Genomic DNA, 42,579 nt, shown 5'->3' on the forward strand with positions numbered 1-42,579 from the left:
CCCGGCACCCGCCGCACCGCGCGCTCCCGACGCACCGCCGCCGCCACCGCCGGCACCCGAAGCTCTCCCCCCGGCCCCCGCGGCGCCCCCTGCCCCGCCGGCGCCCGAGGCGTTGCCGCCCGCGCCGCTGCCCGACGCTCCGCCTCCGCCGCCCGCGCCCGCACCCCCGCCGCCCCCGCCCGCTCCGCCCGTGGAGCCGGTCGTCGAGGCCGCCAACTGGGACGCCGTCGAGCCGCCGGCCGAGCCGCAGCCCGAGGTGTGGGCGCTGCACAACGGCGCGCCGCTGCCGCTCGACCCGGTGTTGCCGCCGGCTCCCCCGGCTCCAGCTCCAGCCGCAGCGCCCGCTGCACCCGCGCCGGGTCCCGATCCGATGGCCGCGCTGAACGGGGTCGACATTCCGGCGCCGGTCTACGACGCAGCCAATCAGGCGATGACGGACGGTGTGCCGATGCCGGAGGGCGTGCCGCATCTGGCCAGCCCGGAGAACCTGCCGCCCGGCACCACAATCGATCCGTCGCAGCTGCCGGCGCAGAGCCCGAATGTCACGTACCTCAAGGAACTGTGGCACGCGATCCAGACGCAGGAGATCAGCGGCAAGGACGCGCTGCTGGCGCTGACGCAGCGTCCGCTCACCACGCCTGACGTTCCCGGTGGCGAGGCGCCCAACATGCCGGTTGCGCCGCCCGCTCCGGCGCCGGCTCCGGTTCCGCCGCCACCGGCCTGATCAGGCGGAGCCGACCCACTCCTCGGTGCCGTCGGCGAAGAACTGGTGCTTCCACACCGGTAGCCGCTCCTTGACGGTGTCGACCAGCCGCGCGCAGGTTTCGAACGCCGCCGCGCGGTGGTCGGCGGCCACGGCGGCCACCAGTGCGGCGTCACCGATCTGCAGCGTGCCGATGCGGTGGCTCACCGCGATCGCGCGCACCCCGCGACAGCTGGCGGCGATCTCGTCGGCCACCTCCGCCAGCGTCTGCTGCGCGGTGGGATGAGCCGAGTACTCGAGCCGCACCACGTGGCGTCCGTCGTCGTGATCGCGCACCACACCGGCGAAACCCACTACCGCACCGGCGGATTGATGCGCCACCAGCGACTCGTGCTCGGTCAGATCGATCGGGTCCTCGCTCAGCGCGACGCGCAGTACGGCGGCACTCATCGCGGGTGGTCCTTTCCGCTGAGCTGATCCAGGGCATGGCCGAGCACGTCGTCAAGCACCGCGAGACCATCCTTCACCCCGCCCGGCGAGCCCGGCAGGTTGACGATCAGTGTGCGCCCCGCGACCCCGCACACGCCGCGGGAGAGCACCGACGTCGGCACCTTGGGCAGCCCGGAGCGCCGGATCGCATCGGCCAGTCCGGGAATCTCGCAGTCCAGCACAGCGCGGGTGGCCTCGGGGGTGGCGTCGGTCGGCGAGATGCCGGTGCCGCCGGAGGTGATGATCACGTCGACGTCGTCGGCGAGCGCCGCCTTCAACGCCTCGGTCACCGCGCTGCCGTCGGCGACGACGACCGGATCGGATACGGCGTGGCCGCGCTCGGTCAGCCAGTCCACGATGATCGGGCCGCACCGGTCTTCGTAGACACCGCCGGCCGCCCGCGTGGAGGCGATCACCACCCGGGCGGTACTCATGGCCGCGACCAGCTGCCCGTTTTGCCGCCCTCTTTGCGCAGCACCCTAATGTCGTCGATGCGCGCGGCAGGGTCGACGGCCTTGATCATGTCGTAGAGCGTGAGCGCCGCGACGCTGACCGCCGTCAGCGCCTCCATCTCAACCCCGGTGCGGTCGGTGCTGCGGACGGTGGCGGTGATGTCGATCTGGTCGGTGCCCGCCTCGAAGTCGACATCGACGCCGGTGAGCGCCAGTTGGTGACACAGCGGGATCAGATCAGGAGTGCGTTTGGCGGCGAGGATGCCCGCCACCCGCGCGGTGGCCAGCGCGTCACCTTTGGGCAGCCCGCCGGATGCGATCAGCGCGACAACGTCTTCACGGGTGCGCAGGCTTGCGGCCGCCACGGCGGTGCGCCTGGTGGCGTCTTTCGCGGTGACGTCGACCATGTGCGCCGCCCCCGACTCGTCGAGGTGCGAAAGGCGGCCCTCGGACGTCACTGTTACTTGTTGACGACCGTGACGGGGTGGACGTAGGGGATGTCGTCGGACGGCAGCGGGAACGTCAGTTCCCCGAACGGCGACAGCGCGCCGGTACGGTCGGTCGCCAGCTCGCTGACCGCGTGGTCGTCGTCGCCATCCAGCTGGGGCCAACCCGGGTCGACGTAACGGCTCTTCTGACGCTTGTTGTCTGCCACGACCACATTGTGGCAAACGCCGCGCGAAGTGGCGAGGCCGGGCGTGTCCTTTACGCTGGTCAGCAATGACCGAACAGACGCCAAGCGTCCCGTTGGGCGCCTGGCTGGCCGAGCTCGACGACGACCAGCTCATCCGGCTGCTGGAGCTGCGACCCGACCTGACGCAACCGCCACCGGGCACGATCGCGGCGCTGGCCGCCCGCGCCGCGGCCCGGCAATCGGTGAAGGCCGCCACCGACGCGCTCGACTTCCTGCGCCTGGCGGTGCTCGACGCGCTGCTGGTACTGCATGCCGACACCGCCGCTGTGCCGGTGACCAAGCTGATGGAGTTGATCGGCGAGAAGGCCACCCCCGACGCCGTCGCCGCCGCACTCGACGACCTTCGTGAGCGCGCGCTGGTCTGGGGCGGGGACGCGGTGCGCGTGGTCGCCGAGGCCGCGTCGGGCCTGCCCTGGTATCCGGGCCAGGCCGTCGTGGAAGACGTCGACGCGGAGAACATCGCCGACCGGCTGGAGGCGCTCGACGACGCGCAGCTGGAATTGCTGAACAAGTTGCTCGAGGGCTCCCCGATGGGCCGCACACGCGACGCGGCGCCCGGCACGCCGCCGGACCGGCCGGTGCAGCGCCTGCTCGCCGCCGGTCTGCTGCGTCAGGTCGATGACGAAACGGTGATCCTGCCCCGGTTGGTGGGCCAGGTGCTGCGCGGCGAGGAACCCGGGCCCATCTCGCTGACGCCGCCCGATCCCGTGGTGTCGACGACGACGGCCGCCGACGTTGATGCGGCCGCCGCGGGCGCCGTGCTCGATCTGCTGCGTGAGGTGGAACTGGTGCTCGAAACACTCGGCGCCACACCGGTTCCCGAGCTGCGCAGCGGCGGGCTTGGCGTGCGTGACGTCAAGCGACTGGCCAAAAGCACTGGCATCGAGGACTTTCGGCTGGGCCTGATCCTCGAGGTGGCCGCGGCGGCGGGTCTGATCGCGGCGGGCATGCCCGACCCGGAGCCCGTCGACGGCGACGGACCGTATTGGGCGCCGACGGTGGCCGCCGACCGGTTCGTCGAGTCGCCGACGGCCGTGCGCTGGCATCTGCTGGCGTCGACGTGGCTGGACCTGCCGGGGCGTCCAGGCTTGATCGGCAGTCGCGGGCCCGACGGTAAACCGTATGCGGCACTGTCGGATTCGTTGTATTCGACCGCCGCCCCGCTGGATCGACGGTTGTTGTTGAGCATGCTGGCCGACCTACCGCCGGGCGCCGGCGTCGACGCCGCCGAAGCGTCCAAGGCGATGATCTGGCGCCGACCGCGCTGGGCCGTGCGGCTGCAGCCCGAGCCGGTGGGCGGCCTTCTGGCCGAGGCGCATGCGATGGGCCTGGTGGGCCGCGGCGCGATCAGCACGCCGGGCCGCGGCTTGCTGGCCGGCGACAGCGCCGACGACGTGATGGCGACGATGAACAAGGCGCTGCCCGCGCCGATCGACCATTTCCTGCTGCAGGCGGACCTCACGGTGATCGTGCCGGGCCCGCTGCAACGTGAGCTCGCCGAGCAGCTGGCCGCAGTGGCGACGGTCGAATCGGCGGGCGCGGCGATGGTGTACCGCATCACCGAGGCGTCGATCCGGCGGGCGCTCGACACCGGACGCACCGCCAGCGAATTGCACGCCTTGTTTGCGAAACATTCGAAAACGCCTGTGCCCCAGGGTTTGACCTACCTGATCGACGACGTCGCGCGCCGGCACGGGCAGCTGCGTGTCGGCATGGCCGCATCGTTCGTGCGGTGCGAGGACGCGGTGCTGCTCGCCCAGGCGGTCAGCGCGCCGGCCGCTGAAGCGCTGGAGATGCGTGTGCTCGCGCCGACGGTCGCGGTGTCGCAGGCCCCCATCAACGAGGTGCTGGCGGCGCTGCGCAGCGCCGGGTTCGCCCCGGCCGCAGAAGATTCGTCGGGCGCGATCGTCGACATCCGCGCCCGCGGCGCCCGAGTTCCCGCGCCGCCGCGCCGTCGCACCTTCCGGCCCACCGTCGCGCCCACCACGCAAACGCTGGCGGCCATCGTCGCGGTGCTGCGCAAGGTGGCAGCCGGGCCGTTCTCCGGCATGCGGCTGGACCCGGCGGTACTCATCTCGCAGCTGCAGCAGGCGGTGCACCGGGACACGCCGGTGGTGATCGGCTACGTCGACGCGGCCGGCGTCGCCACGCAGCGGGTGGTGGCGCCGATCAGTGTCCGCGGGGGGCAGCTGACCGCGTTCGACCCGGCGTCCGGGCGGGTGCGCGAGTTCGCCATCCACCGCGTCACCTCGGTGGTGTCGGCGGACGGCGACTGAGCGCTGCGGCGCGTCAGATCCCCGTGCACACGGCGACGAACGGGATCGGCGCGCACACGCCGACCGAGAAGTACGGCGTCGGATCGCCGTTCCAGGCAGGCGGGGGTGGCGGCGGAGGAGGCGGTGGCGCCGCCACGCAGCTGTTCGTCGCCGCGTCATAGACCGTGCCGGCGCCGCATTCGGCGGCCTGGCTGACACCCGGCGTCACAAGCGTGAGGAAAGCGAACGGCGCGAGCGCGCCGACCCCGGCGATCAGCAGACGTCGCGGTAGGCCCATCGCAAGAGGCTCCCTTCGTCTCGTCCCGACCCTTGCTTTCCCAACCAATTTTAGGAATGTCGGCGACGTTGCAGGTCAGGGCCTTTCGAAGGGGTGCGTGTCGGGCGGCTAAATATAGTGGGTGGGATGACTTCCCAGCGAGAAGCGAAGCGGGATCGCGCATGACCGACGGCCCCCTGATCGTGCAGTCCGACAAGACGGTGCTGCTCGAGGTCGACCATGAGCTGGCCGGCGATGCGCGCGCCGCCATCGCGCCGTTCGCCGAGCTGGAGCGTGCACCCGAGCACGTGCACACCTATCGGATCACGCCGCTGGCGCTGTGGAATGCCCGCGCCGCGGGACATGACGCCGAGCAGGTGGTCGACGCGCTGGTGACGTACTCGCGATACGCGGTGCCTCAACCACTGCTGGTCGACATCGTCGACGTGATGGCCCGCTACGGCCGCCTGCAGTTGGTCAAGCACCCGGCACACGGCCTGACGCTGGTCAGCCTGGACCGCGCGGTGCTCGAGGAAGTGCTGCGCAACAAGAAGATTGCGCCGATGCTGGGTGCCCGCATCGACGACGACACCGTCATCGTGCACAACAGCGAGCGCGGCCGCGTCAAGCAGATGCTGCTCAAAATCGGCTGGCCCGCAGAGGATTTGGCCGGCTACGTCGACGGCGAGAAGCATCCGATCAGCCTCAAGCAAGACGGTTGGCATCTGCGGGACTACCAGGAGATGGCCACCGAGTCGTTCTGGGCGGGCGGCTCCGGCGTGGTGGTGCTGCCGTGCGGCGCGGGCAAGACGCTAGTCGGCGCGGCGGCGATGGCCAAGGCCGGCGCGACGACGCTGATCCTGGTCACCAACACCGTGGCGGGCCGGCAGTGGAAGCGTGAGCTGGTCGCGCGCACGTCGTTGACCGAGGACGAGATCGGCGAATACTCCGGTGAGAAAAAGGAGATTCGCCCGGTCACCATCGCCACGTATCAGGTGATCACGCGGCGCACCAAGGGTGAATACCGTCATCTGGAGTTGTTCGACAGCCGCGACTGGGGCCTGATCATCTACGACGAGGTGCACCTGCTGCCCGCGCCGGTGTTCCGGATGACGGCGGATCTGCAGTCGCGGCGGCGGCTGGGCCTGACGGCGACGCTGATCCGTGAGGACGGCCGCGAGGGCGACGTGTTTTCGCTGATCGGCCCGAAGCGCTATGACGCCCCGTGGAAGGACATCGAGGCCCAGGGCTGGATCGCACCCGCGGAGTGCATCGAGGTGCGGGTGACGATGACCGACAACGAGCGCATGCTCTACGCCACCGCCGAACCCGATGAGCGCTACAAGCTGTGCTCGACGGTGCACACCAAGATTGCGGTGGTGGAGTCCATCCTGGAGCGCCACCGGGGCGACCAGGTGCTGGTGATCGGCGCGTACCTGGACCAGCTCGACGAACTGGGCGAGCATCTGAACGCTCCGGTGATCCAGGGGTCGACGAAGACGGCCGAGCGCGAGGCGCTGTTCGACGCGTTTCGCCGCGGCGAGATCCCGACGCTGGTGGTGTCGAAGGTGGCCAACTTCTCCATCGACCTGCCGGAAGCCAATGTGGCGGTGCAGGTTTCGGGCACTTTCGGGTCGCGGCAGGAGGAGGCGCAGCGGTTGGGGCGGCTGCTGCGGCCCAAGGCAGACGGCGGCGGCGCGGTGTTCTATTCGGTGGTGTCGCGGGACTCGCTGGATGCCGAGTATGCCGCGCATCGGCAGCGCTTCCTCGCCGAGCAGGGCTACGGGTATGTCATCAAGGATGCCGACGATCTGCTAGGCCCGGCCATCTGACGCGTTGACATTGCGCTGAGGCTCGTTCTCGCGGCGAAATCACGACCCTGGCCGCGGCAACGTCTTAGACGTGCGGGCCAACGGGCTTCACGACGGTCAACAGCACCACCGAGTCTTCGAGGGCATGTAAGCCGTGGCGGGTGCGCGGGATGACGATGTGATCGCCGGGAGAGCCCTCCCACTTCGACGTCGAATCCGTGACCTCAACGCGGCCCTGGATCACCTGCAGCGTGGCCTCCCCCGGGCTTTCGTGGTCATCGAGACTGCTGCCGGCGGTCAACGCGATCATGGTTTGGCGCAGCGTGTGCTCGTGCCCGCCGTACACCGTGCTGGCGCTGCGGCCGCTGCTGGCGTTGCGCGCCGCGGCCATGTGCTGGCGGGCGAGTGCGGTCAGTGAAATCTTCTCCATCGCGGTGTCCCCTTCCACATGAATCGTCTCACCTCGCATTCTGAAACGATGACGCGATGCGCCGATTCGTTCGGGCGGCCGTGTTCGCACTCGCCGCGGTGGGCTGGACGATCGCCGCGGCGTATCTGGTGGTCATTGGTAGGTTCGCCGCGGCTGACACCCGCTGTGGCCATGTCGAGCCGCGAGTCGATATGGAGGGCGGCTGGCTGGTCATTGCGGCTGCGGCGGTGTGGGCCGCGCCGTTCGTCGTCGTCGCGCTCTGGCGACGCCGCCGCTGGCAGATCGCGGTGGCCGTGCCGGCGGTCGTCGTCGCTCTCGGCGTGGTGGCCGAGATGTTCGCGCGTCCTGTCGCGTTCTGCTTCTGACGGCTATCGCCGAGATCGACACCACGGTCGTCGTCAAGGTCCGATGGCTGTTTCGCACAGCCATGGAGTCGAACTCGGGCGCAGTCGCCGCGCAGCGACCCCTAACTCAGCGCCGGGATCACCTTCTGCTCGAACATCTCGATGCCGGACCGGTCATAGGCCGCCTCCGGGAAGTAGCAGATCGCGTACTCACAGCCCAGGTCGCGCATCCGCTGCAATTTCTCGACGACCTGTTCCGGTGTGCCCGAAGCGGATTCGGGTGCGCTGAGGGTGGCCAGCATCGCATCCACGGCGCCCTCATCGGCCACCCGCACCTGCCGCGCGCGGATGCGATCGATGCGGTCCTTGACGTCGGCCTCTGACTCTCCGATGACGGCGTTGAAGTTCGCCGACCGCACGATCGCGTCATAGTCGGTGCCGACATTGCGGCAGTGCTCGGCGAGCACACGAGACTTGTGCTCGAATCCCGCCGGATCGGACGTGAAGTTGGTGTACTGCGCGTATTTCGCCGCGATCCGCAGCGTCACCTTCTCCCCGCCGCCGGCGATCCACAACGGAATAGCGCCCGCCTGCAACGGTTTTGGCGCCACGATCGCGCCGTCGATCTGATAATGCTTGCCCGGGAAGCTCACTCGGCCCTCTCGCCAGGCCTCCCGCATGATCTGCACGCCCTCGTCGAGCCGACCCAGGCGCACCCCGGCCGACGGGAACCCGTAGCCGTACGCCCGCCATTCATGCTCGTACCAGCCGCCACCGATGCCCATCTGGATGCGGCCGCCGGAAATCACATCGACGGTCGCGGCCACCTTCGCCAGATACACCGGATTGCGATAGGAAATCGCAGTACACATCTGGCCCAACTTGATTCGCGATGTCGACGCCGCATACGCCGCCATCAACGACCACGCCTCATGCGTGGCCTCGTCCGTCGGCACCGGCACGGTGTGGAAGTGGTCGTACACCCACAGCGAATCCCACGCACTGTCGTCGGCGTACGCGGCCAACTCACGCATCACCGCCCAGTGCTTTTCGACGGGAATGTCCACCAGGTCGAGTCGCCAGCCTTGCGGGATGAATAGTCCGAAGCGCATGAGGACCGACTCTACGACGCTCCGCTCAGTCGGTGGTGTGGACGATCATCACGTCGGCCTTGGCCCGCGTGGCCACGCCGGCGGGCACCGAGAACAACCTGCCGAGTATCGCGTTCAGGCCGGCGTTGCCGACCACCAGCAGATCGGCGTTGACCTGGTCGGCCAGATCGACCAGCGCGTGGACCGGCGCGTCCTGGATCGGGCGCTCCTCGATGTTCTTGGCACCGGCGGATTTGGCGCGATCGCGGGCCACCCGCAGGATCTCGTAGGCGGGCGCGCTGCCCGTCACCTTGTATGCCTCGTCCTTGAGGACGTCGGCGGCCCGCTTGTCTTCGGCCTCCGGGAAGTACCCCGTCGCGATGATCAGCTTCGCATCCCATTCGGCGGCGATCTGGCCTGCGCGCTCGACCGCACGCAGCGATGACTCCGAGCCGTCAGTCCCGACCACGACGGTCTGATATGGCCCCATTTACCCTCCCCGCATCGGCTACATCGAGACAGTAACGCTTCCACCCGCGACGACGGCCGAGAATCGGCGGAGCGCACTAGCCTGGCGGGCATGGCCCTTTCCAAGGAAGAACGCGAACAGTTTCTGGCGGAGCCGCACATCGCGGCGCTGTCGGTGAATGCCGGCGACAAGCGTGGACCGTTGACGGTGCCGATCTGGTATCAGTACTCCCCCGGCGGCGAGCCGTGGGTGATCACCGGTGCCGGCTCGCGCAAGCACCGCCTCATCGAGTCGGCCGGGGAGTTCACCCTGATGGTCGAACGCCTGGAGCCGACGGTGCGTTACGTCGCCGTCGACGGCCCGGTCAGCCGCATCGAGCCGAGCACCGACGAGCAGCTCGTCGAGATGACCAAGCGCTACCTTGCGCCGGAAAAGGTGGAGCCGTACCTCGAATTCGCCCGTCGCGAGCACGGCGACAGCGTCGCGATCTACCTCAAGCCCCAGCACTGGCTGTCGGCCGACCTCGGGGCGATCTGACCGATGTCGTCGCGGCATCTGCTGTTCGGGCTGCGGTACCGGCTCGACTTCACGCCGTGGGACGGCCATCCGCTGACGCAGAGCCTGCGCGACAAGGTCGACGTCAACTTCGTGCAGGCCGACGTCACCCGGCTGAGCACCGAGGGCGTCGGCAAGGACTTCGGGTTCATCGTCGACAACGGCTGCCTGCACGGTATGAGCGACGAGGACCGCGACGCCTACGTCCGCGAAGTCACCGCGGTGGCCGCACCCGACGCGCGGCTGCTGCTCGTCGAGTTCGTCAACGGCGGCTCATACGGTGTGCCCGGCATCGACCCGCAGGACGTGAGGCGGCGCTTCCGCCCACGTGGACGCTGCTGGACTCGGGCGACGAGCCGGGGATGGACCACAACCGCAGAAATCCGGTGCGCTACTACCTGTTTGCGCGGTCGTAGAGCGCAGCCACATCCCGCAGGCTGACCTTCAGCGCGGGGTTGCGCGGTAGCTCGTCGACAACCGTGATCGCCACCGGAACATGGTGGCGCGGAAGCGATCTGCGGACCAGCTCCTGCAATTCGGACTCCGACGGCACCGCCATCCCCGGTTCCGGCTCGAACGCGGCGAACGGCACCTCGCCGAGTCGGTCATCGCGCACGCCGACCACACACGCGTCGTGCACTGCGGGATGCGAAACCAGAACGCGCCGAACCGTTTCCGGCAGAATCTTGAACCCGCCGCGGTTGATCGCCCCGTCGGCCCTGCCGTGGATGGTGATGAAGCCGTCGGCGTCGATGGAGGCCAGGTCCATCGTGCGGATCCAATCCGGGCCGAGCAGAGCGATCTTGGCCTCCAGCAATCCTTGTTCGCCGGTCGGCACCTGTTCGCCGGTGTCCGGGTCGACGATGCGCACCTCGGTGTCCGGCAGCACCCGCCCGGAACTGGCCCGCTTGGTGGCGCCGAACTCCCGATAAAGCTCTGGCGTCCACGTGCACACCGATCCGGCGAATTCCGTTGCGCCGTAGGCCAGCAACACCGGGATGCCGTACTTCTGCTCGAACGCGTCACGGACGTCCGGGTCGAGCGGGCCGGCGGCGCTGATGACGAAGTCCAGCGACGACAAGTCCTCCGGCGGCAGGTCGGCGTCGAGCAGCATCCGGACGGCGGCGGGCTGCACGCCGCACCGCTTGATGCCGTAGGTCTTCACCGCACGCAACCAGCCGTCGACGCTGAACTTCTCCAGCAGCACCATCTGCTTGCCGACGTAGGCCCCCGTCACCAGCTGGCACACCCCGCCGATGCCGCCGAGCGGCCAGTACATCAGCTCGGGCGGATCATCCGGCGAGGCCTGGCCGCCGGTCACGCTGAACACCGTGTGCTCCAGCACCGCCGCGTTGATCGCCTGCCGTTTCGGCGGCCCGGTGGTGCCGCTGGTGAGGATGTAGAGCGCGGCTGTCAGCGACGGTCGTGGTCTCGTGTTGTCCGTGACGTCAAGGCCCGCAACCGTTTCCACGCCCTCGGGCGAGATCGCGATACCCGTGCTGCCCACGCGTTTGGCGGCGTCGACAACGGGTGCGGTCCAGTCCTCGCGGTCGGCGACGACGGCGGCGAGATCAAGCTGCTCCACGTCGCGCGCGATGGACTCCGGCGACTGAAACGAATAGATCATCGCGACGGGCCGCGCCGCGGCGAGAAAGCCGACGACCGCGGCCGCGTGCGGTAACCGGTTGCGCACCACCAGCCCGACCGGGGCGTCGTCGGCGACGCCGGCGTCGCGCAGTCGGGCCGCGATCGCGTCAGCGCAGCCGGTGACCTCGTCGCCGGTGTACCAGCGGCCGTTGAACTCGATGCAGGGCCGCTCGCCGTAGCCGGCGAGCCTTGCCGCGAACGTTTCGGTAAAGCTTTCGGGCACGCGGCCAATCTAGCGCGAGAAGACGCAGAATCGCATGAATCCGGTTGCCGGGATGCGATTCTGCGTCTGCTCGGCGTGGGTGCTTAGGTCAGCGAGGCCGGCGGGTTGAACCGGTCGCCGTACTTGGCGGCCAGCTCCTTGGCCCGGGCCACGAACCCGTCCTTGCCGCCGGGGTAGCCGGCGATGTACTGCGCGGTGCCACCGGTCCACGGCGGGAAGCCGATGCCCATGATCGAGCCGATGTTGGCGTCGGCGGTTGAGGTGATCACGCCCTCGTCGAGGCATTTCTGGGTTTCCAGCGCCTCGGCGAACAGCATGCGGTCGATCATGTCCTGCAGCGGCATCTGCGAGCTGCCCGACTTGAAGGTCTCCCGCAGCCCCGGCCACAGGCCGACACGCTTGCCGTCGGCGTACTCGTAGAAGCCGGCGCCCTTCAAGCGGCTGGGCCGCCCGATCTCGATCATCTTCTCCACGACCGCCTCGGCCGGATGCGGCTCGTAGGTCTGGCCCGTGGCCTCGACGCCCTTGCGGGTCTCGGTCGCGATCTTGTGCATCAGCTCGAGGTTGAGCTCGTCGGACAGCTGCAGCGGCGGCGCCGGGTACCCGGCCTGGCTACCCGCCTGCTCGATGCTGGCCGGCTCGACGCCCTCGCCCAGCATCGCCAGCGCCTCGTTGATGAAGGTGCCGATGACGCGGCTGGTGTAGAAGCCGCGGCTGTCGTTGACGACGATCGGCGTCTTACCGATGGCCAGCGTGTAGTCGAACACCCGGGCCAGCGCCTCGTCGGAGGTCTTCTCGCCCTTGATGATTTCCACCAGCGGCATCTTGTCGACGGGTGAGAAGAAGTGGATCCCGATGAAGTCCTCCTGGCGCTTCACGCCGGTCGCGAGACCGGTGATCGGCAGCGTCGAGGTATTGGACCCGAGGATCGCGTTGGGCTCGACGATGTCCTCGATCTCCTGGAACACCTTGTGCTTGAGTTCCTGGTTCTCGAAGACGGCTTCGATGACGAAGTCGACGCCCTTGAGATCGGCGGCGTCGGCCGTCGGCGTGATGCGGTCCAGCAGCGCCTTGGACTTCTCCTCGGTGGTCTTGCCACGAGACAGCGCCTTGGCTTCGAGGTTTTCGGAGTAGCCCTTGCCCTTCTGCGCGGCCTCGAGGGTGACATCCTTGAGCACCACGTCGAAGCCGGCTTTCGCTGAGACGTAAGCGATTCCGGCACCCATCATGCCCGCGCCGAGCACGCCGATCTTGCGGATCGGCGTCTGGCCGATGCCCTCGGGACGGCTGCCGCCGCCGTTGATGGTCTGCAGGTCGAAGAAGAACGCCTGGATCATGTTCTTGGCGACCTGGCCGGTGACCAGGCTGACGAAGTAGCGGCTCTCGATGCGCGTCGCGGCCTCGAAGTCCACCTGCGCACCCTCGACCGCCGCGTCCAGGATCGCCCGCGGCGCCGGCATCGGCGCACCCTTGAGCTGCTTTTTCAGCAACGCCGGGAATGACGGGAGGATGCTCGCCAGGCCGGGGCTGCTCGGTGTGCCGCCGGGCATCTTGTAGCCCTGGGCATCCCACGGCTGGACGTGCGCGTCGGGGTTGGCCTTGATCCACGCTTTGGCGGCGGGCACCAATTCCTCGACGCTGCCGACCAATTCGTCGACCAGGCCGGTCTCTTTCGCCTTGGCAGGCTTGAACCGGGTGCCCTGAGACAGCACCTCCATGAAGGCCTTCTGGATCCCGAACATGCGCACCGTGCGGGCCACGCCGCCACCACCGGGCAACAGGCCCAGCGTGACCTCGGGCAATCCGATCTGCACACCCTTGACATCGGCGGCGATGCGGTGATGACACGCCAGCGCGATCTCCAGACCGCCGCCAAGCGCCGCGCCGTTGATCGCGGCGACCACGGGCTTACCGAACGTCTCCAGCGTGCGCAGATCGGCCTTGATCGATTCGACCTCGTCGAACACGTCTTGCGCGTTCTCCGGGCCGACGTTGATCATCGACTTCAGGTCACCGCCGGCGAAAAACGTCTTCTTGGCGCTGGTGATGACGACGCCGGTGATCGAATCCTTTTCCGCCACAAGCCTTTCTACGGCGTTGTGCATCGACTCCTTGTAGTGCTCGTTCATCACGTTGGCCGACCCGGTCGGGTCGTCCAACGTCAGGGTGACGATGCCGTCGGCGTCCTTGTCCCACGTGATGGTGTTCTCGGCCATGCTGGTTAAACCCTCTCGATGATGGTGGCCACGCCCATGCCGCCGCCCACGCACAGCGTGATCAGCGCGCGACGCGCCCCCCGGCGCTCGAGCTCGTCGACCATGGTTCCGGTGATCATGGCGCCGGTGGCGCCCAGCGGGTGACCCATCGCGATGGCGCCACCGTTGACGTTGAGCTTCTCATCGGGAATGTTCAGGTCCTTCTGGAACTTGAGCACCACCGACGCGAACGCCTCGTTCAGCTCGAACAGGTCGATGTCGTCGACCGTCAGCCCGGCGCGGTCGAGCACCTTGCGGGTGGCCGGCGTCGGGCCGGTCAGCATGATGACTGGGTCCGCTCCGCTGGTGGCCGTCGCCACGATGCGCGCCCGCGGCGTCAATCCCTGTGACGCACCAGCTTTTTCGCTACCGACGAGCACCAGCGCGGCGCCGTCGACAATCCCCGAGCTGTTGCCGCCGGTGTGTACGTGGTTGATCTTCTCGACCCAGTGGTACTTCTGCAGCGCCACGTCGTCGAAGCCGCCCATCGCGCCGATGCCGTCGAACGCGGTCTTGAGCTTGGCCAAGCCCTCCATCGTGGTGTCCGGGCGCATGTGCTCATCGTGATCGAGGATCACCAGACCGTTCTGGTCGCGGACCGGGACGACGGACTTGGCGAAGTAGCCGCCCGACCACGCGGCCGCGGCGCGCTGCTGGCTGCGCAGCGCGTAGGCGTCGACATCCTCGCGGGAGAAGCCCTCGATGGTGGCGATCAGGTCGGCGCCGATGCCTTGGGGCACGAAGCCGATCTGATAATTGGTCTCCGGGTCGGTCGCCCAGGCGCCGCCGTCCGAACCCATCGGCACACGGCTCATCGACTCCACGCCACCGGCGAGCACCAGGTCGTCCCAGCCGGAGCGGACCTTCTGCGCGGCGGTGTTGACCGCCTCCAGGCCCGAGGCGCAGAACCGGTTGAGCTGCACGCCGCCGGTGGTGTCGGGCAGGCCGGCGGCCAGCACCGCGGTGCGGGCGATGTCGCCGCCCTGATCGCCGACCGGCGAGACCACACCGAGGATGACGTCGCTGATCAGCGTCTCGTCTAGGTCGGGATGGCGCCGTCGCAGCTCATCGATCAGGCCGGTGACCAGGCTGATCGGCTTGACCTCATTGAGCGAGCCGTTCTTCTGCTTACCGCGAGGCGTACGGATCGCCTCGTAGATGAAGGCTTCTTCAGACATGAAGATTTTCCTGTTCAGATGGGTTGTTGGGGTCCTGTCCACGTGGACGGATGTCCGCTGTTCGGCCAGCCTAACAGGCTCGGCCAACCTGTTGGTTGGGCGGTCGGCAGCGCTGGATCCACCAGCAACTGATGATCGGTATACGAATCATATGGCCTTGACAAACTGATGATCGAAATATCGTGCACTTACGCCCACGGTGCGTATGATCGCTATATGAATCACCAGGCGGCATTGGTCTACGACGCTGTTGAACTCGGCGAGCGCATCAGATTTGCACGCAAGGAAAAAGGCTTCCGACAGGATGAGCTCGGTGATCGGGTAGGCGTGACGCGAATGACGATATCTCGCCTCGAGCGCGGTGAGCCGGTCAGTGTCGACACCGCGCTGCGCGCGCTCTCGGAGTGCGGCTACGCGATCGCCGTGGCACCAAAGTTCACTCGAATGGCGGTGATCGATGCCGACTAGACGCCTAAACGTATGGCTGTACGGCATTCATGTCGCTCGGCTGAGCGAGCCGCGTCCCTTTCGACTCCGAATGGATTTCACGACTGACGCACTCGACGCATTCGGTGAGGGCAGCCGGGTCCTATCACTGTCGCTGCCGATCAGCAGAGAACCGGTTTTCGATGGAAAACGGCGAGCCGACAACGTCGTTTCGGCATTCCTCGAAGGCTTGCTGCCCGAAGGCAACGTTCGCCGACACCTGGCCACCGAGGCGAACGTGCCCGTGACCGACACGATGGGACTACTGCGAAAAGTTGGCGCCGAGTGCGCCGGCGCAATCCAGATCCTTCCCGACGGGGTCGAACCGGGTGACGGCCGCGTGCGCCGCCTCACCGCCGAGGAGGTCACGAGACTGGTCGCCGATCTACCGACCTATCACCTGCCGGACGGCACGACACCACAAGCGTCCCTGGCAGGAATCCAAGACAAAGTCCTGCTCGTCTTGCTACCCGATGGTTCGTGGGGTTGGCCGGAAGACGGCGCACCGTCGACACACATCATCAAACCCGAGCCCCTCGGGGGCGCGTTGCAGCAGCTCGTACAAACCGAAGACTGGGCGCTGCGGGTGGCGAAGCACGCACGAATCGCAGCGGCGGAATCCGTCCTCACGAGGTTCGATGAGCGCGACGCGATCGTTGTCACCCGCTACGACCGCACCAAATCAGGGTTACGGCTACATCAGGAAGATTTCTGCCAAGCGCTTGGCCTCGACCCTCAAGCCAAGTACGAAAGCACCGCGGAGTTCCAAAGGTACGGCTCAAGACTTCGACGCGTTGCGCGGGCAGCCGCAGCGAGGTCACGTGACCCTGACGCATTTCGCACCGCGCTACTCGAGGCCGTCACGCTCAATGTCGTGATTGGCAACGGAGACGCCCATTCGAAGAACTACTCGTTGCTGATTGACCGCGTGGGAAGCGTGTCTTTGGCGCCTGTCTACGACGCCGCACCCGTCATGCATCTCGATGCCAGGTACAAAGGCACTGGGCACATCATCAACGGCAAGACCAACATCGACGGAATCGACGTCGAGGACCTAGCCAACGAGGGTGCCTCGTGGGGAATGTCGATGAGACGGGCCCGGACTACCACCGAAGAATCGATGGAACGTCTCCACGAATCGGTCGACCGGGTCCCGCTGCCACCTGGCGCCGAATATGTGAAGGCAAGGCTGAAGAGCCTATGGCTGCGGCGATCTTGGCCAGCAGCAACACCCAACTAGGCTCCACACTCATGACAGTGCAGCGCCTCGAGCCCTACGCCGTCACGGTGTTCGCGGAGATGTCGGCGCTGGCCGCGCGCATCGGCGCGGTGAATCTGGGCCAGGGCTTTCCCGACGAGGACGGCCCGCCGGGCATGCTCGCGGCCGCCCAGCAAGCGATCGCCGACGGTGTCAACCAGTACCCGCCGGGCATCGGCATGCCGGTGCTTCGGGAAGCGATCGCCGCGCAGCGCAAACGCTACTTCGACGTCGAATATGACCCGGACACCGAGGTGCTGGTGACCGTCGGGGCCACCGAGGCCATCGCCGCCGCGGTGCTCGGCTTGGTGGAGCCGGGCTCCGAGGTGCTGTTGATCGAACCCTTCTACGACTCCTACTCCCCGGTGATTGCGATGGCGGGCTGTTACCGTCGCGCGGTGCCGCTGGTGCCGGACGGCCGCGGGTTCGCGGTGGACATCGACGCGTTGCGGCGGGCAGTCAGTCCGCGGACCAAAGCGCTGATCGTCAACACACCGCACAACCCGACCGGCACGGTGTTCACCGATGAGGAGTTGACGGCCATCGCCGAATTGGCCGTAGCTGCAGACTTGCTCGTCATCACCGACGAGGTCTACGAACATCTGGTCTTCACCGGCCGTCGTCACATTCCACTGGCCGGCTACCCGGGGATGGCCGAGCGCACCGTCACCATTTCGAGTGCGGCCAAGATGTTCAACGTCACGGGCTGGAAGATCGGATGGGCTTGCGGCGCACCGGAACTCATCGCCGGGGTGCGGGCGGCCAAGCAATACCTCAGCTACGTCGGCGGCGCCCCGTTCCAGCCGGCGGTCGCGCATGCACTCAACAGCGAGCAGGCATGGGTCGCTTCGCTGCGAGAGTCGTTGCAAGCCAAGCGCGACAAGCTGGCCGCCGCGCTGGCGGAGTTGGGTTTCGAGGTGCACGACAGCTTCGGCACCTACTTCCTGTGCGCGGACCCGCGGCCGCTGGGCTACGACGACAGCACGGCCTTCTGCGCGCAGCTACCCGAACGGGCCGGTGTTGCCGCGATTCCGATGTCGGCGTTCTGCGATCCCGACGCGCCGCACGCCGACGTGTGGAATCACTTGGTGCGCTTCACCTTTTGCAAGCGTGACGACACGCTCGACGAGGCGATCCGCCGACTGGCCGTGTTGCGGGACTAGAGATACCGCGAGACTGTCGTTGCCGGGCGAAAGTCCGAGTAACGACCTCCATAACTGCAGTCTCGCGACGGTATGGCCGGCCACTATTCCCGGTGCACGTATTCCATCACGCGTTTGCGCAGCCGCTCCGTCGCCACGTCGAGGACGAGTTTCTTCCCGCGCTTGACCAAGAACTCCGGAATCGGCATGCCCAACTCGACGATGACGTCGAAGCGCACCCGCGTCTTGTCGACCTCAGGCGTCAGGTTGTACTCGACATGCTGTCCGCGCTGCTGCAAATTCTCTTCGGCATCCCAGACCATCCAGCGATCGCCCCAGTGATACTCCAGGAGCTCTTTGTCCGTGATGCCCATGAGCTTCAGCGTGGCCTTGACGTGATGCGGCCGGCCGTCCGGATAGCGGTCGATCACCTCGACGGACTTGTGCAGCGGCGACCACGACGGCAGCGAATCGACGTCGGCGAGCACATCCATGATCGCCTCCGGTGAGGCGTCGACGACGACTTCCCGCGATGCTCTGACCGCCATACCAGCAAATGTAGCCCGCGTTGCGGGCGTCTACCCCTTCTTCACGTCGAGCACTCGCTTGCGCAGCCCGTCGGTCGAGGTCTCCATCGCGCCTTTGATGGCGCGTTTGAGGATGAAGCCCGGGATGGGCACCGACGGGTCGACCGTGAGCTCGAAGCGGACCTTGGTCTTCTCGCCGTCCGGCGTCAGGGTGTACTTCGCGTCCTGCGCCTTGAGCTGGCCCGCGCTGATCAACGTCCAGCTGGGGCCGTCGTCAGCCCAGGTGTACTCGATGACTTGTTCGTCGGTGATGCCCGCGGACTTGACCTTCATCTTGACTCGATGCGGTCTGCCTTCCGCGTCGGTGTCGACAATCTCGACACTCTGCTGCTGCGGGGTCCATTCGGGGTTCTTTTCGACATCGGCGAGGACATCCAGGATCTCCGACGGGCTTGCTTCGATGACGACTTCACGCGAGTCGGTGACTGCCATGGCGTGACACTATTTCATTGTGGTCAAGGCAGGCGGCGAAAGCACACTGACCGTCGTCATCGCGTTCGCTGCCAATTTCGCCATCGCCTCCGCGAAGACCGTGGCCGCTGTGATTTCGGGTTCGGCGTCGATGGTCGCCGAGGCCGCACACTCCTGGGCCGACACCGGCAACGAGGCGTTCCTGCTGATCGCCAACCGGCGCAGCGCCCGGGCGGCCGACGCGTCGCGGCCGCTGGGCTACGGCCGGGAGGCCTACGTGTGGTCGCTGCTGGCGGCCGTCGGCCTGTTCGTGGTCGGCGCGTCGGTGTCTGTGTGGCACGGCGTCAGCGAGCTGGTGGGCGGATCCGAGGCCACTCACGAAGACTATTTGATCGCCTACCTGGTGTTGGCGATCGCCTTTGTGCTGGAAAGCTTTTCATTCTCGCAGGCGCTGCGGCAATTGCGCGGCGAAGCCCGTGAGCTCGACCGCGACCTGCTCGAACACGCCGTGCGGACCTCCGATCCGACGGTGCGCACGGTGTTCGCCGAGGACGCCGCCGCGCTGATCGGCATCGTGCTGGCGCTGGCCGGTATCGGGCTGCACCAGCTCACCGGGTCGGCCGCGTGGGATGCGTTCGGCTCCATCGCGGTTGGGCTTCTGCTGGGGGTGGTCGCGGTGTTGCTCATCGACAGCAACCGCCGATTCCTCACCGGCGAGGCGCCGTCCCCGCAGATCCGCGACGCTGCCATCGCCGAGATCGAGCGACTGCCCGAGGTGGCCTCGGTGCGGTATCTGCGCATGGAATTCGTCGGTCCGCGACAGCTTTTCCTGGTCGCCAGCGTCGACCTGATGGGTGACCAGCTGGAGTCCTCGGTCGCCCACACGCTGCGCCGCCTCGAACGCGAACTCGAACGCAACCCGCACGTCGTCGATGCCGTGCTCACCGTTTCCGCGCCGGACGCACCGGGTATCCAAGGCCGGTGACCAACCACAAGCCCAAGACCACCGAATCCGACGTCGAAGGCGCCGACGACGACGTGCAGAGCGACCCGGCCAAGGGCGCGGGGGATCGCGCAGACTGGTCCGACGAAGGCGGTGCGACCCCCAGCGGTCCCGCCAAGGACGACCGCTAAATCGATTCGGCCAGCGCCGACAATGTCTCGGCGGCGGTGTATTTCGGCGTCCAGCCCAACAGCGTCTTGGCTTTGCGGGTGTCCATCACCACCGACGTGCGACCCACGTGCAGCCATTCCAGCACTGACGGGACGTACGGCAACCGCGAAATGACCTCCGACGCCGCGGTCACCGTCGCCTTGGGCACCCGCACCGGGCAGGCGCCGAGCGCCTCGGCCACCTCCGACATGGACAACACGCCGTCGGCGGCGATGTTGTACGCGCCCGGCGGCGCGGAAGTCGTTGCCGCCAAGGCGATTGCCTCAGCGACGTCGTCGTGGTGGACCAACTGAAGTGGTGTGCCGGGATCGGGGAACGGCGGCTTGAGCAACGGCAACGCCTGGGTGAAACGCTTGACCGGACCGGGCAGCTGGTTCCACGGCATCGCGTCGGCGAGCGCGGTGGCCTTCGGCCCGGCCACGATGCACGGGCGCAGCACGTACACCTCGAGCGTCGAGTCGGCGGTGATTTCGGCCAGCGCCGCCTCGCACGCGGCCTTCTGTTCGGAGTAGTAGTGCTCGGGCGACCCGCGCGTCGGCACGTCCTCGGTGATGGGCACCGGATTGTCGTAGTGGTAGCCGTAGGCGGCCACCGACGACGTGTACACCAGCCGCCGCGGCCGCTTCGCGGCCACCGTCGCCTCGAAGACGTTGCGGGTGCCCTCGAGATTCACCCGCGCGCTTTCCTCGCGCGAGCCCATGATGATGAAAACCAGATGGATCACGACGTCGGCGTCGGCCACCAGCGCGTCGACGGCCCGCCGGTCGCGGATGTCGCCCTGCAGATACTTGGTCTTGGTCCAGCCGCGCGCGGCCGGGTCGAACGGCCGGCGGGCCATCCCCAGGATGTGGTCGACCTCGGGACGCCGCTCCAGCGCCTCGACCGCGGAGATGCCGATCTCGCCGGTGGGCCCGGTGACCGCCACCGTGGAAGCCATGGCGAGGGCGTTCCCCGCCGAAGGGCTGCTCAAACGTCAGAATGCCTCGGCGAGCGCTTGATGGGCGGCGTTGTAGCCGGGGATGAAAGTGATGCCGGGTCCGCCGTGGCAGCCTGCGCTGCCGAGGTACAGCCCGTCGATCGGGATGGGTTGGTCGACATAGCCTTTCGGGCCGGGCCGGTTGATGCCTATCTGGTCGGGGTGGATGAGGCCGTGGCAGTAGTCGCCGCCCGGGGCACCAAACATGGTGCCCATGTGCCGCGGCGTGAAGGTGGTGTGCCTGATGATGAGCTTCTCGAAGTCCGGTGCCAGCCTGGTGATCTTGTCGATCACCCGTTGACCCATCGCGGTCTTCATCTGGCCGTAGCTGGCCTGGCTGTTTTCGATCGGGAACCACAGCGAGAAGGCCGACGCCGCGTGCTTACCACGCGGTGCCAGATCCGGATCGTTGGCGGACGGGATCTGCAATGCGATCGCGGGGTCTTTGGGCACGACACCGCGGCGGCAGTCCTCCCACTGCTGCTGCAGCTCTTCGGGCGTGCTGAAAATGCCGATGTTGGACTGCATTTGGCGATCGTTGAGCATGGCGTACGGTTCGGCGAAGGTCGGCATGTCGTCCAGCGCGAAGTGCATCTGCAGGTAACTGCCGCGGTGGTCGACGTGGGAGAAGCGCTGCCGTATGTCAGCAGGCACGACGTTTTGGTCGAGCAGACGGGTGACGGTGAGGTCGGGGGCCACCGCGGAGACGACGACGGGTGCCGTCGCGGCCGAGCCGTCCTCGAGGCGCACGCCGCTCACGCGGCCGTCGTCCACGGTGATCTCGGTGACCTTGCTGCGCAGACGCAATTCGCCGCCGTTGGACGTGAACAGCTCGCGAAGGTGCGTCGTCAATGCGCCGATGCCGCCGCGCAGTTTCTTGACCAGCAGCGCGTTCTCGTCGGGTACGGCGAACCCGTAGGCGAGCGCCGCGGCGGTGCCGGGAGTGGCCGGCCCGCGGTAAGTGGTGTTGACGGCGAGCAACGCCAGCATGCCCCGCAGCGCGCCGTGTTTCTCCCGGTCGGGCAGGTAGCGGTCGAGCACATCGGTGACCGAACCGAACAGCATGTCGGTGATCGTCGAGCGCTCGAATTCGTTTGTGGCGCAGGCATACATCTCGTCGAGCGTCTTCGGCGGCCGGCCCGCGTCGAACCGGCCAAGGGCGCGGGTCGGCGCCTGGCTCCACGCCATCAGCCCGGCGATGCCGTTGACCGCCTCGGCACCGTGCACCTCGCCCAGATGGGTCAGCAGCTTCACCGGGTCGGTGTAGTAGACGAGCGGATCGTCACCGACGCCTCGCAGCGACACCGACATCACGTCCAGGTCGATGGTTTCCAGCTCGTCGAGTCCCAGCTCGCGGCTGACCTTGGCCGACGTCGGAATCTGCACCGAGCCGGCGATCTCGAACTTGAACCCGTCGAACAACTCCACCGTGGAGGCCATCCCGCCGGCGTAGAGCTTGGCGTCCAGGCAGAGCGCGCGCCGACCGGCACGCTGCAGGATCGCAGCCGCAGCCAACCCGTTGTGGCCGGCACCGATAACGATCGCATCGTAGTCCGCCATCGGCCGAGGCTGACACGCCGCACCAAGTTTTGTCAATTATGACGAAACTTGTTCGGAATCCCCTCGGCGAGAGAGTCCAATGCCTCGCGCGTGAGCCGTGTCAGTTCGGGAAGCGAACGCTCCTGACCGAGCATCCACGCCTCCATCGCACCGAAAACCGCAGCCGCGATGCAACGCGCGGTGACGGTGATCTGCATGCCCTCATCGGTGCCGGGCGTAGGCGGGTGGCCGTCGGCGAGATGCTGTTTGATCGCATCGGCGAAGTCGGCTTCGACTTGGCGCATGTGCCGGGCGATCCGGCCCGGCTCGAGCTCTTGTGCACGCAGGGCGGCGGTCTGCGCGACGGCCCAATCCTCATACGGCCGTGCCATGATCGCCGTGTACACCGCCTCGATGATCGGCTCGTCGGGATCACGTGCCGCCAGCGCGGCCCGGAACCACTGCAGCCCGGCATAGTCGGCGAAGAGCAGATCGTGCTTGGACGCGAAGTGGCGGTAGAACGTGCGCAGGGAGACCCCGGCGTCAGCAGCGATCTGCTCGGCCGAGGTGTTCTCGACGCCCTGGGCGAGGAAGCGCACGACGGCTGCCCGCCGCAGCGCTTCGCGCGTGCGCTCGCTGCGTGCGGTTTGGGCAGGCCGGACCATAAGCAAGAAGGTACCCGAGGCAAGTTATGTCAATATTGACAAAACTTGGTTCGGGGATGGAAGACTCCGGCTCATGGTTTCGCTGATCATCCATCTGGTCCTGGGAATCGCCACGCTGGCCCTCATCGTCAAGGCCAATCCGGCCATCTTCGCGCGCTACACATCGGGTCGGCAGGTGACCAAGCTCGAGCTCTTCTATTACGTCGTCGGCATCGCGTCGGTCGTGCTGGGCTACTACTTCAACCACCAGTTCGTCGCCGAGTACGCACCGGCGGGCGGACACAATCCGATCTGGGGGCCAGGCAGCTGGGCGGAGTTCATTGCGCTGGGCTATGACAACCCGGCCGCGAGTTCGGCGAGCCAGGACTACACGATCATGAGCCTGCTGATCTTCCCGGTGTTCGCAGTGGTCGACGGCCGGCGGCGCGGCATCAAACACGCATGGCTGTACTGCGGGTTCATCTTGTTCGCCAGCTCCGCGTTCGCGTGGGCGTTCTACCTCGCTACCGTCGAGCGCCAGCGTCGGCACCAGCACGCGACGGTGCCGGCCCCCGCCGCCTGAGCCACGCTTCGAAGCGGCTCATCACGTCGTAGTAGTGCGTCGGCGTGAGTCTCGTGAGAATGTCGAACACATAGGCGTCGGGCCCGACGAGAATACGGGCCTTGCCCTGCTCGACACCGCGATGGATGATCGCGGCGGCCTTGTCCGGCTTGGTCAAGGTGATCGCCGCGAACTCCTGGACCATCTGCTCGTGGGTGCGGCCGCGGCCCTCCGGATCCTTGCGGAAGCGGGCATTGCGCACGATGTTGGTGTCGATGCCGCCGGGGTGGACGTTGATCGCCGTGACTCCCGTGCCGCGAAGCTCTTGCCGCAGCGAGTCGGTGAACCCGCGGACGGCGAACTTCGCCGAGCAGTAAGCACTCTGATTGGGCATGCCGGCCAGACCGAAGACGCTCGAGGTGTTGACGATGGCGCCCTCGTCCTGCTCGACGAGGATCGGCAGAAACGCCCTGGTTCCGTTGACCACACCGTGGAAATTGATGTCCCACAACCAGTTGTCGTCTTCGGGAACCGCGTCGAGCACACTGGACGCAACAGCGACGCCCGCGTTGTTGAATACCGCACCGATCGGTTGCGGCGCCCACTCCCGCACCTCAGCGGCGAATGCGTGCTGCGCGTCGGCGTCGCGAACATCGAGCACCTTGGCGAGTGCCGGGCCGTGCAGGCTGACCTCGGTTTCCTTCAGTCCGCGCTCGTCGACGTCAGCGATGGCCACCGGGCAGCTGTGCGCCGAAAGCCGTTGCGCCAGAGCGCGGCCGATGCCGGATGCGGCGCCCGTGATCACCACGGTGCGACCGCTGATGGTTCTTTTGCTCACAGCTGCTCCTCGAGTTTCGCCAGGCTGGTGTGTTCGGTGATCGCATCGATGAGACGTCCCCACGCACCGGCCGGCAGGTCATGGCCCATCCCGGTGATGATCTGCAGCCGCGCGCCCGGGATGGCGCGGGCGGTGGCGGCGCCTCCGCTCGGATGAACCATCTTGTCGCGGTCGCCATGGATCACCAGCGTGGGCACGTCGATGTGGCCCAGTTCACGGGTGCGATCACCCGACGCGAAGATCGCCGCCAGCTGCCGAGCCACGCCGTCGGAGGTGGGGTCGCGATCCCAGTCGGTGCCGGCCTTCTCACGGATCCAGGCCTCGTCGAACGGAAACCCGTGGGAGCCAATGTGCTTGAACATCCGCACGGCTTGCTCGACCGCGTCGGCGCGGGTGCGTGGTGGTCGCCGCGTCGCCATGCGCAACCATGTCGACAGCGCCGGCCGGCCGATACGCGGCGCACCCGTATTGGACATGATCGAGGTCAGCGACCGCACCCGTCCCGGGTGGTGCGCGGTCACCGTCTGGGCGATCATGCCGCCCATCGAAATCCCGACCAGATGCGCGTCGCGATACCCGAGCGCATCGAGCAGGCCCACGGTGTCGCGGGCCATGTCACCGAGGTGGTACTGGCGAGGATGGCTGCCGCCGCGAAGAATTGCCAACGGGTTAGGCGGCGGGAAGCTCAGGTGGGTCGACCGTCCGACGTCGCGGTTGTCAAACCTAATGACGTGATATCCGCGTTCGGCCAGGGCGGTCACGAAGCCGATCGGCCAACTGTGCAGCTGCTGCCCGAGACCGGCGATCAGCACGATCGGCGGGTCGACCGGATCGCCGAACTGCTCGTAGCACAACCGGATACCGCGGCCGACGTCGACAACCTTCTGCTGCGGTGTCACGCCGAGACTCGCTGGGCGTCGCTTGGGGTTTGCATGACGGACTTGTCCTTTCGTCGGTACACCACGGCGCGGCCGCCGCGTGCCGGAGCAGTCGCGATTCCGCGGGAGTGGCGTCGCTCGCCCGGTGAATACGTTGTGCCGAACTCGAATTCGCGCAGCAGCGTGCGCAGCGTGACGTTCATCTCCATGTTGGCGAAGGCGGCGCCGATGCAGCGGCGGATGCCTCCGCCGTACGGGATCCAGGTGTGCGTATCGGGGGTGGCGCCGAGGAAGCGGTCCGGATTGAACGCTGTCGCATCGGCGAAATTGCGTTCGGACAGATGCGACATGGTGATGCTCGCGATGATCGCGTGGCCTTTGGGAATCACCCACTCCCCCAGTCGTATTCGCTCACGGGCTACGCGGCTGGTCGCCTCGACGACGGGCCGGGTCCGCTGCACCTCCCAGATGGTGGCCTGCAGCAGTTCCGATCCGCCGGCGTCGACTTCTTCGGTCAGTCGTGACAGCAGCCGGGGGTGGCGCCGCAATCGCTCGATCGCCCACGCCAACGTCGTGGCCGTGGTCTCGTGACCGGCCGCCAGCAGGGTGAGCAGTTCGTCGGCGACGTGGCCGTCGGAGATGGGCGATCCGTCGTCGTATCGGGCCTGCAGCATGAGTGCCAGGACGTCGTTGCGCTCCGCGAACGCCGGATCGGTGCGGGCTTCGGCGATCAGCGACGCGATGATCTCGTCATAGCGTCGCCGGGAGCGCTGCACCCGCCCCCACGGACTCCACGGGCCGAGGTCGCGGCGAAGGAACGTCGGCAGCACCGCCATCCGGGATGCCAGCGGCACCATCGGCGGCAGCAGTTCGCGCAGCTCGTCCAACGCGCCGCCCTGCGCGCCGAACACCGTGCGCAGAATCGCGTTGAGCGTGATTCGCATCATCGGCTGCAGGGTTTCGAATTCCTGCCCCTCAGGCCAGCCGGCGATCTCGCGGAGCACCTCGTCCTCGACGATGGCCTCATAGCCGGCCATCCGCTTGCCGTGGAACGGCGGGACCAGCAACTTGCGGCGGGCGCGGTGCTCGTCGCCGTCGAGGCTGAAGGTCGACCCCGGCCCGAGGACGGTGCCGAGATTGGTGGCACGGCCGAGCAGGTCGCCGCTGGTGGTGAACAGGTCCTTGATCAGGTCCCGGTCACTGATGACGACCGCCTCGCCGAAGATCGGCAGGTTCACGGTGAAGGTCCCGTCATAGCGCTTACCGATCGCCCTGACCGCGCGGTGTCGCGCCGTGAGGAAGGCGATCCCCACGAGCGCCTTCGGGATCTTCGGGCCGGGCGGGAGCCGAACGGGCTCCGTCGTCGCCTCCGCCATATCGCCGCCTTCCGCCGGTACCGCGATGTACCGGCTACGGTACGCCCTGGTACCGAAGCGGCGCAAGCCCCTCGTTTCCACGTTCACCAGCAAACTGCACTGCGCCTGCTCCGGTGAGCACCGCTATGGACGGGTCAGCGGCGTGGCTCCAACAGCGCGATCGACGCGTCGACGGCTTCGTCGGTGATATCGCTCATGCGTCCACCGTTCTCGACGGTGATCGCGGTCAGCTCGCGCAGCCCTCCGAGCAGCATGATGATGCGTTGCCGCGACACCGGACCCGCGCCGTCGCGAAAGTCGGCGACGCCGGACAGCGCCTGGACCATCGCGATGAAGTTCTCCATCACGTCCCGCTGCAACTGGCGGGCCGGCGTACCAAGCGACGGCACGTCGCGGATCCAGCTCAACATCAGCGACGGGTGCGATTCCCCCGACGAGATCCACGCCTCGATGGCCTGCCGCACCTGGCTACGCCAAGGCGCGTTGCCATCGACGGCTGCAGCAATCTGTTTCACCTGTTCGGCATTCGCTTCGGTGAGGAGCGCGACGAAACACGCCTCCCTGCTGTCGAAGTGCTCGTAGAACGTCCGGCGGGAAGTGCGTGCTCGTCGGACGATGTCGGCGACGGTCGTTTTCTGATAACCGTCCTCGGCGATCGACTCCTCGAGTGCAGCGAGCAGCCGCTGGCGGAACTTGCCCTTATCGCTATCGGGCTCCGCCGATTTCGCCGTCCTCACGAAACAACCTTCATTTCGGAGTGCCATCGTACTGTGTGAATCACCCGTTGTGCGTTCTTCACACGCGTTATATTCGGCCGGTGACCAGCGGAGATCCGCTGACCGGCCGCGACTGCGAACTCGCGGCCATCCGTCGCGCACTCAGCAGCACCGGCAAGTACTCCGGTGTGGTGATCGTCGGGCCCGCGGGCGTGGGCAAGACCCGTCTCGCCCGGGAGGCGCTGTCGCGGGCCGCGGCGGCCGGTGATCGTACGACGTGGGTGGTCGGCACCGAATCCGCACGGCCGCTTCCATTGGGCGCATTCACCGGTGTGATCAACGCGGCCATGTCGAAATCACTGCCGAACGTGCGCCGGCTGATCGATTCGTTTGTCCCACAACCAGGTTCGGGGCGCATGGTGATCGGGGTGGACGACGCGCACCTGCTCGACGGCTTGTCGGCGCACGTCATTCACCAACTGGCACAGGCCCGTGGCGTGCGGCTGATCGTCACGCTGCGGTCCGGTGGAACTGAGCCCGATGCGGTGACTGCACTGTGGAAAGACGGCCTGCTCGATCGGCTGGATCTCGAACCGTTTTCGGCCGAGGCAACCCGCGCGCTGATCGAGTCGACGCTGGGCGGGCCGATGGATGGCCGTAGCGCGCAACGGTTCTGGCGGCTGACGGGCGGGAACGCGCTGTATGTGTTACAGCTGTTGAAGGATCAGGTCGCAGCCGGCCGGATCCGGCGGGTGGCCGGGGTATGGATGTGGGACGGCGATGTCGTGGTGTCGCAAAGCATCAGCGATATGGTCGGTCGCCAGTTGGGTCAGCTCACGCCGGAGCTGGCGCAGGTGGTCGACATGCTGTCGCAATGCGAGCCGCTGCGGGTGGACGTGCTGTGCGATCTGGTGCGCCGCCGCGATCTCGAGGTCGCAGAGCAGATGCGTCTGGTGACCGTCGAACGCAGCGGCACAAAGCTGCTCGCGCGGCTGGCGCACCCGCTCTACGGCGAATTGCGTCGCGCGACCGCAGGCGAGATGTATCTGTCGAATCTGCGAGGCAAGCTGGCGCAACGCCTCGCCCAGGAACCCGACGGCGACATGCAGGCCACAGTGCGACGGGCGCTGCTGCACTTGGAATCGGATCTCGATCCTGACCCCGACCTGTATCTCGAAGCGGCGCAACACGCCATGACACTGTTGGATCCCGACGTCGCCGACAGATTCGCTGTGGCGGCGGCGGATTGCGGTGCGGCCGAGGCGGGACCGATGCGGGCGATGTCGATGGTCCTCGTCGGCCGCGGCGAGCAGGCCGAGGAAACTCTGCGCGAGATCAGCACGGAGGGAAGGGAAGACAGCCACTACTGGTCGACGGTGCGTGCGGCCAACCTGATCTGGATGCTGGGCCGGCCACTCGAGGCGGTGGCGATCCTTGACGAGTTAGCGGCCTCACCCGAATCCGACACCGAGCGCAATGCGCGGCTGGCAGTGGAGGCGTGCGCCGATGCGGTGCTGGGCCGTTGCGAGGCGGCCGAGGAAAAGGCCAGGGCGGCAATGGCTTCGGAGACATTGTCGGACCATCATGCGATGCTGGCGTCCATCGCGTTGATGATGGCGCTCGGCGCGCTGGGCCGGGTCGACGATATGACCACCGTCGCCTGGCAGGCGCTCGACCGTGCCACCACGTCGTTCCAGTCGTCGCAGATGCGGTTCTGGTTCGGCGCCGTCTACGCCCGGGCGTGCCGGCTGACCGGCCGCATCGACGAATGCGTGACGGTGGCCAAGCAACTGGCGGAGTCGGTGCGCGATGTTCCGGGCGTCGCGTACGCCAATCTCGCATATCTGCTCGGCCACTCCGAGCTGGCATCCGGCTCGCTGCGCTCCGCGGTGACATATCTGCATGAGGCGCTCGCGGGTGTCGAACAGCACGGCGTCACAACGGGTTTGCATCCTGCGAGTTGTTTCGCGCTGGCCGAGGCACACGCCAAGCTCGGCGAACCGGAAGCGGCGAACGACGCACTCGAAGAGGCACGCCGGTGCGTGCCCAAGGATTACGTCTACATGCAGACCGCCCTTTCGGTGGCGACCGGGTGGACCTTGGCCGCCGGCGGTGCCCTCAGCGACGCCATTGCGGTGGTCAACGACGCCGCCCACGATGCCCGCGACCGGGGGCAGCCGACGCATGAGCTGGCCTGCATCCAGGCGGCGACCCAGTGGGGCGACACCTCGGGCGCTTCGCGGGCACGCGAACTCGCGGATATGCTCTCGCTGCCGATCGCCAAAGCCGTTGCCCAGCATGCGGAATCGCTGTGCGCGAACGATGCCGAAGGGTTGCTCGATGTGTCGGGCGCCTACAAGGAGATCGGGGATCTGGCCACCGCCGCCGACGCCGCCGCGCAGGCCGGGGTCGCATTCACCAGCAGCGGACGGCGCAAGCGCGGCCTGTACGCCGCGGCGGTGGCGCGTGAACTCGCCGCCGCATGCGGGGGCCTGTGCACGCCCGCGTTGCGCAATCCGGCCGACCAGCCGTTGACCGACCGGCAACGCGAGATCGTCGAGTTCGTGGTTGCCGGGCTGACCAACCGCGAAATCGCCGAGCGATTGTTCATGTCGGTGCGCAGCGTCGAGGGACACGTATATCGGTCGTGCCTGAAGGTGGGCGCGAGCTCTCGCGAGGAGTTGGCGAAGATCATCCGCGCAGGCCGGTGGGCGCAATAACACTTGTGTGGCCAGGGCCGGGATCGAACCGGCGACCTTCCGCTTTTCAGGCGGACAGAATAGGCACTGACCTGCGGTTTATGTACTTCTATGCGCTGTATGCAACGCATAGAGCAGGGCCGACGTATTCGGCTGCGCCGACGATCGGACATGAACCGGACACGGTACTTGCACTCCTGACAGGGGACCCACGGCAGCCCGTTCACTCAGTGATGCGCGCCGTGGGCTCTCGGGGAGCAGGTACCCGATGCCCAGCATCGCACGCTCGACCTCGCACCGGAAAAGCACGACCGCGGAGCGACCCACTCCTTGGCGCAACTCAACCCGAACGGCCAGCCGGGACACGGCCGGAGCCGCGGACGCCGGGAGACCGCGAGCGCCCGAGGCCGCCAAGGCCGCAGGGCGCGAGAGCGGCAGCGGTCGGTCGGATGGCGGGAGCGGCGTAGACCGTGTTCCGGCTGGGATCAACGGGCTTGTTATATGTGCCAAAAGTGTCCGCGGCCCGGTCGCCGGTGGCGTTGACGGCGAAGAGTGGCGGTGGGCCTGTGATGCGCTCGGGCTGCGGTTCCCGCGCCCGGAGCTGGTCGCCTCGGCGGCATCACTGTTCGAGCAGGCCCCGCCGTGGGCGCACGGGCGTGGGCGCCTTGGCGAGGAACCGGAATCAGGCCGATTCCGGATCACGATTGGACCTGGTGTCGTTCGGCTGTCGTGGACGAATCCGGTCCGCGCGGAAAAGTGCGCCGAGCGGGCAGTTGATCGGCACCGGCTCGACGTGGCGATCGAGAAGGACCGGATCAAATCGGACCCTGATCACGTTGAGCCGCCCCGCCGGGTGATTACCGAATGGTCCCGGAAGTCGCGTGCCGCGATGTGCCGCACCTTCGCCGAGCTCGACTACACACCACTGGTGGAGAGCGGTCGTGTGCCAGCAATGGTGACCCTGACCTACCCGGGCGACTGGGAATCCGTCGCCCCCGACGGTGCGAGCGTGAAACGGCACATGGTGCTGTGGCGCAAACGATTCCAACGCGAATGGGGCGAACCCGCCCGCTACATCTGGAAGCTAGAATTTCAACGCCGCGGTGCGCCGCATATCCACCTATGGATGGCTCCGCCACAAGTATCCGGGCGATCGGGGCGCCGATTCTGGGAGTGGCTGTCACAGGAATGGGCGGACATCGTTGCCCATCCAGATCCCGTGCAGCGGGCTCGCCACCTGCTGGCCGGCACCGCAGTCGACGTCCTCAACGGATTACGAGCCTGTGATCCCAAACGGCTGGCGATCTACTTCACTAAGCACTCGTCGCCAAACACGCAGGGCGACAAGGAATATCAGCACATCGTTCCCGATGCCTGGCGCAAGCCGGGCCACGGACCCGGCCGCTTCTGGGGTGTCCACGGACTACAACGGGCTACCGCTGTCGTGGAAATCGCCCAGGATGCGTACCTGAAAGCGCGCCGGGTCATCCGGCGGTGGTCGCGGTCGCAAGCCGTCTATGGCGACGTCACAGGTCGATTTCCCACCGCAGTACTGCCGCGGACGGCCCAGCGCGTCGCCGTCCGCTTCGACAGCACGACCGGCAAGGTCCGCCACCGAAATGTCCGACGCCGAAGATCGCTGTGCGACCAAGGTGGATTCGCCGGTGGCTACGCCCTTGTTAATGACGGCCCAGCGTTCGCATCTCAGGTTGCCGCGGCGTTGCTGGCCGACGGCGCATAGGCCGACGCCTCACGAGTCTTTCGTAACTTTCGTAACTATGCTACGCTAGGTCGAGCTACGAAGGTGGGATGAAAGGAAGTGAGATCCATGGGCAGCGCTGCCGCGGAGGTCGTCAGCCCGATTCCGGCCGATGCCGAGGAGCTTGCCAATGTTCTCAGCTTCATCGAGGCGCACGAGGCTCGTCACGGGACCTCTCCTGAGCGTGTCTTCTTCCTGTCCGGCGCGGGCGAACACGACCGTGTCGAACTGACCGAGCAGCTTCACGAGATCCTCAAGCGTGTCGTCCACGCCCTCAGCCGTGGCCAGTCGATCAGTATCCTGACTCGCGACCAGGAAATCTCCACCCAGCAGGCCGCCGAGCTCCTCGGCCTGAGCCGCCCGACGGTGATTCGCCTCATCGAGGACGGCGAGTTGCACGCGCATGTGCCCGGCGCGGTCCGGCGCAAGCTCCGGCTTGCCGATGTCCTTGCCTACCGCGAGGAGCTTCGCGCCCGGCGCAACCGGTTCATCACCGAGAGCTCAGCGGAGTTCGCGGATGCCGACGCCGACGAGGTCGCCGAGTTGCTCGCCGAGGCGAAACGCAAGCGTTGACCTACCGACGGGGTCTGAAAGACTCGCCCCTGTGTATCGCGCTGTCCTCGACACCTGCGCCCTCGTGCCGAGTCTTCAGCGTGACTTCCTGCTACAGCTGGCCACCGAGGAGGCGTACGCGCCCGTGTGGGGGTCGGGGATTCTCTTCGAGCTGGACTACGTACTCGCCGGCCTGCACGACAAGCGCGGAATCGCTGACAGCGTCACGCGCCGACTGCACCTTTTCGACCAGCTGAAGCAGGCGTTTCCGGGCTCAGAGGTTCAGGCCCCCAAAGACCGCGAGTACAGCTACGGCCTCAACGACGCCGATGACGGCCACGTCGCCCACGCGGCGATCATCGGCAAGGCCGACGCCATCGTCACCGACGATCAACGCGCAGGGTTCAGGACAGCGAGCGTTCTCGTGGAAGCCGGCATCGAGACCGTGTATCCACATCAGTTCGCCGCCAACACCGTCTCAGCGCACCCGCACGCAGGAGTGCGTGCCTTGCGAGAGATGTCGAATCGTCGTACCAACCCGCCACAGACCGTGGAACAGATCCTCGACCTGCTGGTGACACGGCACAAGATGGCCGAGGTCGCCGAGATCCTGCTGCCGCTGCTGGTGGGAGATGCGCGACCGGGCTAACCAGCGGAGCAGGCCCGGGAACTGGCGTTGAACGCACAGGAGGAAACGGAGCGACGGGAGCTCGGACATTTGCAGCGTGTTGCGCATCATCGGCCGGAGCACTGACGTTCGGGCGACCACTGCTGAGCGACCGGAATCTTGGCCGAGTCCTGTCGGTGTCTCCGGCTAGATTCAAGCTCAGGGTCCACAGCAGAGTGCGGGCCTATGAAGTTCGGAGGTTGCAGATGGACCCCGTCACATTGATCGCTGCAGCGGTCGCGATAGGAGCGTCTGAAGGCGCCCGCGCGACGACCAAGAAGGCAATCGGCGACGCATACACAGCACTACGGAACTGGCTCACGAGCAAGTACGGCTCCGTGGCCGCCGAGGTCAGTTGCCTCGAACAGGAACCGGAGGAAGAACTGCGGCGGGCCCTGCTGGCCAAGAAGCTCGCCGCGGCCGGCGCCAACGATGACTCGGAGCTGCGCCAGCTGGCTCAGACCCTGCTGACCTTGATCGAGGAGCAGGAACCCGGCGTTCCCGCCACCGTGGGCGTGCGTCTCCGCCGCGCCTCAATCGGTGGTGACATCGAAGTCACGGACGTCGCAGTCGAGGGCGGCAGCGGCGTCGACGCCGAGGACATTGTCGCGGACGGCTCGTTGCGAATCAGCGGTGTGTCGGCGCGCAGCCCTCAGGAGCCGCCCCACCCTCCGGTGGCGCGGGAGCAGTAGCAAGCGAGCTTGCTTCCGCGCAAACCTTTACCTCGACCCAGCGAAACGTCAACGTCGGCCGCGACAACATCACCAACGTCACGATCGGGGCAACAACCGCGGCCGGTAACAGCGGCGGCCGGATCCGCGCGGTCACCGTGTCGGCCGAGAGGGTGCCGGTCAAGATGAACCTCTGGAAGGTCACGGTGCATGACGGCACCTCGGGACCCATCACTGATCTCGAGGCTGACGTGTACCTCGTCGACGAAACCGGAGCGCGCTCCGCCGGCAGGTGCGGGCCGGCGAAAGACAGCATCTCTGTCCGCGAACTCGCCCGAGAGATTCTGACCGAGAGCCTGAGCGGCGGACTCGACGCCATCGGGCAACGCGCCCAGGGGATGTACTCGGGACTCCCGCAGGGGATGGGGTTCGGCGGCCAGATCCCACAGCTTGGGCGACTCGGTTCCTACGGTCCCATGATGTCCAACTACCTGGTGGATTCACCGCAGATGTCGGCGCTTCTTCGACATGTGCAGCAGCAGATGATCGATCGGTTTCCGCGTGTAATTCCCGCCGGCCAGTTCGCGGGCGTGCTATACCTCGCCGAGCCCGGCGAGGTACGGGCAGACATCCAGTTCGCAGACGAGGTTGGCGACCTCTGGCGCCGCCGGTTCGAGGAACAACCGGAACCAGTGCTTGTGGACGAGTAGGTCGCTCTGTCGGTAGCCCGCCGTACGCTTTGTCGATGACCCGGCGTAACCCATCCCGCAAGCCGAAGCCGGCGAAGCCGGCCCGGCCGCGGCTGGCGCCCGAGCTATTCTCCGAACTCAACGCGACCTTTTACGAGGACGACCCGAGCGAATACCTGCTGACCAAGATCGAGGCCGTCACCTTGATGCTGGCGCCGGCCGATGCCCTGGCGCCCGCGTACGAGTCGGAGCGGATTATCGGCGTTTCTCGACGCGCCGGTGCGCCGGTCCCATCGAAGGAGGCCCGCGACCGCTACATGCGTACCGAGTGCGTCCTGGTCCTGCACCACGCCTGCGAGATGCTGCTGCGGCTGTTCTTCGCGCACGTCGACAAGCAGGACTGCCCGTGGCTGGGAATGGCGGCGTCGGTCAGCTTCGCCGAGTTCAAGACGAAGGTCAGCACAGCTCTGCGATCCGGGTTCGACCGCGATGACGTGGCCCAGGTGTTCCTCGGGGGCACGAACCCGGCCGACGCGGGCCTCAACGTGGAGGCCGATGAGTTCGAAGACACGACCGCTGCGTGGCAGCTGCTCCTGGAGACCGCTGCCGACACGGTCCTGTCCGAGTCATTTCTGTACAACTCCGCCAAGCATGGTCTCACCGTGGTGCACACCGACGAGAGCACGCAGATGGCGTTCACGCCGCCGGGCGGCGACCCAGTGCTGCTTGTGGCGGGTTCGCAATTCGCGTACCTGCATAGACCTCAGAAACCCGACGTTAAGGGCGGGACCGAGTGGTGGGTGTCGCTGACGCACACCTTGCCAGACCAGGACATCGAGACCGCGTTTCTGATCCAGCAAGCTGTGTCGTCGCTCTGGAACGTTGCCCGGCGGCGCTACACCGGTCAGGCGGGCGAAGTCTCGCTCGTGCCGGCTCAGGCGGTGCGCAACGCCATCGACGGCCCCATAGCAGCGAAGGGAGCCCACGTCCGGACCCTGACGCACGAGTTGGTTAAGAAGGACGTCGACGGCCGATTCAACGGTGTCGACATGCACTTATCGGGACCGGGCCTGCCAGACGAAAGCGAATGGAGCTCTGGAGCCGACGATGATGGCCCCCAGCCACGCCAGATCGCTCTGCCGGTACGGCAGCAGGACAAGCGGATCATCAGCACGTCCACCCGGAAGCTGCTCCCGTTCTCGCCAAACTGGTCGTCGCGGGTGTGACGGCGCTACCTGCCCACGCGGCGGGTGACGACGTTCGTGGTCACCAGCAGCAGGTCCGTGCACCCGAGCCGGCGCGCCTCGTCGAAGTGGGAGGCGAGCACTGACGCCAGCGTGTACACGAGTGCGCGGACGTCCTTGTCAACGTTGGGGAACACCGTCATGAGGTCTGGCATGTGTTCCTGCGCTGGCGCAGGGCGGTGGGAAGGGGCGCGGTTCGTCTTGTTCTCATTCATGTGGCGGACGGTACGTACCTGGGTGCAGAGCGTCGTTCCTAGCGGCAGCACCTGCACGACGCGGAGGCGGGTCCGCGCCATGGTCGGCTGAGGCTAACCCGGGACCGGATCGACCACTCCCGGGTTCAGCCGTTCAGCTACCGGCGCCGTTCCGCCCGCTGGTCCAGTTCCTGCCGACAGCGCGTGCAGTCACCACACCGCTGCGATGGCTCGGCTCCCGGCGGGATGAACTGGGCGTGGTAGCCGGGATGGTCACAGTATCCGCAGATCGCCATGACGTCGCTCTCCTGATTCTTGAGGTACGAGAGACACGGATGTGTCCCTCATACCTTCATGTGCGAACCGCCGCCGAATACAGTGTGTCGGCCATTCCCACTTTCACCCCCCTGCTGCCCGATCGATGGCACATCTCGGGGTCGGCCACGACTGCGATCTGACACGGTCAGCGGCTCACAGCTGGAGATACTGCTGGACCTTTGTCATATCACTATGCAAACATAACATACATGACGAAATCAGCGACCACTCCGGCGCTCCTTCAGGCCATCCGTGCTGCGCTCGATCTCACGCAGGCCGAGTTGGCCGAGCGGCTCGGTGTCTCCTTCGCCACGGTGAACAGGTGGGAAGCCGGTTCCAGCAAGCCACAGAGAGCCCAACTCGCCAAGATCAACGCTCTGGCCGAGGATGCTGGCGTCGATGCCAGCGATGCCCCGCTCGCCGGTGGAGCAGTAGTCACCCGCCGCCGTGGCCGCCAAGCTAAGCCAGCGACTCCGACCACAAAGCCAATGGAGCAGATGCTGTGGGACGCCGCTTGCTCGATCCGAGGCGAGAAGGACGCGCCGAAGTTCAAGGACTACCTGCTGCCGCTGCTATTCCTTAAGCGCCTTTCCGATGTCTTTGACGACGAGATCGACCGACTCGCCGAGGAGTACGGCGACCGTGACGTCGCCCTGGAGATCGCGGACAACGACCACGACCTGCTCCGCTTCTATCTCCCGGCCGAGGCGCGTTGGGCCGTCATCAGCGGACGCGCGCAGTACGACTGGCCTGACGACGAGCGCGGTCGGTCGACACGACCACGCGACATCGGTGAGCACCTCACCAAGGCAGTACGAGCCGTCGTCCGATTCAACCCGAGTCTCGCCGGAGTCATCGACGTCGTGGACTTCGCGGCCGAGCGCAACGGTGAGCGGGATATCAACCCCGCCAAGCTCAATGGCGTCGTCGAGACCTTTTCCGACCCGCGTTATCGCCTGGGCCTCGCCGACGTGCAGCCCGACTTCCTTGGCCGCGCATACGAATATCTCCTCCGGAAGTTCGCAGAAGGCTCGGGCCAGAGTGCGGGCGAGTTCTTTACTCCAACCGAGGTCGGTTTCCTCATGGCGCGCATCCTGAGGCCGACGCCAGGACAGACCTGCCATGACTACGCTTGCGGTTCCGCCGGCCTGCTCATCAAGCTCCAGCTCATCGCACGTGAGCTGGACCCGACCGCGAAGGTTCCGCTCAAGCTGTTTGGCCAAGAGCTCCAGGCCGAGAGTTACGCCGTCGCCCGGATGAACGCCATCATCCACGACATGGACGTCGACCTGCGCCGCGGCGACACCATGATCAATCCCAAGTTCCGCACGTCATCGGGATCGCTCGACCAGTTCGATCTTGTCGTCGCTAATCCGATGTGGAACCAGCCTTTTGACCCGAGCATTTTCGAGGACGACCCGTACGACCGGTTCATCAAGCACGGTGGCGCAACGTCAGGCAAGGGTGACTGGGCCTGGCTCCAGCAGACGCTGTCGGTGCTCAAGGACACCGGCCGCGCGGCGGTCGTCCTCGACACCGGTGCCGTAACTCGTGGCTCGGGCTCGAAGAACGAAGACAAGGAACGCAACATCCGCAAGTGGTTTGTCGACCGCGACCTCGTCGAGGGCGTCATCCTGTTGCCCGAAAACCTCTTCTACAACACGACGGCCGCTGGCGTCATCGTGGTGCTCAACAAGCGCAAGCCCGAGTCTAAGAAGGGCAAGATCACCCTGCTCAATGCGAGCAAGCGGTTCACCAAGGGCAAACCCAAGAACCACCTCGCCGAGGACGACGTCGTTGAGCTCGCGAAGCTCTACAACGCCGGCGATCCTGCCGAGGGGGAGGTTGCGGTCGTCGACCTCGCGCAGATCGCCGAAGCGGATTACAACCTGAGCCCCAGTCGGTGGGTTTCCGCTGTCGGCACCGATGACACAGGCGACCTCGTTGATTTGCTGACTGAGTTCGAGCAGTGCATGAATGCAGAAGCGGATCTTGAGGGGCAACTGCAGAGTGCACTCGCGAGTTTGAGGAAGCTCGCATGACCGAGTCAGCCGCCCTCCTCAGTGATCTCTGCGACTTGGTCAGTCTCCAGGTCGATCCGGCGACGACGCCGGAGTCCCCTTACCTCGGCTTAGAACACCTTGAACCTGGTCGCCTTCGAGCGATCGGCTTCGGGAAAGCGAGTGATGCCAAGAGCCAAAAGGCCGCGTTCGAGCCGGGTGATGTGCTCTACGGAAAGCTACGGCCATACCTCGACAAGGCGGTGCTCGCGGATCGCGCTGGAGTTGCCACTACCGAGTTGTTAGTCCTCCGACCCAAGTTGGGCGTGAGCCCGGAGTACCTCGCATGTGTTGTTCACTCACCCGCTTTCGTTGAGTTCGCTATGCAAGGTGTAACCGGAGCCCAACACCCCCGAACTTCTTGGGCGCACATCAGGACGTTCGAGTTGCCAGCCCACGACCGATCAGAGCAAGCATCCATCGCGAAGCTCCTGTGGAGCTTGTTCGACCTGAGCATGGCAACAGAACAGGGCATCCGTAGTGCTTCCTCTTTGAAGCGGGCTGCAATGCAGCAGTTGTTCTCGCGGGGTCTACGCGGGGAGGCGCAAAGGGAAACAGAGGTTGGTCCGGTACCCGAGAGTTGGGGTGTAGCGGCTATCGACGAACACTTCTCGGTCGTCTCAGGTGGAACACCCTCTCGAAGTAACGCTGCGTACTGGTCGGGGGGCACGATCCCATGGGTCAAGACGACCGAGGTGAACTACTCGGTGATCACCGAGACCGAGGAACACATCACCCAGGCTGGGCTGAATGAATCGGCTGCGAAGCTACTCCGCCCTGGCACGCTCCTGATGGCCATGTACGGGCAAGGCGTCACCCGCGGGAAGGTCGGGATTCTTGGCGTCGAAGCTTCCTGCAATCAGGCGTGCGCTGCGATGACCCCGATGGATGATGAGGTCGCGCCGCGGTACCTCTACCACTACCTAACGTCGCACTATGAAGCGATTCGCTTGCTAGCCCACGGCGGACAGCAGCAGAACCTCAACCTCGACATTGTGCGCAAGATCGGAATCGCGGTGCCGCCAACCATTGACGAGCAGCAGGAAATCGTCGACATACTCGACGCTCTCGACTTAAAGACCGACCTGCATCGTCGCAAGCGTGCGGTTCTTGACCAGCTCTTTAAGTCGTTGCTGCACAAGCTCATGACCGGCGAGATCTCGGTCTACGACCTCGACCTGAGCGCGCTGCCAGCCAGCGACGGGAGTGCAGCATGAGCCAGATCAAGATCTCCGAGGCCAAGTCGGTGCAGTTCCCGATGGTGAAGCACGCCTCAGCCGTCGGCTGGGAACAACTCACACCAGAGGAAGCCGAACGCATGCGTCGCGGTCGGGCCAACATGCTGTTCCCCGAGGTGCTGGAGAACAAGCTGCTGCAGTTCAACCCGTGGCTTACCGAGGACCAGGCCCGCGCGATCGTCGAGAGCATTGAAGCTCTGCCCGCCACGATCGACGGCAACCGAGAGGTGTTGCGTTGGCTCCGAGGCGAACGTCAATGGCACGACGAGAACGAACAGCGCCAGCGCCCGGTTCAGGTTGTCGACTTCGATCTACCCCACGAGAACGCCCTGCACGTCACGTGGGAGTGGAAAATCGAGCCGCCGGCCCGGGCAAAGGGCAACCGCGCTGACGTCATGTTCCTCGTCAACGGCATCCCAGTCACCATCGTCGAGCACAAAAACCCGAAGGACCGCGACGGACTTACCAAAGCCGTGACCCAGCTTCGACGTTACGAGATGGAGACGCCAGAACTCTTGGCTCAGGCGCAGCTCCACAACGAGACCCACCTGATCGACTACTGGTACGGCGTCACGTGGAACATCAACCGCCGCATGCTCTTTAGGTGGAAGCACACGAACGACGAGTCCTACCGCGATGCCGTACAGGCGTTCTTCGAGCCGCGTGATTTCCTGCGCACTTTGCGCGAGTGGGTGCTCTTCTATGTCGAAGACGGTGAAACGAAGAAATCGGTCCTTCGCGAGCACCAGCGAGGTGCAGTCGATGCGGTGGTCGAGCGGTGCGCCGACCAGGCGAAGAACCGGGGGTTGATCTGGCACACACAAGGCTCCGGCAAGACCTTCACGTTGCTAACGGCGGCGCAGTTGATCCTCAGCCAGAAGGACCGCTTCAAGAACGCAACCGTCATCCTCGTCGTTGACCGCACCGAGCTGGAGGGCCAGCTCAAGGAGTGGGTCGACAGACTGCTCGGCGAGATGCAGGCCAACGACATCCCGGTTCGGCGTGCCAACAGCAAGGATGACCTGCAAGACATCTTCGATTCCGACTTCCGTGGCCTGGTCGTCTCGATGATCCACAAGTTCGAGACAATCCGGAAGGACAGCTCCAACCGCGACAACGTCTTTGTCTTTATCGACGAGGCTCACCGGTCAGTCGCTGCTGACCTCGGCTCATACCTCATGGCGGCGGTCCCAAACTCCACCATCATCGGCTTTACGGGCACCCCGGTCGGCGGGACACAAGGCGGTGGCACAAGTTCGTTCCAGATCTTCGGATCACAGGACGAAATGGGCTACCTGCACAAGTACTCGATCATTGAGTCGATCGAGGACGAGACCACTCTGCCGATCAAGTACATGCTTGCGCCGTCGTCCATGTCCATGGCGCCAGAGGATTTAGACGAGCAGTTCTACGCCCTTGCATCCGACGAGGCCGTCACTGACATCGATGAACTCAACAAGGTACTGCAGCGAGCAGTCGGACTGCGCACCTTCCTCGGCTCTGACAGCCGCGTGGCGCAGGTGGCTGAGTTCGTCGCGAACCACTTCAATGAGAACGTAGATCCGCTGGGGTACAAGGCCTTTCTCGTCGCGGTCGACCGTGAGACGTGTGCGAAGTATAAGCGCGCGCTCGACAAGCTGCTACCGCCCGAGTGGTCCGAGGTGGTCTACAGCAAGAATGCGAGCGATGTCGTCGACCGTCCCCACGTACATGAGCTCCAGCTTTCCGATGACCGCGAGAAAGAGGTGCGCCGGCAGTTCAAGAAGGCCCATCAACAGCCCAAGATCCTTATCGTCACTGACAAGTTGCTCACCGGCTACGACGCGCCGATCTTGTACGCGATGTATCTCGATAAGCCGATGCGTGACCACGTCCTCCTCCAGGCGCTCGCACGCGTGAACCGACCGTATGTTGACAGCGAGGGTGTGCAGAAGAAGGTGGGTCTCGTCGTAGACTTCGTTGGCATCTTGAAAGAACTTCACAAGGCGCTGCGGTTCGATTCCGCCGATGTGGAAGGCGCCCTGCAAGACCTCGATGTGCTGATGGCAGATCTGCTGCTGAAGATCGACGCTGCTTCCACCGAGTACCTGCAGGTCACAAGCGGCCAAGGCGATGACGAGCAGTTAGAAGGCATCGTTTACGGCAAGTTCGTATCGGAGGACGAGCGCAAGAAGTTTTTCGACGACTACCGCGACATCGAGGCGTTGTGGGAAATACTCTCGCCCTCAGCGGAGTTGCGCGACCACATCGCGACGTACAAGCGCCTATCTGTTCTATACGCGGCCGTGCGAAACGCCTACTCCGAGGCGACCACCTTCACTGCCGATCTGGAGCACAAGACCAAGCGCCTGATCGAGGAGACGGCAACTCAGGAAGGTCTGGGTAGGTTCACCAAGGTTGCCACGTTCGACGTCCCAACGCTGGAGGCACTGGGTAGGGACGACGGACCACCCGAGGAGAAGGTCTACAACCTGTTGCGTGGCTTACGCAAGGAGATGGAAGACAACCCGGCAGCCGCGGTGGCGCTCCAGAGCATCAAAGAAAAGGCCGACCGTGTCATCGAAAATCTCGAAGAGCGAAAGGTCAACGGCCTTGCCGCACTAGATGAGCTGAAAGCCATCGCGGAGGAGACGGACAGGCTGCGTGAGTTCGCTAAGCAGAGCGGGCTGTCGGATCGCGCCTTCGGCATCTACTCGGCACTGAGTACGCAACATTCGTTGAGTGGGCTGAACATCGACATCCGGAGGATCGCGGTCAGCATCGAGGTGGCGGTGGATCAGTTCCCGCACTGGCGGCAAAACCCAGACGAACGACGCCGCCTGCGTAGTGGGCTATACAAACCCCTGTTGGATAGTCAGGTCCCCGCAAAGTCCTGCACCGAGATCATCGACAACGTCATGAACGTTTTGGAGAAGGTCTGATGGCCAGGCCAAAGATGACGCTGACCGCCGACCAAGCGCTCACCCGCAAGGCCATGGCGTGGGCGACCAAAATTCGAGTAAATCCTTCCCCTCTCTGCCAACCTGGG

Annotated in this window: 41 protein-coding genes, 1 tRNA gene and 3 pseudogenes; 23 read left to right on the forward strand and 22 right to left on the reverse strand. The window is 66.1% G+C overall.

From position 1 onward, the window contains the following. Nucleotides 1-724: pseudogene (locus CWS39_RS23105) on the forward strand (transglycosylase family protein); the annotation flags it as partial. Here the strand turns inward: CWS39_RS23105 and CWS39_RS23110 are convergent. The 4 genes from CWS39_RS23110 to CWS39_RS23125 are packed head-to-tail and all read right to left on the reverse strand — an operon-like array spanning nucleotide 725 to nucleotide 2,299. Beyond that, complete coding sequence (locus CWS39_RS23110; protein ID WP_102145239.1) at nucleotides 725-1,153, reverse strand: molybdenum cofactor biosynthesis protein MoaE; 429 nt, start codon at nucleotides 1,151-1,153, stop codon at nucleotides 725-727. It lies immediately after the preceding pseudogene. Next, nucleotides 1,150-1,626 (reverse strand): MogA/MoaB family molybdenum cofactor biosynthesis protein, encoded by a 477-nt coding sequence (locus CWS39_RS23115; RefSeq protein WP_102145240.1) that lies wholly within the window; start codon nucleotides 1,624-1,626, stop codon nucleotides 1,150-1,152. The genes CWS39_RS23110 and CWS39_RS23115 overlap by 4 nt, the downstream gene beginning before the upstream one ends. Further along, entirely contained in the window at nucleotides 1,623-2,102 is a 480-nt protein-coding gene (moaC, locus tag CWS39_RS23120; protein WP_102145241.1) for a cyclic pyranopterin monophosphate synthase MoaC, read from the reverse strand. Before moaC ends, CWS39_RS23115 begins: the two co-directional genes overlap by 4 nt. A gap of 2 nt (nucleotides 2,103-2,104) precedes the next feature. Beyond that, nucleotides 2,105-2,299, reverse strand: a complete 195-nt coding sequence (locus tag CWS39_RS23125; protein WP_199178272.1) for a hypothetical protein — start codon at nucleotides 2,297-2,299, stop codon at nucleotides 2,105-2,107. A gap of 65 nt (nucleotides 2,300-2,364) precedes the next feature. Here CWS39_RS23125 and CWS39_RS23130 point away from each other — a divergent pair, with 65 nt between their 5' ends. Next, a complete protein-coding gene (locus CWS39_RS23130) occupies nucleotides 2,365-4,614 on the forward strand; it encodes a helicase-associated domain-containing protein (RefSeq protein WP_102145243.1) in 2,250 nt (749 codons plus the stop codon). A 13-nt stretch (nucleotides 4,615-4,627) separates the two neighbouring features. Here the strand turns inward: CWS39_RS23130 and CWS39_RS23135 are convergent, their stop codons facing one another. Beyond that, nucleotides 4,628-4,891 carry a hypothetical protein gene (locus CWS39_RS23135; RefSeq protein WP_102145244.1) on the reverse strand — a complete coding sequence of 88 codons (264 nt, stop codon included), beginning with the start codon at nucleotides 4,889-4,891 and terminating at the stop codon, nucleotides 4,628-4,630. Between the two features lie 161 nt (nucleotides 4,892-5,052). Here CWS39_RS23135 and CWS39_RS23140 point away from each other — a divergent pair, with 161 nt between their 5' ends. Further along, the gene (locus tag CWS39_RS23140; RefSeq protein WP_102145245.1) at nucleotides 5,053-6,702 is read left to right on the forward strand and encodes a DNA repair helicase XPB; all 1,650 of its coding nucleotides are present in this window, start codon (nucleotides 5,053-5,055) and stop codon (nucleotides 6,700-6,702) included. Between the two features lie 64 nt (nucleotides 6,703-6,766). Here the strand turns inward: CWS39_RS23140 and CWS39_RS23145 are convergent, their stop codons facing one another. Further along, nucleotides 6,767-7,111, reverse strand: coding sequence for a cupin domain-containing protein (locus CWS39_RS23145; RefSeq protein WP_102145272.1), 345 nt, complete (start codon nucleotides 7,109-7,111; stop codon nucleotides 6,767-6,769). Nucleotides 7,112-7,167: 56 nt separating this feature from the next. Here CWS39_RS23145 and CWS39_RS23150 point away from each other — a divergent pair, with 56 nt between their 5' ends. Next, a complete protein-coding gene (locus CWS39_RS23150; protein WP_102145246.1) occupies nucleotides 7,168-7,476 on the forward strand; it encodes a hypothetical protein in 309 nt (102 codons plus the stop codon). Between the two features lie 101 nt (nucleotides 7,477-7,577). On the opposite strand, the gene CWS39_RS23155 is transcribed toward CWS39_RS23150, so the two are convergent. Then, nucleotides 7,578-8,567 carry an LLM class F420-dependent oxidoreductase gene (locus CWS39_RS23155; protein ID WP_102145247.1) on the reverse strand — a complete coding sequence of 330 codons (990 nt, stop codon included), beginning with the start codon at nucleotides 8,565-8,567 and terminating at the stop codon, nucleotides 7,578-7,580. A 25-nt stretch (nucleotides 8,568-8,592) separates the two neighbouring features. After that, the gene (locus CWS39_RS23160; RefSeq protein WP_102145248.1) at nucleotides 8,593-9,036 is read right to left on the reverse strand and encodes a universal stress protein; all 444 of its coding nucleotides are present in this window, start codon (nucleotides 9,034-9,036) and stop codon (nucleotides 8,593-8,595) included. Nucleotides 9,037-9,126: 90 nt separating this feature from the next. Here CWS39_RS23160 and CWS39_RS23165 point away from each other — a divergent pair, with 90 nt between their 5' ends. After that, complete coding sequence (locus CWS39_RS23165) at nucleotides 9,127-9,552, forward strand: pyridoxamine 5'-phosphate oxidase family protein (protein ID WP_102145249.1); 426 nt, start codon at nucleotides 9,127-9,129, stop codon at nucleotides 9,550-9,552. 3 nt (nucleotides 9,553-9,555) lie between these two features. Continuing rightward, nucleotides 9,556-9,986, forward strand: a pseudogene (locus CWS39_RS23170) (SAM-dependent methyltransferase). Here CWS39_RS23170 and CWS39_RS23175 read toward each other — a convergent pair. The 3 genes from CWS39_RS23175 to CWS39_RS23185 all read right to left on the reverse strand — a co-directional run bounded on the left by CWS39_RS23175 (nucleotide 9,965) and on the right by CWS39_RS23185 (nucleotide 14,873). Next, nucleotides 9,965-11,440 carry a class I adenylate-forming enzyme family protein gene (locus tag CWS39_RS23175; RefSeq protein WP_102145251.1) on the reverse strand — a complete coding sequence of 492 codons (1,476 nt, stop codon included), beginning with the start codon at nucleotides 11,438-11,440 and terminating at the stop codon, nucleotides 9,965-9,967. The pseudogene CWS39_RS23170 and the gene CWS39_RS23175 sit on opposite strands and share 22 nt — an antisense overlap. Before the next feature lie 83 nt (nucleotides 11,441-11,523). After that, on the reverse strand, nucleotides 11,524-13,656 hold the full coding sequence (locus tag CWS39_RS23180; protein ID WP_102145252.1) for a 3-hydroxyacyl-CoA dehydrogenase NAD-binding domain-containing protein: 2,133 nt from the start codon (nucleotides 13,654-13,656) through the stop codon (nucleotides 11,524-11,526). 5 nt (nucleotides 13,657-13,661) lie between these two features. Further along, a complete protein-coding gene (locus CWS39_RS23185; RefSeq protein ID WP_102145253.1) occupies nucleotides 13,662-14,873 on the reverse strand; it encodes an acetyl-CoA C-acetyltransferase in 1,212 nt (403 codons plus the stop codon). A gap of 168 nt (nucleotides 14,874-15,041) precedes the next feature. Here CWS39_RS23185 and CWS39_RS23190 point away from each other — a divergent pair, with 168 nt between their 5' ends. From CWS39_RS23190 to CWS39_RS23200, 4 genes and pseudogenes are all read left to right on the forward strand, one after another. Continuing rightward, nucleotides 15,042-15,341, forward strand: a complete 300-nt coding sequence (locus CWS39_RS23190; RefSeq protein ID WP_233213644.1) for a helix-turn-helix domain-containing protein — start codon at nucleotides 15,042-15,044, stop codon at nucleotides 15,339-15,341. Next, nucleotides 15,331-15,657, forward strand: a pseudogene (locus CWS39_RS29775) (HipA N-terminal domain-containing protein); the annotation flags it as partial. The gene CWS39_RS23190 and the pseudogene CWS39_RS29775, both read left to right, overlap by 11 nt. Nucleotides 15,658-15,699: 42 nt before the next feature. Further along, complete coding sequence (locus CWS39_RS23195) at nucleotides 15,700-16,599, forward strand: HipA domain-containing protein (protein WP_233213648.1); 900 nt, start codon at nucleotides 15,700-15,702, stop codon at nucleotides 16,597-16,599. 11 nt (nucleotides 16,600-16,610) lie between these two features. Continuing rightward, on the forward strand, nucleotides 16,611-17,780 hold the full coding sequence (locus CWS39_RS23200) for a pyridoxal phosphate-dependent aminotransferase (protein ID WP_102145255.1): 1,170 nt from the start codon (nucleotides 16,611-16,613) through the stop codon (nucleotides 17,778-17,780). A gap of 83 nt (nucleotides 17,781-17,863) precedes the next feature. Here the strand turns inward: CWS39_RS23200 and CWS39_RS23205 are convergent, their stop codons facing one another. Beyond that, entirely contained in the window at nucleotides 17,864-18,307 is a 444-nt protein-coding gene (locus CWS39_RS23205; protein WP_102145256.1) for an SRPBCC family protein, read from the reverse strand. A gap of 30 nt (nucleotides 18,308-18,337) precedes the next feature. Beyond that, nucleotides 18,338-18,778, reverse strand: coding sequence for an SRPBCC family protein (locus CWS39_RS23210; RefSeq protein WP_102145257.1), 441 nt, complete (start codon nucleotides 18,776-18,778; stop codon nucleotides 18,338-18,340). Between the two features lie 19 nt (nucleotides 18,779-18,797). On the opposite strand from CWS39_RS23210, the gene CWS39_RS23215 reads away from it, so the two are divergent. Further along, a complete protein-coding gene (locus CWS39_RS23215; RefSeq protein ID WP_102145258.1) occupies nucleotides 18,798-19,742 on the forward strand; it encodes a cation diffusion facilitator family transporter in 945 nt (314 codons plus the stop codon). After that, the gene (locus CWS39_RS29285) at nucleotides 19,739-19,891 is read left to right on the forward strand and encodes a hypothetical protein (RefSeq protein ID WP_199178273.1); all 153 of its coding nucleotides are present in this window, start codon (nucleotides 19,739-19,741) and stop codon (nucleotides 19,889-19,891) included. The genes CWS39_RS23215 and CWS39_RS29285 overlap by 4 nt, the downstream gene beginning before the upstream one ends. On the opposite strand, the gene CWS39_RS23220 is transcribed toward CWS39_RS29285, so the two are convergent. Genes CWS39_RS23220 through CWS39_RS23230 form a run of 3 tightly spaced genes read right to left on the reverse strand, consistent with a single transcriptional unit; the run spans nucleotide 19,888 to nucleotide 23,111 of the window. Continuing rightward, nucleotides 19,888-20,868, reverse strand: coding sequence for an NAD-dependent epimerase/dehydratase family protein (locus tag CWS39_RS23220; protein ID WP_102145259.1), 981 nt, complete (start codon nucleotides 20,866-20,868; stop codon nucleotides 19,888-19,890). The two genes, CWS39_RS29285 and CWS39_RS23220, sit on opposite strands and share 4 nt — an antisense overlap. 36 nt (nucleotides 20,869-20,904) lie before the next feature. Continuing rightward, entirely contained in the window at nucleotides 20,905-22,467 is a 1,563-nt protein-coding gene (locus CWS39_RS23225) for a phytoene desaturase family protein (RefSeq protein ID WP_102145260.1), read from the reverse strand. Nucleotides 22,468-22,499: 32 nt separating this feature from the next. Continuing rightward, nucleotides 22,500-23,111: a TetR/AcrR family transcriptional regulator gene (locus tag CWS39_RS23230; protein ID WP_102145261.1), complete on the reverse strand. Its 612-nt coding sequence runs from the start codon at nucleotides 23,109-23,111 to the stop codon at nucleotides 22,500-22,502. A 73-nt stretch (nucleotides 23,112-23,184) separates the two neighbouring features. On the opposite strand from CWS39_RS23230, the gene CWS39_RS23235 reads away from it, so the two are divergent. Next, on the forward strand, nucleotides 23,185-23,673 hold the full coding sequence (locus CWS39_RS23235; RefSeq protein ID WP_102145262.1) for a DUF2834 domain-containing protein: 489 nt from the start codon (nucleotides 23,185-23,187) through the stop codon (nucleotides 23,671-23,673). On the opposite strand, the gene CWS39_RS23240 is transcribed toward CWS39_RS23235, so the two are convergent. The 4 genes from CWS39_RS23240 to CWS39_RS23255 form a co-directional block, all read right to left on the reverse strand. Then, nucleotides 23,615-24,490 carry an SDR family NAD(P)-dependent oxidoreductase gene (locus CWS39_RS23240; RefSeq protein ID WP_102145263.1) on the reverse strand — a complete coding sequence of 292 codons (876 nt, stop codon included), beginning with the start codon at nucleotides 24,488-24,490 and terminating at the stop codon, nucleotides 23,615-23,617. The two genes, CWS39_RS23235 and CWS39_RS23240, sit on opposite strands and share 59 nt — an antisense overlap. Beyond that, on the reverse strand, nucleotides 24,487-25,389 hold the full coding sequence (locus CWS39_RS23245; RefSeq protein WP_102145264.1) for an alpha/beta fold hydrolase: 903 nt from the start codon (nucleotides 25,387-25,389) through the stop codon (nucleotides 24,487-24,489). Before CWS39_RS23245 ends, CWS39_RS23240 begins: the two co-directional genes overlap by 4 nt. Beyond that, nucleotides 25,386-26,744: a cytochrome P450 gene (locus CWS39_RS23250; RefSeq protein ID WP_102145265.1), complete on the reverse strand. Its 1,359-nt coding sequence runs from the start codon at nucleotides 26,742-26,744 to the stop codon at nucleotides 25,386-25,388. Before CWS39_RS23250 ends, CWS39_RS23245 begins: the two co-directional genes overlap by 4 nt. A gap of 134 nt (nucleotides 26,745-26,878) precedes the next feature. Beyond that, nucleotides 26,879-27,481, reverse strand: coding sequence for a TetR/AcrR family transcriptional regulator (locus tag CWS39_RS23255; RefSeq protein WP_233213645.1), 603 nt, complete (start codon nucleotides 27,479-27,481; stop codon nucleotides 26,879-26,881). Nucleotides 27,482-27,561: 80 nt separating this feature from the next. Between CWS39_RS23255 and CWS39_RS23260 the strand changes: the two genes are divergently transcribed. After that, nucleotides 27,562-30,180, forward strand: a complete 2,619-nt coding sequence (locus tag CWS39_RS23260; protein ID WP_102145267.1) for a LuxR family transcriptional regulator — start codon at nucleotides 27,562-27,564, stop codon at nucleotides 30,178-30,180. 8 nt (nucleotides 30,181-30,188) lie between these two features. Here CWS39_RS23260 and CWS39_RS28950 read toward each other — a convergent pair. Beyond that, nucleotides 30,189-30,253, reverse strand: a tRNA-Phe gene (locus tag CWS39_RS28950). Between the two features lie 174 nt (nucleotides 30,254-30,427). On the opposite strand from CWS39_RS28950, the gene CWS39_RS23265 reads away from it, so the two are divergent. From CWS39_RS23265 to CWS39_RS23290, 6 genes are all read left to right on the forward strand, one after another. Further along, nucleotides 30,428-31,900 (forward strand): rolling circle replication-associated protein, encoded by a 1,473-nt coding sequence (locus CWS39_RS23265; RefSeq protein ID WP_085076478.1) that lies wholly within the window; start codon nucleotides 30,428-30,430, stop codon nucleotides 31,898-31,900. 87 nt (nucleotides 31,901-31,987) lie between these two features. Beyond that, complete coding sequence (locus CWS39_RS23270; RefSeq protein ID WP_069395831.1) at nucleotides 31,988-32,491, forward strand: helix-turn-helix domain-containing protein; 504 nt, start codon at nucleotides 31,988-31,990, stop codon at nucleotides 32,489-32,491. A gap of 31 nt (nucleotides 32,492-32,522) precedes the next feature. Continuing rightward, the gene (locus CWS39_RS23275) at nucleotides 32,523-33,119 is read left to right on the forward strand and encodes a PIN domain-containing protein (RefSeq protein ID WP_069395830.1); all 597 of its coding nucleotides are present in this window, start codon (nucleotides 32,523-32,525) and stop codon (nucleotides 33,117-33,119) included. Nucleotides 33,120-33,343: 224 nt separating this feature from the next. After that, nucleotides 33,344-33,829, forward strand: a complete 486-nt coding sequence (locus CWS39_RS23280; protein WP_069395829.1) for a hypothetical protein — start codon at nucleotides 33,344-33,346, stop codon at nucleotides 33,827-33,829. A gap of 164 nt (nucleotides 33,830-33,993) precedes the next feature. Then, nucleotides 33,994-34,518 carry a hypothetical protein gene (locus tag CWS39_RS23285; RefSeq protein ID WP_233213646.1) on the forward strand — a complete coding sequence of 175 codons (525 nt, stop codon included), beginning with the start codon at nucleotides 33,994-33,996 and terminating at the stop codon, nucleotides 34,516-34,518. Between the two features lie 35 nt (nucleotides 34,519-34,553). Further along, nucleotides 34,554-35,723, forward strand: a complete 1,170-nt coding sequence (locus CWS39_RS23290) for a hypothetical protein (RefSeq protein WP_069395828.1) — start codon at nucleotides 34,554-34,556, stop codon at nucleotides 35,721-35,723. Between the two features lie 5 nt (nucleotides 35,724-35,728). Here the strand turns inward: CWS39_RS23290 and CWS39_RS23295 are convergent, their stop codons facing one another. Continuing rightward, nucleotides 35,729-35,896, reverse strand: coding sequence for a hypothetical protein (locus CWS39_RS23295; RefSeq protein WP_157123578.1), 168 nt, complete (start codon nucleotides 35,894-35,896; stop codon nucleotides 35,729-35,731). 566 nt (nucleotides 35,897-36,462) lie between these two features. On the opposite strand from CWS39_RS23295, the gene CWS39_RS23300 reads away from it, so the two are divergent. Genes CWS39_RS23300 through CWS39_RS23310 form a run of 3 tightly spaced genes read left to right on the forward strand, consistent with a single transcriptional unit; the run spans nucleotide 36,463 to nucleotide 42,472 of the window. Further along, on the forward strand, nucleotides 36,463-38,295 hold the full coding sequence (locus CWS39_RS23300; protein WP_102145269.1) for an N-6 DNA methylase: 1,833 nt from the start codon (nucleotides 36,463-36,465) through the stop codon (nucleotides 38,293-38,295). Further along, nucleotides 38,292-39,530 (forward strand): restriction endonuclease subunit S, encoded by a 1,239-nt coding sequence (locus CWS39_RS23305; protein ID WP_102145270.1) that lies wholly within the window; start codon nucleotides 38,292-38,294, stop codon nucleotides 39,528-39,530. The genes CWS39_RS23300 and CWS39_RS23305 overlap by 4 nt, the downstream gene beginning before the upstream one ends. Further along, nucleotides 39,527-42,472, forward strand: a complete 2,946-nt coding sequence (locus CWS39_RS23310; protein ID WP_102145271.1) for a type I restriction endonuclease subunit R — start codon at nucleotides 39,527-39,529, stop codon at nucleotides 42,470-42,472. The genes CWS39_RS23305 and CWS39_RS23310 overlap by 4 nt, the downstream gene beginning before the upstream one ends. The last annotated feature ends 107 nt before the right edge of the window (nucleotides 42,473-42,579 follow it).

Origin of the sequence: Mycobacterium hubeiense, from assembly GCF_002838065.1 — a bacterium.
GTDB classification, from domain to species: Bacteria; Actinomycetota; Actinomycetes; order Mycobacteriales; family Mycobacteriaceae; genus Mycobacterium; species Mycobacterium hubeiense.

What these genes read in the sequence shown, in the direction of transcription:
- CWS39_RS23110 (WP_102145239.1), bottom strand. Translation starts at nt 1,153, where the DNA reads ATGAGTGCCGCCGTACTGCGCGTCGCGCTGAGCGAGGACCCGATCGAT.
- CWS39_RS23115 (WP_102145240.1), bottom strand. Translation starts at nt 1,626, where the DNA reads ATGAGTACCGCCCGGGTGGTGATCGCCTCCACGCGGGCGGCCGGCGGT.
- CWS39_RS23130 (WP_102145243.1), top strand. Translation starts at nt 2,365, where the DNA reads ATGACCGAACAGACGCCAAGCGTCCCGTTGGGCGCCTGGCTGGCCGAG.
- CWS39_RS23135 (WP_102145244.1), bottom strand. Translation starts at nt 4,891, where the DNA reads ATGGGCCTACCGCGACGTCTGCTGATCGCCGGGGTCGGCGCGCTCGCG.
- CWS39_RS23140 (WP_102145245.1), top strand. Translation starts at nt 5,053, where the DNA reads ATGACCGACGGCCCCCTGATCGTGCAGTCCGACAAGACGGTGCTGCTC.
- CWS39_RS23145 (WP_102145272.1), bottom strand. Translation starts at nt 7,111, where the DNA reads ATGGAGAAGATTTCACTGACCGCACTCGCCCGCCAGCACATGGCCGCG.
- CWS39_RS23150 (WP_102145246.1), top strand. Translation starts at nt 7,168, where the DNA reads ATGCGCCGATTCGTTCGGGCGGCCGTGTTCGCACTCGCCGCGGTGGGC.
- CWS39_RS23155 (WP_102145247.1), bottom strand. Translation starts at nt 8,567, where the DNA reads ATGCGCTTCGGACTATTCATCCCGCAAGGCTGGCGACTCGACCTGGTG.
- CWS39_RS23160 (WP_102145248.1), bottom strand. Translation starts at nt 9,036, where the DNA reads ATGGGGCCATATCAGACCGTCGTGGTCGGGACTGACGGCTCGGAGTCA.
- CWS39_RS23165 (WP_102145249.1), top strand. Translation starts at nt 9,127, where the DNA reads ATGGCCCTTTCCAAGGAAGAACGCGAACAGTTTCTGGCGGAGCCGCAC.
- CWS39_RS23180 (WP_102145252.1), bottom strand. Translation starts at nt 13,656, where the DNA reads ATGGCCGAGAACACCATCACGTGGGACAAGGACGCCGACGGCATCGTC.
- CWS39_RS23185 (WP_102145253.1), bottom strand. Translation starts at nt 14,873, where the DNA reads ATGTCTGAAGAAGCCTTCATCTACGAGGCGATCCGTACGCCTCGCGGT.
- CWS39_RS23190 (WP_233213644.1), top strand. Translation starts at nt 15,042, where the DNA reads ATGATCGAAATATCGTGCACTTACGCCCACGGTGCGTATGATCGCTAT.
- CWS39_RS23200 (WP_102145255.1), top strand. Translation starts at nt 16,611, where the DNA reads ATGACAGTGCAGCGCCTCGAGCCCTACGCCGTCACGGTGTTCGCGGAG.
- CWS39_RS23205 (WP_102145256.1), bottom strand. Translation starts at nt 18,307, where the DNA reads ATGGCGGTCAGAGCATCGCGGGAAGTCGTCGTCGACGCCTCACCGGAG.
- CWS39_RS23210 (WP_102145257.1), bottom strand. Translation starts at nt 18,778, where the DNA reads ATGGCAGTCACCGACTCGCGTGAAGTCGTCATCGAAGCAAGCCCGTCG.
- CWS39_RS23220 (WP_102145259.1), bottom strand. Translation starts at nt 20,868, where the DNA reads ATGGCTTCCACGGTGGCGGTCACCGGGCCCACCGGCGAGATCGGCATC.
- CWS39_RS23225 (WP_102145260.1), bottom strand. Translation starts at nt 22,467, where the DNA reads ATGGCGGACTACGATGCGATCGTTATCGGTGCCGGCCACAACGGGTTG.
- CWS39_RS23230 (WP_102145261.1), bottom strand. Translation starts at nt 23,111, where the DNA reads ATGGTCCGGCCTGCCCAAACCGCACGCAGCGAGCGCACGCGCGAAGCG.
- CWS39_RS23235 (WP_102145262.1), top strand. Translation starts at nt 23,185, where the DNA reads ATGGTTTCGCTGATCATCCATCTGGTCCTGGGAATCGCCACGCTGGCC.
- CWS39_RS23250 (WP_102145265.1), bottom strand. Translation starts at nt 26,744, where the DNA reads ATGGCGGAGGCGACGACGGAGCCCGTTCGGCTCCCGCCCGGCCCGAAG.
- CWS39_RS23265 (WP_085076478.1), top strand. Translation starts at nt 30,428, where the DNA reads ATGCCCAGCATCGCACGCTCGACCTCGCACCGGAAAAGCACGACCGCG.
- CWS39_RS23270 (WP_069395831.1), top strand. Translation starts at nt 31,988, where the DNA reads ATGGGCAGCGCTGCCGCGGAGGTCGTCAGCCCGATTCCGGCCGATGCC.
- CWS39_RS23280 (WP_069395829.1), top strand. Translation starts at nt 33,344, where the DNA reads ATGGACCCCGTCACATTGATCGCTGCAGCGGTCGCGATAGGAGCGTCT.
- CWS39_RS23285 (WP_233213646.1), top strand. Translation starts at nt 33,994, where the DNA reads ATGAACCTCTGGAAGGTCACGGTGCATGACGGCACCTCGGGACCCATC.
- CWS39_RS23290 (WP_069395828.1), top strand. Translation starts at nt 34,554, where the DNA reads ATGACCCGGCGTAACCCATCCCGCAAGCCGAAGCCGGCGAAGCCGGCC.
- CWS39_RS23295 (WP_157123578.1), bottom strand. Translation starts at nt 35,896, where the DNA reads ATGCCAGACCTCATGACGGTGTTCCCCAACGTTGACAAGGACGTCCGC.
- CWS39_RS23300 (WP_102145269.1), top strand. Translation starts at nt 36,463, where the DNA reads ATGACGAAATCAGCGACCACTCCGGCGCTCCTTCAGGCCATCCGTGCT.
- CWS39_RS23305 (WP_102145270.1), top strand. Translation starts at nt 38,292, where the DNA reads ATGACCGAGTCAGCCGCCCTCCTCAGTGATCTCTGCGACTTGGTCAGT.
- CWS39_RS23310 (WP_102145271.1), top strand. Translation starts at nt 39,527, where the DNA reads ATGAGCCAGATCAAGATCTCCGAGGCCAAGTCGGTGCAGTTCCCGATG.